This window comes from Pseudomonas sp. GW101-3H06 (genome assembly GCF_059424605.1).
This window is the reverse complement of the sequence record NZ_JBWKZO010000001.1, coordinates 2,239,629-2,296,359: the sequence shown is the minus strand read 5'-3', so window position 1 is coordinate 2,296,359 and position 56,731 is coordinate 2,239,629. Positions and strand designations below refer to the sequence as shown.

Sequence of the window (56,731 nt, the reverse complement as noted above, 5' to 3'; positions counted from 1 at the left end):
CGAAGCCGGTCGCGCCCTGCTGCCCCGCGCCTACCAGATCCTGAACGTCCTCGATGATACGCGCCGCGCCCTGACCAACCTCACCGGCGAGGTGACCGGTCGTCTGACCCTGGCCACCAGTCACCATATCGGCCTGCACCGTTTGCCGCCCTTATTAAGGGAGTTCACCCGACGCTACCCGGACGTCGCGCTGGATATTCAGTTCCTCGATTCGGAAGTGGCCTACGAAGAGATTCTGCATGGCCGCGCCGAACTGGCTGTCATCACCCTGGCGCCGGAACCCCACGCGCTGGTCAAGGCCACGCCTGTGTGGGACGACCCGCTGGACTTCGTGGTCGCCCCGGAGCATTCGCTGCTGCACAACGGCAAAGTCAGCCTGGCGGACATCGCCCGCCATCCGGCGGTATTCCCCGGCGGCAACACCTTTACCCACCATATCGTCCAGCGCCTGTTCGAAGCCCAGGGCCTGACGCCGAACATCGCCATGAGCACCAATTACCTGGAAACCATCAAGATGATGGTGTCGATCGGCCTGGCCTGGAGCGTCCTGCCGCGCACCATGCTTGATGATCAAGTTGCACGAATACCTTTACCGGGCATACAACTGTCTCGCCAGCTAGGCTATATCCTGCACACAGAACGGACGCTATCGAATGCAGCACGGGCCTTCATGGCCTTGCTGGAGGCTCAAATCGATCTGCCAGGGACTCAAGGCTAACTTGTGCTACGCCTATAGAGCCGCGAATTCCTGTGCCTAATGCCCACTTCAGCCTAAGGCTTGCCAATGCCGAAATCTGTTGACCGTATTCCGCCGATGCCGCGTATTCAGGCACTTGACCCCAAACGCTCCGAGCAGAGCTGGGAAAGTGCCCCCCAATTGCTGGCCGCCCTGAACGGTGCGCGTCTGGGTGCGTGGTATTGGGATATCGAGCGCGGCCAGATCAGTTGGTCGCGGGGTACACAGGCATTGTTCGGCTTCGATCCACGGCAACCTTTGCCGGCCGATCTGGAATACCTCGATTTGCTGCCCCCCGAAGACCGGGCGAAAGCCGTTCGCGCTTTCCATGCGGTGATCGCCGGAGCCCCCCTGGAACAAGCGATGCACCACCGCATTCGCTGGCCTGACGGCAGCCTGCATTGGCTGGAGATCAACGGCAGCCTGCTGCCGGACAAGCACGGTCGCCCGCGGATGATCGGCGTGATCCGCGAAATCACTCACCAGCGCCAGCGCGAACAAGCGTTGAGCAGTTCGGAAAAACGTTTCGCCACGTTGTTTCACCTGTGCCCGAACATGGTGCTGCTGACCCGCCAGGAAGACGGCCTGATCACCGAAGCCAACCAATATTTCGAAAGCCTGTTCGGCTGGCCGGTGCAGGACGCCATCGGCCGTACCACTCTGGAGCTGGGCCTGTGGGTGCACCCCGAGCAACGGTCGGAACTGGTCAAGGCCACCAAGGCCAAGGGCGAACTGACCAACATGGAGGTGCAGTTTCGCGCCAGCAACGGCCAGATCCACGACGGCATCCTCAGCGCGCAAAAGGTCGAACTCGAAGGTCAGCCCTATCTGCTGAGCACCTTCCTCGACACCACCGAGCGCAAAGCAGCCGAGCACGCGCTCAAAGACAGCCAGGAACGCCTCGACCTGGCCCTGGATTCGGCGCAACTGGGCACCTGGGACTGGCACATCCCCAGCGGCATGCTCTATGGCTCGGCACGCGCCGCGCAATTGCACGGCATGGAGCCCAAACCTTTCCATGAGTCTTTCGAGGAATTTTTCGAAGGCGTGCCCGGCGAAGAACGCAGTTCCATGCGCGACGCCTACCGCAGCTTGCGCGAAGGCCCGGCCGGCAACTATCAACTGACCTATCGCGTGCAACTGCCAGACGGCAGCTCACGCTACCTGGAAAGCCGCGCCCGGCTCTACCGCGATGACAACGGCGTGCCGCTGCGCATGGCCGGCACCTTGCTCGACATCACTGATCAGGTTGAACGCGAACAACGGCTGGTGGCGTCCGAGGAAAAGTTCGCCACACTGTTCCAGGTCAGCCCGGACCCGATCTGCGTGACCCGTCAGGACACCGGGCAGTTCATCGAGATCAACTCCAGTTTCACCCAGACATTCGGCTGGAGCGCCGCCGACGTGATCGGCCGCAGCGCCGACGAAATCGGCCTGTGGGATGCTTCGGCGAAAAGCCTGCAACGGATCGAACAGGTGATCCGCGAACAAGCGCTGAACAACGTGGCGATCATCGTCCAGCACAAGGACGGGCAATCCCTGACCTGCGTGATTTCCAGCCGCCAGATCAGCGTCGGCGACCAGCCGTGCATCGTCACCACCCTGCGCGACATTACCCAGCAACAACGCTCGGAAGCGGCACTCAAAGCCAGTGAAGAGAAGTTCGCCAAGGCATTCCACTCCAGCCCCGATGCCATCACCATCACTGAGCGCGACACCGGGCGCTACCTGGAAGTCAACGACGGATTCAGTCGCCTGACCGGCTACCGCGCCGATGAAGTGATCGGCCGCACGGTGTATCAGGTCGGCATCTGGGCCGAAGAGAAACAACGTTCGGCGTTGCTGGCCGAACTGCAGATCAAGGGCCGGGTCCATCACCAGGAAATGCTCGGGCGCAACAAGCGCGGCGAATTGCTGACCGTCGAGGTCTCGGTGGAGCCGATTACCCTCAATGAAACCGCGTGCCTGTTGCTGACCGCGCGGGACGTCAGCCTGCTGAAAAACGCCGAGGCACAGATCCGCCACCTGGCCTACCATGACCCGCTGACCAACCTGCCCAACCGCGCGTTGCTGATGGATCGCCTGAGCCAGCAGATTGCCCTGCTCAAGCGCCACAACCTGCGCGGCGCGCTGATGTTCCTTGACCTCGACCACTTCAAGCACATCAACGACTCGCTCGGCCATCCGGTGGGCGATACAGTGCTGAAAATCATTACCGCGCGCCTGGAAGCCAGCGTGCGCATGGAAGATACCGTCGCGCGCCTGGGCGGTGACGAATTCGTGGTACTACTCAGCGGGCTTGAAGGTTCGCGCAACGATGTCAGCACCCAAGTACGAGGACTGGCCGACACCTTGCGCGAATTATTGTCCGAGCCTATGTTCCTCGACGGCCAGCGTCTGCAGGTGACACCCAGTATCGGCATTGCATTGATTCCCGATCACGGTTCGACGCCAACCGACCTGCTCAAACGCGCCGATATCGCCCTGTATCGCGCCAAGGATTCGGGGCGCAATACCGCGCAGATGTATCACAACACCATGCAGAAGGCCGCGAGCGAGCGCCTGCGCATGGAGACGGATCTACGCCTGGCGCTGTCCCGGGGTGAGTTTCGCGTGCACTACCAACCCCAACTCGACGCCCGGAACAATCGCATCGTCGGTGCCGAAGCGCTGGTGCGCTGGACCCATCCGGAGCTCGGCGCGCAATCGCCCGCCGAGTTCATCAAGGTACTGGAGGACAGCGGCCTGATCCTGGAGGTCGGCACCTGGATCATCGACGAGGCCTGCCAGGCCTTCAGGCATCTGATTGCCAACGGACTGGTGGACCCGCAGGATTTCAGCCTGTGCGTAAACATCAGCCCACGGCAATTCCGCCAGAATGACTTCGTCGAGCGGATCGAAGAGAGCCTTGCCCGCTACGGCCTGCCCTGCTCGCTGCTGAAACTGGAAATCACCGAAGGCATCGTCATCCAGAACCTGGAAGACACCATCAGCAAAATGCTGCGCCTGAAAAAACTCGGTGTGAGCTTTGCCATGGACGATTTCGGCACCGGCTATTCCTCATTGACCTACCTCAAGCGCCTGCCGGTCGACACCCTGAAAATCGACCAGTCGTTCATTCGCGACGCCACCACCGACCCCAATGACGCCGAGATCATTCGCGCCATCGTCGCCATGGCCCGCAGCCTGGAACTGAAAGTGATTGCCGAAGGCGTGGAGACACAAGACCAACTCGATTTCCTGCAAGGGCTGGGTTGTCACTTTTATCAGGGGTATCTGCACAGCTTGCCGTTGCCAGTAGAAGAGTTTCAAAAATTGCTGAGGTAAAAGAGTCCTCCTGCGGCAGCGCCCACAAATGCCTCCTTCAGCCTTCATACCTGTGTATGAATCGCTTAAACCCACACATGACCCCGCTGACCCTGTGTACGAGTGACGTCGTACATGGTGCGCCTTACATTGAGCCCACGCATTCGGTCAGCAGACAAACGTCTCGCCCCCACCGATGAATGATCGCGGCAGCCGATCATTCTCCTGTGCAACACCCCGGCCACTCTTCCCGATCACAGGGCCGGGTTTTCTGCGCCCGCATACCCGTTATGCGGGCGTTTTTTTTTGAACATTGAGGTGATTCCATGGGTGAATACCGCAAATTATGGTGGTCGTTGATTGGCGTCCTCGGCGTAACCTTCTGCCTGCTCGGATGGTTCGGCCGCGAGATCTATCAGCAGGCACCGCCCATTCCCGAGCAGGTACAAAACGTCGAAGGCAAGACCCTGTTCCGTGCCTCCGACATCCTCGACGGCCAGACCGCCTGGCAGGGCATTGGCGGCATGCAGCTGGGCTCGATCTGGGGTCATGGTGCCTATCAGGCGCCCGACTGGACCGCCGACTGGCTGCACCGCGAGCTGCTCGCCTGGCTGGACCTGGCGGCGCAGCAGACATATGGCAAGGCTTACCAGGCCATCGATGACGCTCAGCAGGCCCTGTTGCGCCATCAACTCAAACGCGAGTACCGCGGCAACCGACTGGTGAACGGTACTCTGGTACTCAGCGAGCGTCGCGTGCAGGCCATCTCGCAAACCGCCGCGTATTACCATGCGCTGTTCGGTAACGACGCGGCGCTGCACGGCAGTCGCGAAAGCTTTGCCATGAAAGAAAACACCCTGCCCGACGCCGCGCGACGTCAGCAGTTGACGTACTTTTTCTTCTGGACCGCCTGGGCTGCCGCCACCGAACGCGACGGCCAGGACGCAACCTTTACCAACAACTGGCCCCACGAACCCTTGATCGATAACCACCCGACCGCAGAGAACATTGTCTGGTCGATTGTCAGTATCGTCGTGTTGCTGGCGGGTATCGGTTTCCTGGTCTGGGGCTGGGCGTTCTTGCGCAACCACGAAGACGGTGAGCCCAAGGTCCCGGCGAAGGATCCATTGAGCCTGATCAAACTCACGCCCTCGCAAAAGGCCCTCGGCAAGTACTTGCTGCTGGTGGGCGCACTGTTCGGCTTCCAGGTATTGATGGGCGGGGTGACGGCGCACTACACGGTCGAGGGCCAGGATTTCTACGGGCTGCCACTGTCGAAGTGGTTCCCCTACTCGCTGACCCGGACCTGGCATTTGCAGAGTGCGATGTTCTGGATAGCCACCGGCTTCCTCGCGGCCGGCCTGTTTCTGGCGCCGTTCATCAACGGCGGCAAAGACCCGAAATGGCAGAAGCTCGGCGTTGATGTGCTGTTCTGGGCCCTGGTATTGGTGGTTGTGGGTTCGTATGCGGGCAATTTCCTGGCCATCGCGCAATTGATGCCACAGCCCTGGAGCTTCTGGCTGGGGCATCAGGGTTACGAATACGTTGACCTGGGCCGCCTGTGGCAAATCGCCAAGTTCGCCGGGATTGTGTTCTGGCTGGTGCTGATGTTGCGCGCCATGGTCCCCGCCCTGCGCCAGCCCGGTGATAAGAACCTGCTGGCGCTGCTCGCGGCGTCGGTGGTGGCCATCGGTCTGTTCTACGGCGCTGGCCTGTTCTACGGCGAGCGCACCAACCTGTCGGTCATGGAATACTGGCGCTGGTGGGTTGTGCATCTGTGGGTCGAAGGTTTCTTTGAAGTCTTTGCCACCACCGCCCTGGCCTTCATCTTTACCAGCATGGGCCTGGTTTCCAAGCGTCTGGCCACCACCGCCACCCTTGGCTCTGCCTCGCTGTTCATGCTCGGCGGCGTTCCCGGCACGTTTCACCACATCTACTTCGCCGGCACTACCACGCCGGTGATGGCCGTGGGCGCAACCTTCAGCGCCCTGGAAGTGGTCCCCCTGATTTTGCTGGGGTACGAAGCCTGGGAAAACTGGCGCCTGAAAGAACGCGCAACCTGGATGACGCAGATTCGCTGGCCGCTGCAATTCTTCATCGCCACGGCGTTCTGGAACATGCTGGGTGCCGGCGTGTTTGGCTTCCTGATCAACCCGCCGATTGCGCTGTTTTACATCCAGGGCCTGAACACCACGCCCATGCATGCACACGCGGCTTTGTTCGGGGTTTACGGCTCGCTGGCGCTGGGCTTCAGCCTGTTGATCCTGCGTTACCTGCGACCAAACCTGCAGTTCAACGACCGACTGATGAACACCGGGTTCTGGTGGCTTAACGGTGGCCTGATGCTGATGATCGTCACCAGCCTCTTGCCCATCGGTATCCTGCAGTTCTACGCGAGCGCCAGCCAGGGCTTGTGGTACGCCCGCAGCGAAGCGTTCATGCAGCAGGACCTGCTGCAAACCCTGCGCTGGGTCCGCACCTTCGGCGACATCGTGTTTCTGGTGGGTGCTTTTGCCGTGATCTGGCAGATCGCCGGTGGCTTACTGTTTTCGTCCCGGCATCCGCGTGTCGTGGAAGTGACCGGGCAGCGTTAAATCGCAGACACAAAGAAGGGCGCCATTGGCGCCCTTCTTGTTGGCCCTGTTTCAGTGTTGCAGAGCCGGCTTTTGCACACCGTTATTGATTGGAATGCGCTTGGCTTTAGCCTCTTCCGGAACCACCCGCAACAGATCGATACTCAACAGACCATTGCTCAGGTCGGCGGCCTTGATTTCGATATGGTCCGCCAGGCGGAACGACAGTTTGAAAGCCCGCTGTGCGATACCCTGATACAGATAAGTGACCTGATCGTCAGCGTCACGCTTTCCACCACTGATGGTCAGCACACCTTTTTCCACCTGCAGATCCAGATCTTCTTCCTGGAAACCGGCGGCCGCTACAACGATGCGATACTGATCGTCACCGTGTTTTTCCACGTTGTAGGGCGGATAAGTACTGCCTGGTTCGTTGCGCAAGGCGGTTTCGAACAGATCATTGAAACGGTCGAAACCGACCGAAGAACGGAACAGTGGAGCCATGGAAAATGTAGTGTTCATGATTCAAATCTCCTGAAAACATATCAGCAAGTTTTTTGTCTCCGCGACCCGAATTCGGCATCGCGTAATCCTTAGATAGGGACCGCTGATTGCTTTTCAAGAGATTTTTTTCAGATTTATTTACCCATTCAAGCCGCTTTTGTTATGCCCAAACCTAATAAATGCGAGACCTGTTCCAGCTCGGTTTCACGACGCAGGACGCTGAACAACTCGACCGCCTCGGGGTAATTGCGCGTCAGCATCGCCAGCCATTGCTTCAATCGTCCCGGCGATTGACGTGGCGTCATCTGCGCCTTGGCCTGCAACCAGAAGTCCTGGAGCAGCGGCAGCAGTTCGGCCCAGGTCATCTCGACGACCTCCTCGCCGGCACGCGCCGCGGCGATTTGCCGAGCCAGATCCGGACGCGATACCAGGCCGCGGCCCAGCATGATGTCTTCCACGCCGCTGATCTCGCGGCAACGGCGCCAGTCATCGACGCTCCAGATATCGCCGTTGGCAAACACCGGCACCTTGACCACGTCCTGTACCCGCGCAATCCATTCCCAGTGTGCCGGTGGCTTGTAGCCGTCGGTCTTGGTCCGCGCGTGAACCACGATGTGTTCCGCGCCGCCTTCGGCCAGGGCCGTTGCACACACCAGCGAGCCGTCCGGGCTGTCGAAACCCAGGCGCATCTTGGCCGTTACCGGAATGTTCGCTGGAACGGCGCGCCGGACATGCTCGACGATCCTGTTCAGCAGCTCAGGCTCCTTGAGCAGCACCGCGCCACCACGGGATTTGTTCACGGTCTTGGCCGGGCAGCCAAAGTTCAGGTCGATCACTTCCGAGCCCAACTCACAGGCCAGCGCGGCGTTTTCCGCCAGGCAAACCGGATCTGAACCCAACAATTGCACACGAAGCGGCACACCGGACGCGGTTCGGGCTCCGGTCAGCAGTTCAGGGCCGAATTTGTGGAAATAGGCCGGCGTCAGCAGTTGATCGTTGATCCGGATAAATTCGGTCACGCACCAATCGATACCGCCCACACGGGTCAGTACGTCGCGCAGGATGTTGTCGACCAACCCCTCCATGGGCGCCAAAGCAATTTGCATGAAAAACACACTCAACGAAAAACGTGCGGCAGTTTACTGGTTTCGGAGGGAATCTGCAGAACATCGCAGATTCCCCTGTGGGAGCAAGCCCGCTCCCACATTGTTAGATTTTGGCAGTATCCAATACCTGCAACGCCGGACCATAGCCCTCAATGAACTCGGCCGGCATGCGCTTGGGCTTGCCGGTGGACAGTTCGATGCAGACGAAGGTGGTTTGCGCGCGCAGCAACGTCGAATTGTCGCTGGGGCGCTTCAATTGGAAATGGCGGGTCATTTTCAGGCGCTGGTCCCAATCGACGATCCAGGTCGCCAATTGCAGCTCGTCGCCTTCATAGGCGGCCGCCAGGTAATCGATCTCATGCCTCACCACCGCCATTGCCCGGTCCAGCCGACGGTATTCGACCAGATCCAGGCCAAGGCGTTGGGAGTGGCGCCAGGCACAGCGTTCGAGCCAGGTCACATACACCGCGTTGTTGGCGTGTCCCAGGCCGTCGATATCTTCGGCGCCCACTTGCAGATCAATAATAAATGGCGTTGCCCGATCCCAGCCCATGCCCCACTCCCGGTCAGATGATTTCGACCGGGGCAGTGTAACGGATGCTCAGGCCGATTGGCGCGATTGCAGGCTACGACCGGCCAGCAGTGATAACACGCCATCAATGACCCGAGGATCAGCAAGGACCCGCTGATGCCCCCCTTCTTCCAGGCGCAACAAACGGCTGTCGAACCAGGCTTCGTGGATCAATTGCGACTCCTTGACCGGAACGAAATTGTCGTCCTCGGCATGGACAATCAGACCAGGCATGTCCAATTGATAGTGCGCAACATCCAGCGTGGCAGCACGCATGCCAACGTCCCTCTCAACCTGGCGAATGAATGCCGAGCGGGCTTTCGGTGGTAATCGCACATAGCGGGCAAAACCACGGAGTACGCCGAGGATTCGCGCCGGTGCGGCAATGCTGACCAGCGTTTCGGTCCGCAAGCCCAGTTGCACGGCAAGCATGGCACTGGCGCCACCCATGGAATGGCCGATGACAGCTTGCAGTGGCGGTAATTCGGCGGCGGCTTCGAGCATGGCACGGGCAAACAACACGACATTCGCCTCGGTACCCGGAGAGCGTCCGTGTGCCGGACCATCGAGGGCAACCACGGTGTAACCGGCATCGACGAGCGCGGTGATAAGACTGGCAAACTGCGTTGGCCGACCTTCCCAGCCGTGCATCAACAGCACCGCCGGCCCCTGCCCCCAACGCAACGCCGAGAGACCGAAACGCAAAGTGATCCGCTCGGACTTTGCCAGCAACGGCAATTCCCAATCACGCGGTGGAAAATCTCGCGGCGTCATGAACGCCAATCGCATTTTACTTGCGACCAGTTTCGGAGCAAACCAACCCAAGGTGCCATTAACGCCACGAACCCACTTCAACGTGCTCATCGCTGTCTCCCAAGGCTTTGCCTTCAGGTCAACGCACCGCAGACTTGGCGGCGCGAAGCAATCGATCGGATAAATCACCAGGACCCAGCGCCCGTGCAAGCGCCAGACCGCCCACCATCAAGGCCATATCGGCCAAAGCTTTGTCGATATCTTCAGGACTGGCCGCCAACTGCGCGACCATCAACTCCAAATGCTCGTTCAGTGCGATCCGGAACGTCTCAGGCAGACGTCCGAGCTCGCCGATCGAGGCCGGGATCGGACACGCAGACTCGCTGGAATCACGGTGTTTGCGTGACAGATAGAACGCAGCGACCAAGGCGCGACGCTCTTCACCGGTCAACTCGGCATCCATGTCGGCAATCAAGTCACGACGGCGACCCAGCAATTGCTTGAACGCCTCCAGCATCATTGCGTCCTTGCTTTCGAAGTGCGCATAGAAGCCGCCGACGGTCAGGCCGGCTGCGCCCATCACTTCGCCCACGCTCGGTTCGGCCGGGCCACGCTGGATCAGCGCTGCGCTGGCGGCCTTGAGAATGCGTTCGCGGGTTTGAGCTTTTTTATCGTTCATCGTTGCCTCCGAATATTACGACTAGAATATTATTCTCATAATAATTTTCTGCAAGTCGTGGATGTGACCGCTGGTCTGAAGAACAGTTTGAAAGAAATGGGGGGATTTGGCCAAACGCCAGACAAACAAAAGGGCCATTCAATAATTGAATGACCCTTATAAAATCCCGCAGAGCGGGTAATCGTGGCGTCCCCTAGGGGACTCGAACCCCTGTTACCGCCGTGAAAGGGCGGTGTCCTAGGCCACTAGACGAAGGGGACACAAACCCTTCTATACAACTGATCAGTGCTGAGTGCTGATCGATTCAAGGCCGGTGTGGCCAGGCCTTGAATTGTAAAATTGGTGGAGCTAAGCGGGATCGAACCGCTGACCTCCTGCATGCCATGCAGGCGCTCTCCCAGCTGAGCTATAGCCCCGGATTTTTCGCCTCGCGGCGGAGCGACATCTTGCAACATCGCTTCTGTAAAACTGGCGTCCCCTAGGGGACTCGAACCCCTGTTACCGCCGTGAAAGGGCGGTGTCCTAGGCCACTAGACGAAGGGGACGCAAACCCTTCTATACAGCTGACCAACGCTGAGTGTTGATCGCTTCAAGGCCGGTGTGGCCAGACCTTGAAGTGTAAATTGGTGGAGCTAGACGGGATCGAACCGTCGACCTCTTGCATGCCATGCAAGCGCTCTCCCAGCTGAGCTATAGCCCCTCATCGTTGATGTCATCGCTGAGGACGGGGCGAATCTTAAGGGCGTATCGAAAGGCTGTCAAACTTATTTTTCAAAAAATTTAAAGTTTTTTGCCGACATAACAATCACTTACCGCCCTCCCCCCGAAAATCCGGGGGAAAGCGCCGAAGAGCAGGATCAAAAGATCGCAGCCTCCGGCAGCTCCTACGGAATCAAACGCAATCAGGCGATAGCGCCCAAGAGCTTTTCCCACTCTTTGTTTTCTTTCTTCGACACGCCGCCCAGCAAGTCGATCGCCTGGCGCAAACGGAAACGGGTCAGGTCCGGACCGAGGATTTCCATCGCATCGAGCACCGACACCGAACTGGCCTGGCCGGTGATCGCCGCGAACATCAACGGCATGGCATCGCGCAGCTTCAGTTCGAGGGATTCGACGACCGCCTGGATGGTCGCGGTGATGCTGTCCTTCTCCCACTGACGCAGGCTTTCGAGCTTCCACAGAATCAACTGCATCAACTGGCGAACCTGATCACCCGAGAGCTTCTTCGATTCGAACAGCTTGGCGTCCGGATTGACACCACCGGCGAAGAAGAACCCGGCCAGCGGCGCGACCTGGCTGAAGGTTTCAACCCGGCCCTGCACATGCGGCGCGATTTTCATCATGTATTCGGAATTGAACGCCCATTTCTGCACGCGCGCGGCGAACTCTTCCACCGGCAGGTCGCGCAACCACTGGCCGTTGAGCCACGACAGCTTCTCGATGTCGAAAATCGGACCACCCAGGGAAACGCGCTTGAGGTCGAAGTTGTCGACCATTTCCTGCAGCGAAAACTTTTCGCGCTCGTCCGGCATCGACCAGCCCATGCGGCCCAGGTAGTTGAGCATGGCTTCCGGCATGAAGCCCATGCGCTCGTAGAAGGTCACCGAGGTCGGGTTCTTGCGCTTGGACAGCTTGCTCTTGTCCGGGTTACGCAACAGCGGCATGTAGCACAGTTCCGGCTGCTCCCAGCCGAAGTATTCGTACAGCAGGATCAGTTTCGGTGCCGATGGCAGCCATTCTTCACCACGCAATACGTGGGTAATGCCCATCAGGTGGTCATCGACCACGTTGGCCAGAAAGTACGTCGGCAGGCCGTCGGTCTTCATCAGGACTTGCATGTCCATGCGATCCCACGGGATTTCGACATCGCCACGCAGCATGTCCGGCACCACGCAGACGCCTTCGCTCGGCACTTTCATGCGGATCACGTGCGGCTCGCCGGCAGCCAGGCGGCGCGCGACTTCTTCCTTGGACAGCAGCAGCGCGCGGCCGTCGTAACGCGGGGTTTCGCCACGGGCCATTTGCTCGGCACGCATCTGGTCCAGCTCTTCAGCGGTACAGAAGCACGGGAAGGCATGGCCCATGTCGACCAGTTGCTGGCAGTACTTCTGATAAATATCGCCGCGCTCGCTTTGACGGTACGGACCATGCGGGCCGCCGACGTCCGGGCCTTCGCTCCAGTCGATGCCCAACCAGCGCAAGGCATCGAAAATCTGCTGTTCGGACTCGCGGGTCGAACGCAACTGGTCGGTGTCTTCAATCCGCAGGATGAACTCACCGCCGTGCTGCTTGGCAAAGCAGTAGTTGAACAATGCGATGTAAGCGGTACCTACGTGGGGGTCCCCGGTAGGCGATGGCGCGATGCGAGTGCGGACGGTGGTCATGGCATGTCTCGAAAAGAATAAAAGCAAAGATTTAACAAGAGGCGAATGGTAACAGGCGCAGACCGCCCGGCTCCAGTGAACAGGGCATTTAAGCCAAGGTTGCGACTGTAACACCCACATGACGCGGTGAATGGCCGAATATCAGCCGATGGCATTTACCGTTTATCGGCTGTATGCCAGATTCACCCGCTGATAACTTTCCTTGCAATTTCTCGACTACAGTCAGCCCCATGCCTGCCCAACTCAAGCGTCGCCTGTTTGGTTTCCTGTTGATTGTCCTGCTGGTTGCCGGGGGCTTTTTTGCCCATTGGTTCCTCAAGGGACGTTTCTATGAAAGCACTGACAACGCGTATGTCCAGGGCGAGATCACCCGTGTGTCGAGCCAGTTGGGCGCGCGCATCGATCAGGTGCTGGTGCAAGACAACCAGCACGTCGAGAAAGGCCAATTACTGATCAGGCTTGAAGGCGATGATTTCCGCCTCGCCGTCGACCGCGCCAACGCCACCCTCGCCACCCGCCAGGCCGAGCGCCTGCAAGCCCAGAGCAAACTCACCCAGCAGGCCAGCCTGATTGCGGCCAGCGAAGCGCAAGTCGCATCCAGCCAGGCCAGCCTGGGTCGCTCGCAGATCGACCTGTCCCGCGCCCAGACCTTGCGCAAGCCCGGCTATGTCTCGGAGGAACGGGTGACCACCCTCTCCGCCGACAACCACATTGCCCGCTCGCAACTGACCAAGGCCCAGGCGGATGCCCAAAGCCAGCGACAGCAAGTGAACGCGCTGAGCGCCGAGATCAAGCGCCTCGACGCGCAGATCGCCAACGCCAGGGCCGATCAGGCCCAGGCCGAGTTGAACCTCACGCGCAGCGAAATTCACGCGCCCATCAGTGGCCTGATCGGTCAGCGCGCCGCGCGCAATGGCCAGTACGTGCAGGCCGGCGCCTATCTGCTGTCGATCGTTCCCGATGAAGACATCTGGATTCAGGCCAACTTCAAGGAAACCCAGATTGGCCATATGCAGCCCGGCCAAAAAGCGGAATTGACTTTCGATGCCTATGGCGACACGCCGATTGAAGCCCGGGTCGACAGCCTGTTCGCCGCCTCGGGCGCGCAGTTCAGCCTGTTGCCGCCGGACAATGCCACGGGCAACTTCACCAAAGTCGTACAACGGATTCCGGTAAAACTGACCTTCGCCGCCGACAACCCCTTGCGCGGCAAGATCCGCCCAGGCATGTCGGTCACCGTCAAAGTGAATATCAAGGACACCCCTGACGAGGTCACTGCCCATGTGAGCATTAAAGACGCCGCTGGCGATGGCCGGTGATCAACTGATCCGTCCGGTCGGGGAACCGACGCGGCGGGACTGGATTGCGGTGATGAGCGTGATGCTCGGCGCGTTCATGGCGGTGCTCGACATCCAGATCACCAATTCATCGCTCAAGGATATTCAGGGCGCGCTGTCGGCGACCCTGGAAGAAGGCTCATGGATTTCCACCTCGTACCTGGTGGCGGAAATCATCATGATCCCGCTGACTGCCTGGCTGGTGCAGCTGCTGTCGGCGCGGCGCCTGGCGGTGTGGGTGTCCCTCGGTTTTCTCGTCGCCTCGCTGCTGTGTTCAATGGCATGGAGCCTGGAGAGCATGATCGTCTTTCGCGCCTTGCAGGGCTTTACCGGCGGCGCGTTGATTCCGCTGGCGTTTACCCTGACCCTGATCAAACTGCCCGAGCATCACCGCGCCAAAGGCATGGCCATGTTCGCCATGACCGCCACCTTCGCCCCGTCCATCGGCCCGACCCTCGGCGGCTGGCTGACGGAAAACTGGGGCTGGGAATACATTTTCTACATCAACATACCGCCCGGCCTGCTCATGATCGCCGGCCTGATGTATGGCCTGGAGAAGAAGGAAGCACACTGGGAACTGCTGAAAAGCACCGACTACACCGGGATAGTCACCCTCGGCGTGGGCCTGGGCTGCCTGCAGGTATTTCTGGAGGAAGGCCATCGCAAGGACTGGCTCGAATCCAATCTGATCGTGGCCCTCGGCAGTATCGCGCTGGTCAGCCTGATTACCTTCGTGATCGTGCAGTTTTCCAAGCCCAATCCGCTGATCAACCTCGGCATCCTCGGCAATCGCAACTTCGGTCTGTCGAGCATTTCCAGTGTCGGGATGGGTGTCGGCCTGTATGGCTCGATCTATCTGCTACCGCTGTATCTGGCGCAAATCCAGAACTACAACGCCCTGCAGATCGGCGAAGTGATCATGTGGATGGGCGTGCCGCAGTTGTTCCTGATTCCGCTGGTGCCCAAGTTGATGAAGGTTGTCTCGCCCAAATGGCTGTGCACGATTGGCTTCGGCCTGTTCGGCCTGGCGAGTTTTTCCTCGGGGGTCTTGAACCCGGACTTCGCCGGCCCGCAGTTCAACCAGATCCAGATCATCCGCGCGCTGGGTCAGCCACTGATCATGGTCACTATCTCGTTGATCGCCACCGCCTACATCCTGCCTCAGGATGCGGGCTCGGCGTCGAGCCTGTTCAACATCCTGCGCAACCTCGGAGGCGCCATCGGTATCGCCCTGCTTGCCACGTTGCTGGATGCGCGAACCAAGACCTACTTCGATTATTTGCGCGAGTCCATTGTGCCGAGCAATCCGCAGGTGGCCGAGCGCCTGGCGACATTGACCGATAAACTGGGCAGTGAAACGGCAGCGCTGGGCAAACTCAGCGAGATCGCCCACCAACAGGCGTCGATCATGGCGTACAACGATGCGTTTCATTTTGTCGGGATTGCGCTGGGGATCAGTATGTTGGCGGTGTTGTTGACCAAGACATTGCCGGCCGGACTGAAAGCCGGGGAAGCACACTAAGACCGAGGTGCCCCTTTCGCGAGCAGGCTCGCTCCCACAAGGTCCAATGTGATCCCTGTGGGAGCGAGCACGCTCGCGAAGAGGACATCACAGACACCGCAAATCTCAAACCGTGATCAACCGCTCCCGCAACTTGGCTATCTCATCACGCATCTGCGCCGCGGCTTCAAACTCCAGGTCACGGGCGAGTTGGTACATCTTCTCTTCCAGGGCCTTGATGCGTTTGGCGATCTCGCCCGGCGAGCGCAACTCGGCTTCGTACCGGGCGTTTTCCTCGGCAGCCTTGGCCATGCCCTTGCGCTTCTTGCTGCGCGAACCCGGCACGGTGGCGCCTTCCATGATGTCGGCAACGTCCTTGAACACCCCTTTGGGCGTGATGCCGTTGGCCAGGTTGAAGGCGATCTGCTTGTCGCGCCGGCGCTCGGTTTCACCCATCGCCCGCTCCATGGAGCCGGTGATGCGATCGGCATAGAGAATCGCCCGACCGTTGAGGTTACGCGCCGCGCGGCCGATGGTCTGGATCAGCGAGCGCTCGGAACGCAGGAAGCCTTCCTTATCCGCATCAAGGATGGCCACCAGCGACACTTCCGGCATATCCAGGCCTTCGCGCAGCAAGTTAATCCCTACCAGCACATCGAAAGTGCCGAGGCGCAGATCGCGGATGATTTCCACCCGCTCGACGGTGTCGATGTCCGAGTGCAGGTAACGCACACGCACACCGTGGTCAGCCAGGTAATCGGTCAAGTCTTCGGCCATGCGCTTGGTCAGCGTGGTGACCAGCACCCGCTCCTCGACCGCCACCCGCTTGCTGATTTCCGAGAGCAGGTCGTCGACCTGGGTCAGCGCCGGGCGGATCTCCACTTGCGGGTCAACCAGGCCGGTCGGACGCACCACTTGTTCAACCACTCGACCGGCGTGCTCGGCTTCATAGTTACCCGGGGTCGCCGAGACGAAAATCGTCTGCGGGCTGATGCTTTCCCATTCGTCGAAACGCATCGGTCGGTTATCCAGCGCCGATGGCAGGCGGAAGCCGTACTCCACCAAGGTCTCTTTGCGCGAACGGTCACCTTTATACATGGCACCGACCTGCGGCACGCTGACGTGGGATTCATCGATCACCAGCAAGGCGTCCGCCGGCAAATAGTCATAAAGGGTCGGTGGCGGCGCCCCGGCTTCACGGCCGGACAGGTAGCGCGAGTAGTTTTCGATGCCGTTGCAATAGCCCAGTTCGAGGATCATCTCCAGGTCGAAACGGGTGCGCTGCTCCAGACGCTGGGCTTCCACCAGTTTGTTGTTGGAGCGCAGGTATTCCAGACGTTCCTGTAACTCGACCTTGATCCCTTCGACCGCGCCCATCAGGGTTTCCCGCGGCGTCACGTAGTGGCTTTTCGGGTAGAAGGTGAAGCGCGGCAGCTTGCGGATGACTTCGCCGGTCAACGGATCGAACGCTGACAGGCTTTCCACTTCGTCATCGAACAGCTCGATGCGGATCGCTTCAAAATCGGATTCCGCCGGGTGGATATCAATCACATCGCCGCGCACACGGAAGGTTGCACGCGCGAATTCCATGTCGTTACGGGTGTACTGCAGGTCGGCCAGGCGCCTCAGCAACTCACGCTGATCGAGCTTGTCGCCGCGATCGACGTGCAACACCATCTTCAAATAGGTTTCCGGGCTGCCCAAACCGTAGATGCACGACACCGTGGTGACGATGATCGCGTCCTTGCGCTCCAGCAATGCCTTGGTCGCGGACAGGCGCATCTGCTCGATATGATCGTTGATCGAGGCGTCTTTCTCGATGAAGGTGTCGGAAGACGGGACATAGGCTTCGGGCTGGTAGTAGTCGTAGTAGGAAACGAAATACTCCACGGCGTTGTTCGGGAAGAACGCCTTGAACTCGCCGTACAACTGCGCCGCCAGGGTCTTGTTCGGTGCCAGCACCAGGGTTGGACGCTGCACTTGCGCGATCACGTTGGCGATGCTGAAGGTCTTGCCCGAGCCGGTCACACCGAGCAGCGTCTGGTGCGCCAGCCCGGCTTCGATGCCCTCGACCATCAGGCGGATGGCTTCCGGCTGATCGCCGGCAGGCTCGAAGCGGGTGACTAGCTGGAATTCAGACATGCATACCTCTCGGTTCTCGGAGCAAGGAATCGCGCCTGCGCGGGCAAACCGGCAGGAACAAGAATGGCCGCAAACGACGAACGTCGCCCGAGGAAAAAACTGGATTGTGCTCAATGTGGTGCCGATTGCCTGTGCTTTCAAGGCAAACGTCCTACATCCCACGAAGTCTTTGACGCAGCCAATCGACTAACGGTCGAAAAATAATAGGAAAAACTTACCGCAAAAGCCGAATCGTCTGTCGCCATCAATCGCAGATGGCCTCTATACTAGCTCCCCGTTTGTGCACCGCTCTAGTGCATTCGGCTGGAGCGCGACACGTCCCTCCACTCTCCATTCAGAGCCGCCGCAAAAATGAGCCTGTTCTCCGCTGTCGAAATGGCACCACGCGATCCAATCCTGGGCCTCAACGAAGCATTCAACGCCGATACCCGTACTGACAAAGTCAATCTGGGGGTCGGTGTTTACTGCAACGAGGAGGGGCGAATTCCACTCCTGCGCGCCGTTGTCGAAGCCGAGACGATTCGCGTCGCTCAACACGCTTCCCGTGGCTACCTGCCGATCGACGGCATTGCTGCTTACGACCAGGCCGTGCAAAAACTGCTGTTTGGCAATGATTCGCCGCTGATCGCTGCTGGCCGCGTCATCACCACCCAGGCCGTTGGCGGTACCGGCGCACTGAAGATCGGAGCTGACTTCCTCAAGCAACTGCTGCCGAACGCTGTCGTGGCGATCAGTGACCCGAGCTGGGAAAACCACCGCGCACTGTTCGAAACCGCTGGTTTCCCGGTGCAGAACTACCGTTACTACGACGCCGCGACCCACGATGTGAACCGCGCCGGCCTGCTGGAAGACTTGAACGCCCTGCCTGACGGCTCGATCGTTGTGCTGCACGCCTGCTGCCACAACCCGACGGGTGTCGACTTGAGCCCGGCGGATTGGAAAAACGTTCTGCAAGCCGTGAAGGCCAAAGGTCACGTGCCGTTCCTCGACATGGCCTACCAGGGCTTTGGCGATGGTATCGACGAAGACGCCGCCGCCGTGCGCCTGTTCGCCGAGTCGGGCCTGACCTTCTTCGTTTCCAGCTCGTTCTCCAAATCCTTCTCGCTGTATGGCGAGCGCGTTGGCGCCCTGTCGATCGTCAGCGAATCCAAAGAAGAAAGCGCGCGCGTGCTGTCGCAAGTCAAACGCGTGATCCGCACCAACTACTCCAACCCGCCGACCCACGGTGCAAGCATCGTCGCTGCCGTACTGAACAGCCCGGAACTGCGCGCCCAGTGGGAAGCTGAACTGGCCGAAATGCGCCTGCGCATTCGTGGCATGCGCACCCAGATGGTCGACCTGCTGGCGAAAAACGCACCGCAGCGCGATTTCAGCTTCGTCGGTCGCCAGCGCGGCATGTTCTCCTATTCCGGCCTGAGCGTTGAACAGGTTCACCGCCTGCGCAACGAGTTCGGTATCTATGCCCTGGACACCGGTCGTATCTGCGTGGCAGCGTTGAACCAGAGCAACATCAAGGTCGTGACGGATGCGATCGTTCAGGTGATCTGAACCGCGCCGTGATGCGCAAAACGGGAAGCCAAATGGCTTCCCGTTTTTTATAGGCTCCAGAAAATTCTCAAACCACCCACCAAGCCCTCTAAACTCTACGCAGATCAACTGTGGGAGCGAGCCTGCTCGCGAAGGCGTCAGTCCAGTCGATGATGCGTTGAATTGACTATCGCCTTCGCGAGCAGGCTCGCTCCCACATTGGATTTGTGTACACCCTGAATTCTGACGAGTACCAAAATGAAAATCGATGACCTACGCGCTGAGCGCGATGACCGCGACGACCTGGATGACTTCATCCCCCGTACCCCGGCCAAACGCGGCAACAACCTGGTGATGCAAGTCGCTGCCGGCGTGTTTCTCGGCGGTTTGGCTCTGTGGCTGGTGCAACTGGGCGCCACGGCGCTTTACGCCAAGCTGATGATGGGCACGATTACCTTTGGTGGTTAGGCCAGTTCGCTCGCGCGCTGGCTGGCAGCATCGTCAAACGCGACATAGAGCGATTCAGCAACCTGACTCTTGATCGCCTTGGTGCTTTCCAGGCCCAGGACAAAGCCTTCGGCCTTGCCACCCGCGCGGTTCAATTCTTCAGCGGAGCCAGCCTGAGTGATGGCGTCGAACAGCTTCTCAGCGTGCGGGCCGACACCTTTGGGCAGGCTGATCTGAGCGATGCTCATGCGAACACCTCATCGATTAGAGGTGTTGTTGTGGTCAAGCGAGTCATGGCGCGTACCTTTTCGGCGAATGGCCGGCAGCGCGTGTAACCACTTCCGGGCGGTCATGGTAGACCTCTGAAGCGATTCTGGTAACCGACAATCATCGATAAACCACCGTCCGTCCCATTGAATCCGTCAACTTGCTATCCGATGCTTGACTTCTCTTTTTGAATCAGTAACATAGGCGCCATTCCGCGATAGCTCAGTTGGTAGAGCAAGTGACTGTTAATCACTGGGTCCCTGGTTCGAGTCCAGGTCGTGGAGCCAGACAAGGTTCGCAGAAGGCTTTCAAGTCTGCGACCAACAAAAACCCGCCTTATGGCGGGTTTTTTCGTTTTGGCGTTTCCTGCTTACACCTGAGACTTCACCGTCTGCCGGGGCAACTCTCCAAACCGCTGCCGATAGTAATTGGCAAACCGCCCAACATGCCCAAATCCGAACTCCAACGCCACCTCAGTCACACTGGAGTGCGGCCGCGCCAGCAAGAACTCCCGAGCAGCTTCAAGCCGTAAACCGCGCAGGCGGTCCATCGGGCTTTGGCCGTATTCGCGCTGGCATAACGTGTTCAAACTGCGAATGCTCACTCCGGCGGCACCCGCCAGTTCAGCCAGGGTGATGCCCTGGGCCAGGTGTTCGCGCATACAGGCGTCGATTTTTTGCAGTTGGCGGGTGGGTTGGCGCAAAGACGATTCTTGTTGCGCAGCACCACAATGGCTGAGCAGAAACAGCGGCAGACTTTGCTCCACATGCTGCAACCAACGCGAAGGCGCCGCGCTTGCCTCGCCGTCAGGCAAATGCTCCAGCAACTCGCTGACCAGACGAAACCAGCGCATCGCCAGCGGTCGCTGCAGGCGGCTGACCGGCGCCAGCGTGAAGCCCGATGGCAAGTCATCGGCCAGGGCACTCTGGCCCGCGTCGAGCAAGGTGCGTGGCAGTTTCAGGATCAGTTGCTCACAGCCCTCCTCCCATACCACGCGAGCTTGTTCACGCGGGGACAGAATCGCCACTTCTCCGGGGCTCACGCCATAGCCCATGCCGTCGGATTCAAGGGTGGCGCTGCCGCGCAGTGGCATCTGTACCAGCACGAAATCTTCGAAAGGTTGCGGCCGGATTTCGACCTGGCCACCATAACGCAACGCATAAAGCTCGCAGCTGGCGACCTGGCCGCGATAGAACGCCGTATCGACGCCGCCCCGTGGCCAATCCAATTCATGCTCCACCAGCGCTTGCCCCATCAGGCGCTGGGTTTCTTGCGCCGAGCGGCTGGTGAAGACCGGCTCGCGGCACATCAGCGACAAGTTCAGGCCCACGCTGTTGGCGGTGGCCGACTGTAAGGCCGTCATCTCATAGCGACCGGTTGCGACGGGCTTCGCTGCGCTGCAGAGTGGCACTGGGCGTTTCGTTGAACAGCTTGCGGTATTCGCTGGCGAACCGACCCAAATGCGAGAACCCCCAGCACATCGCGATCACGGAGATGTTGCGCACCGAGGCGTCTTCGAGGATTTCCTGGCGCACCGCGCCGAGGCGATACTTTTTCAGGTAAGCCATGGGCGAGACGCCAAAGTGCTTGCGAAAGCCTTCGAACAGTTTGAAGCGAGACACGCCTGCCGCCGCCTCGATATCTTCCAGGTGCATGTCTTCGCGGGCGTTGCTTTCGATGAAATCCTTGGCGCGCACCAGGTAGTACGGCAACTTGACGGCCAGTTGCTCACGCAGTTCGGCGCTGTAGTTGTTGGGTTGAGAAAGGATCAGGCCCTTAATCAGCGCGCTTTCGATATCGCGGGTGAAGAACACCTGATTGAACAAGTCCTGACCACGCTCCAGCTCATCGATGTAGTAACGGGCCAGCCGCCACCAGGAGGCAGAGGCGCCGTTGACCGCGTCCATCACCGGTTCGAACTTGAGCGGCATTTCCAGCGGGCGTTGCAGCATGCCTTCGAGGGTCTGGCGCATGGCCATGCGGGTGATCACCACGGAGATCTTGTGACAGTCACCGGCCATGGTCAGGGTCTGGGTTTCATGGGGTGTCACGATCAGGCCCTGGTCCTGGTTGGAGTACAACCGGCGACCGTCCTTGAGCAGTTCCTGCTCGCCGCGAATCGGCAGGCTGAGGCTGTAGCAATTGAGGTGCTCGGCATCCTCGACGCCGATGGTCACGTCGGTGCCGTATTCCATCCGGCCCAGGGTCGTGGACATGGATTTGAACACATTGGCCTTGTGGTGAAACTGAATCCGGTTCGGCTGGCGGGTCTGCAGTTCGTGCGGCCCGCAAATGCCGGCCATCCACGCACGGGCACCGGCCAGGTCATAACGATCGATGCGGATATCTCGAAATTGGACAACATGTGGTTCGGTCATGTCAGTACACCCACGGCAATGAACATCGACACGCTCTTCGGCGCGTATTTTCATTGAGGTTGCAAGGGCTATGCCCAGCCGGTGCGAACAGGCGATATCCGCATTTTTCGGCTAGTAATCGGAAACTATCTGGATATCGAACGCGTTGCAGGGGGCTGATGCGCACAGCAACGGTGCCGGCAATGGTCGACGCCAAGGGTAAAGCGCTACCCAAGGCGTCACTTCAGCGCACAACCGCGTTCGATTTCAGGGCGGGACGTTACCAAAATTTCCAGGTGTAGGTGGTGATCAGGCGGTTCTCGACCCAGTCATTACCGTGGCTGAACTTGGCGACGACATTGCCGGCCTCCACCCCCACGCCTTTGAGCGGACCGCTTTGCACCACATAAGACAGCACCAGGTTGCGCTCCTGCTCCGCCGCCTCGCTCAGGTTGTCGCCACGGTCCACCGAGGTGCCCTTGAAGTAACGCGTCATGAAATTCAGGCCCGGCACGCCGAGGGCGGCAAAGTCGTAGTCATAACGCAGTTGCCAGGATTTTTCGTTGGGTTTGATGAACGCCACCCGCGACCAGTTCACCAGAAACGGCTGCGGGACGTAACCGCCCAGGGTTGGGAAGTTGCTGTCGCCGAGCATGCGCTGGTACCCCACGCCGAAGCGATGCCCGCCCTTTTTCAGCGAGGTCATGGCGCCGTAGGATCGGTTGTCGATGTCGCCATAGAGGGCGTCACCGTCTTCGCTGTTGTTGAAGTAACGCAGGTCGGTCTTCAATGCATAACCGTCGCCCAGGTCGGCCAGATGGGTGATGCCCAGGTAGTGCTGCTGGTAGATGTCTTCCAGTTGTGCGTAGAAATAGGTGCCGGTCAGCGATGGGGTCAAGGCATAGCTGGCACCGGCGAGGTTGAGGCCGTCACTGCCGTGCCGCACGCCGGAGCCGGTCTGCAGATACAGTTTTTCGTAGTTGGAGGAATTACGCGCACCGATCTCCGTAAGCCGCCCAGCAGTCAATGTCAGGCGGTCGACTTCCTTGGATTCGAGCAAGGCACCGCGATAGGTCGTCACCAGTTGGCGCGAATCGTCAATGATCACCACCGGCAGAAACGGCCGCAGCTCACCGACCTTCAACTCGGTTTTCGAATAGCGCATTTTCAACGTCACACCACCGCGACCGTATTCATCGGCCTGCTCCTGCCGGCTCTGGCTGTAAGGGATGATCGTGTCATCGCCGCGCCCGCCACCGCCGTCCAGTCGATAGGCATATTGCGCCTCTGCATCGAGACCGAACTGCACCGGGCCTTCGGTATAGCCGGAGGCGAAACGCAGGTCGAAACCCTGAGTCCAACTGCCCACCCGCGAATGGGGTGGGTTGTTTTCCTTGTAATCCCGATCAATGTAGAAGTTTCGCGTACCCAGCGTCAGCTTGCTGTCATTGACCACATCCGCCTGTGCCAACAATGGCGTCAGCAAGCCCACTGTTTGAACGCCTCGAACTAACCACGCTTTATGCAACATATTATTTCTTCCCCCTGCCGCTTATATAGCAACGCATGAATAAAAGGCCCTTCTGGTACAAAACCCAAGGCCATGTGCAATGGCAGTTTCCAGTGACCTGCAGCGAGACACTCTGGTGGTGCTTCGATTGAAATTAAGCCGTAACAAGTTCATCAGCGGCTATCCCGTTACTGAACGACAAATAGCCATTTGCTCAGCCGCCTAGCGCAGTAAAAGCCCGCATTTAAAGGGCTTCATCACCCGCAACCGCAGATCGGAGCTTATTTTCCGGATGGGTTTCCACTAATAAGCGGATAGACCCTGCCAGCCACCACGTCATTAAATGAAGCCATGAATTAGCCCATTGGCCGAGGACTGGGATATGACAACTGCACGAAGTGTCGAACAGTGGAAAAGTTATATAGAAAGTTGCCTGGACTTCCGTCCGCAAGACGGCGTTTATCGCATTGCCCGCGATATGTTTACCGACCCGGAACTGTTCGACCTGGAAATGGAACTTATTTTCGAGAAGAACTGGATCTACGCCTGCCACGAAAGCGAGATTGCCAATAATCACGACTTCATGACGATGCGTGCCGGGCGCCAGCCGCTGATCATCACCCGCGACGGGGAAGGTCGTCTCAATGCCCTGATCAACGCCTGCCAGCACCGCGGCACCACCCTCACCCGCGTCGGCAAGGGCAACCAGTCGACCTTTACCTGCCCCTTCCACGCCTGGTGCTACAAAAGCGACGGTCGCCTGGTGAAGGTCAAGGCACCGGGGGAATACCCCGAAGGCTTCGACAAGGCCACCCGCGGCCTGAAAAAGGCCCGTATCGAAAGCTACAACGGCTTTGTGTTCGTCAGCCTCGACGTGGAAGGCACCGACACCCTCGAAGACTTCCTCGGTGACGCCAAGGTGTTCTTCGACATGATGGTGGCGCAGTCACCGACCGGTCAGCTCGAAGTGCTGCCGGGCAAGTCGGCCTACACCTACGACGGCAACTGGAAACTGCAGAACGAAAACGGCCTGGACGGCTATCACGTCAGCACCGTCCACTACAACTACGTGGCCACCGTGCAGCACCGCCAGCAGGTCAACGCCGAAAAAGGCCTGAGCGCCAGCGACACCCTGGACTACAGCAAGCTGGGCGCCGGCGACAAAGAAACCGACGACGGCTGGTTCGCTTTCCACAACGGCCACAGCGTACTGTTCAGCGATATGCCCAACCCGGCGGTGCGCCCCGGCTACGCCAGCATCATGCCGCGCCTGGTCAAGGAGCATGGCCAGGGCAAGGCCGAATGGATGATGCACCGCCTGCGCAACCTGAACGTCTACCCGAGCATGTTTTTCCTCGATCAGATCAGCTCGCAACTGCGGATCATCCGCCCGCTGGCCTGGAACAAGACCGAGATCAACAGCTTCTGCCTGGGCGTGGTCGGCGAGTCAGATGCCGATCGGGAAAACCGCATTCGCCAGTTCGAAGACTTCTTCAACGTGTCCGGCATGGGCACCCCCGACGACCTGGTGGAGTTCCGCGAAGCCCAGCGTGGATTCCAGGCCCGCCTGGAACGCTGGAGCGACATTTCCCGCGGCGAAGGCAAGTGGGTCGAAGGCCCCACCCGCAACAGCGAAACCATTGGCATCGCCCCGGCGCTGACCGGCACCGAGTTCACCCATGAAGGCCTGTACGTCAACCAGCACGCCAACTGGCAGCGCTTTTTGCTCGAAGGCCTGGCGCGCAAGGCGGCCGAACAACAACCGTTGAAACTGCGTGAGGTGTGAACATGAATTCGCAACTGCAATACCGCGTCGAGCAATTTCTTTACCGCAATGCCGAGGCCTGCGATGCCCAGGACTGGGACACCTACCTGGCCATGTTCAGCGACGACAGCGAATTCCACCTGCCGCAATGGGATTCGGAGCACGTCTACACCACCGATCCGAAAAAAGGCATGTCGCTGATCTATTACCCCAACCGGGGTGGACTGGAAGACCGGGTGTTCCGCATCCGCACCGGCAAAGCGGCGTCGACCATTCCGATGCCGCGCACCCTGCACCTGATCAGCAACGTGCGCATCGCGCCGCTACAGGACGATGAGCTGGAGGTGCGCGTCAACTGGCACACCCTGTACTACCGCATGCAGACCGCCGAGCAATTCTTCGGCCGCGCCACCTACCGTCTGCGCCCCGACGGCGAGAGCTGGAAGATCGCCCGCAAACACGTGGTGCTGCTCAACGACACGATCAACTCCGTGCTCGATTTCTACCATCTCTGAACCCTGCGGATAAACGCTCATGACGTACAAGGTCGCCTTCAGTTTCGCCGACGGCAAAACACTCTTCTGCAACGTGCAGAACAATGAAATCCTGCTCGACGCGGCCCTGCGCAGCGGAATCAAGATTCCGTTGGACTGCCGCGAAGGAGTTTGCGCGACCTGCCAGGGCCGCTGTGAATCCGGGCAGTACACCCAGGACTACGTGGACGATGAGGCCCTGTCGAGCAGCGACCTGGCCGAGCGCAAGGTACTGACCTGCCAGACCCGCGTGCAATCGGATGCAGCCTTCTACTTCGACTTCGACTCCAGCCTCTGCGGCAGCAGCGGCCCGAGCAGCCTGCAAGGCACCGTGAGCGAGGTGCGACTGGTCTCGCCAACCACCGCCATCATGCACGTGGAAGTCGGTGCCGCGGGCGCGGCGCTGGACTACTTGCCGGGCCAGTACGCGCGCCTGCAAGTACCGGGCACCGAGCACCGCCGCTCGTACTCCTTTGCCTGCGCGCCAGGCAACAGCCACCTGCAGTTTCTCATTCGCCTGCTGCCCAGCGGCGTGATGACCGACTACGTGCGCGATCGTTGCCAGGTCGGCGATGTGATCCACATGGAAGCGCCGCTGGGTGCCTTCTATTTGCGCCATATCGACCGACCGCTGGTGATGGTGGCGGGCGGCACCGGGCTGTCGGCGTTCCTGGGCATGCTCGAGCAGATCGCCGAGCAGCACGGCTGCGGTCACCCGGTGCACCTGTACTACGGCGTTCGCGAGGCTGCGGACCTGTGCGAGGTCTCGCGCATCGAGGCCTATGCCGCACGAATTCCGGGGTTCCGTTTCACGCCTGTGGTCAGCAACCCCAACCCCGACTGGCCGGGCAAGACCGGCTACATCACCGAACACCTGGAGTTGGCCGAGTTGCGTGACCAGCCATTCGATCTGTACCTGTGCGGCCCACCGCCGATGGTCGAGTCGATCAAGGACTGGCGCCAGCAGCACGGCCTGGATCAAAGCCGCCTTTACCTGGAGAAGTTCACCGAGAGCAACAGCTGACACAGCGCCCCATAACAACAATCAATCGGCCCGACCGAACACTGAATCACTGCCCTCATCGATATCCCCCGTGCGTTGGCACGACCTACTTCATAGGCCGCCTCATGAAAAACCTGGTATTGCGTGCATGTCTGGCAACCTCCCTCTGCGCAGCGACTGCTGCCCAGGCCGTGGAGCCTGTCCGAATCGGTTTCATCACCACCCTCTCCACCCCCGCCGGCTACCTGGGCGAAGACTCGCGCGACGGCTTCCAGCTGGCGATCGATCAGGAAGGCGGCAAGCTCGGCGGCGTGCCGGTGCAACTCATCGTGGAAGATGATGGCCTGCAACCGGCCAAGGCCAAGCAGATCGCCGACCGCATGAGCCTGGACGGCATATCGCTGTACACCGGGGTGATTTTTTCCAACGTACTGGCGGCCGTGATCAACACCGCGACCAAGGACGGTTTCTACGTCAGCAACAACACCGCGCCCTCGACCCTGGCCGGTGAAAAGTGCATGGCCAACTACTTCGTCGGCTCCTACCAGAACGACACGCCGCACGAGATGGCCGGTGTCGCCGCCAATGAGCTGGGCTACAAAAAAATGGTGATCCTGGCGCCCAACTATCAGGGCGGGCGTGACGCATTGGCTGGCTTCAAGCGCACCTTCAAGGGCGAAGTGACCGAGATCTACACCAAGCTCAACCAGCTCGACTTCTCGGTGGAACTGGCGCGCGTGCGCTCGCTGGCGCCGGATGCGATCTTCCAGTTTCACCCCGGTGGTGGCGGCATCAACTTCGCCAAACAGTACGGTGGCTCAGGCCTGTCAGCACACATCCCGATGGTGGTGCCGGTGTTCTCCATGGATGAGCGCATGCTCGCCGCCACCGGCGACGTGGCCAAGGGCACCAACATCGTCACCCTGTGGAACCCGCAATCGGACAACCCGGCCAACCAGGCCTTCGTCAAGGCCTTCACCGAGAAGTACAAGCGCGCCCCGACGGTGTATGCCGCCCAGACCTACGACACGGCACGGCTGATCGGCGCCGCCCTGAAAACCTCCCAAGGCAATGTGCAAGACCAGGCGGCCTTCCGCGCGGCGATGAAGAACGTCAAGTTCGATTCCATTCGCGGTGACTTCAGCTTCGCCCAAAACCAGCACCCGGTGATCGACTGGTACCTGCTGCAAGTGCAGGCCGGCGCTGACGGCAAGCTGGTCGAAGTGCCGATCAAAACCCTGGCGACCCGCCACGTCGACAGTTACGCCGCTCAATGCACGATCTGATCGGCACCTGAACCCTGCCCTCGCCCTGCAGCACCCTGCGGGGCGTTTTCATGAGGAGCGTAGCAATGCTATTGCTTGAACAGATTCTCAACGGCCTGCAATACAGCGCCTTGCTGTTTCTGCTGGCCTCGGGCCTGACCCTGATTTTCGGCATCATGGGCGTGATCAACCTGGCGCATGGGGCCTTTTACATGGTCGGCGCTTTCTGTGCCGCCTACACCGCCATGGCCACTGGCTCGTTCTGGCTCGGCGGCCTGGCCGCACTGATCGGTTCGGCCTGCTACGGCGCGTTGATCGAAACTTCGATCATGCGTCGACTCTACAATCGCGATCACCTGGATCAGGTGCTGGCGACCCTGGCCGTGGTGTTTTTCAGCAACGAATTGCTGACCCTGATTTTCGGCCGCAGCCCGCCGGCGATGCCCACGCCCGATTGGTATTCAAACTTTGTCGAAGTGCTGCCGGGGCTGATGTACCCGGTCAGCCGACTGCTGTTCATCGCCGCCGGGCTGATCGTGGCGGTCGGCATGTGGTTGCTGATCAACCACACGCGCCTGGGCATGCTGATTCGCGCCGGTGCCGACGACCATGAAATGGTCGGTGCGCTGGGCGTCAACATCGCCCGGCTGTACACCCTGGTGTTCGTATTCGGCTGCGTGCTGTGCGGCCTGGCCGGTTTCATGGCGGCACCGCTGCTGTCGGTGGAGATCGGCATGGGCGAGAAGATCCTGATCACCACCTTCGTGGTCATCGTCGTTGGCGGTGTCGGCTCGGTGCGCGGAGCGCTGGTGGGCGCCTTGCTGATCGGCATGGTCGACAGCCTGGGGCGTGCCTACATTCCGCCGCTGCTCGACCAACTGCTGCCCAGCGAAACCAGCGGCACCCTGAGCGCCGGGCTGATTTCCGCCAGCGCCTACATCGTCATGGCCCTGGTGCTGCTGGTGCGTCCGCGCGGCCTGCTGCCGGCCAGTGCCTGAGGAGAACGCCATGTCACCACGCCTAATCATCGACCTTGCGTGCCTGGCGACCTTCGCCTGCATGCCGCTGCTGGCCCACTGGTTGCACGAACCTTACCTGGTCAGCTTCTTCACCCGCCTGGCCATCTACGGCATGGCGGCCATCAGTCTGGACCTGCTGATCGGCTACGGCGCCATGGTCAGCTTTGGCCATGCCGCGTTTTTCGGCCTGGGCGGCTATATCGTCGGCATCATTGCCTTTCATACCTCGCAAGGCATGCCGCTGTGGGGATGGGACGGCAGCAACAGCGCACTGGTGGTCTGGCCCCTGGCCCTGCTGGTGTGCGCGCTGTTCTCGCTGCTGGTCGGTTATCTGTCGCTGCGCACCAGCGGTGTGCAGTTCATCATGATCACCCTGGCATTCGGCCAGATGCTCTACTTCGTCCTCGGCTCACTGTCGCTGTATGGCGGCGACGACGGCATTCTGCTGAGCGATCGCAACACCTTGGGCGACCTGGATCTGAGTGACGCCAACCACTTCTACTACCTGTGCGTGGCTTTGTTGGCCGGCTGGTTGCTGCTGTGCCGGCGGCTGGTCAATTCGCGTTTCGGTTTTGTATTGCGCGGGCTCAAGCAGAGCGAACGGCGCAGCGTCAGCCTGGGCCTCAAACCCTTGCGCTATCGCCTGACGGCGTTTGTGATCGCCGGCACCGGCGGTGGCCTGGCGGGCATTCTGTGGGCCAACTACGCGCTGTTCGTCAGCCCTGACATGGGCGCCTGGCACAAGTCCGGTGAACTGATGGCGATGGTAATTCTCGGCGGCGTAGGCACCCTGCTCGGCCCGCTGCTGGGCGCGGCCACCTATCTGGGCCTTGAACAGGTGCTGAGCCAGTGGACCGAGCACTGGATGCTGATTTTCGGGCCATTGCTGTTGCTGGTGGTGCTGTTCGGCAAGAAAGGCGTCTACGGATTGCTGCTGAGCCTGCTGCAGCGCAAACCGAAGGTGGGTGCCGTCAAACCCAACGCCGCCGTGGAGGTACGCCCATGAGCGCACAACTGTCGATTCGTGATTTGCACAAGGCTTTCGGTGCGGTGAAAGCCACCAACGGCGCCAGCCTTGAACTGGTCAAGGGCGAACTGCACGCCATCATTGGCCCCAACGGCGCCGGCAAGTCCACCTTGATCGCCCAGATCGCCGGCGAGATTTTCCCCGACCAGGGCCAGATCCACCTCAATGGCCAGGACATCACCCGCGTGCCGGCCTGGCAGCGGCCACGCCTGGGCCTGGCGCGTGCGTTCCAGGTCAGCCAGCTGTACACCGAGTTCAGCCTGCTGGAGAACGTCGCCCTGGCCATCGCGGCCCGCGAAGGCAAGGCGTTCGGCATGTGGCGCCCGCTGGCCCGCGACACTCGCCTGCTGGAACCGGCGCGGGGCTACTTGCAGCAGGTGGGCCTGGGCCTTCGCGCACAAGACCCGGTCCACGAACTGTCCCACGGCGAACGGCGACAACTGGAGATTGCCCTGGCACTGGCTCAGGAAGCTTCAGTGCTGCTGCTCGATGAGCCGATGGCCGGGATGGGAGCCGATGAGTCCGCGCGCATGACCGAGTTGCTGCAAAGTCTTAAAGGCCGCTACGCGATCCTGCTGGTGGAACACGATATGGACGCGGTATTCGCCCTCGCCGATCGCATCACGGTGCTGGTGTACGGCCAGACGGTGCTGACCGGCAACGTCGAACAAGTGCGCAACGACCCGCAAGTGCGGGCCGCTTACCTGGGAGAAGAACATGCTTGACGTTCAAGGCTTGAAAGCGGGCTATGGCTTGAGCCAGGTGTTGTTCGACATGCACCTGAGCATCGAGCAGGGCCAGGTGGTGTCGTTGATCGGCCGTAACGGCATGGGCAAGACCACCACGGTCAAATCGATCATGGGGCTGCTCAAGCCCAGTGCCGGCAGCATCCGCATCAACGGCACGGAAATGCGCGGTGCCGCGCCCTATCGCATCGCCAAGGCCGGCCTGGGGTTGGTGCCGGAGGGGCGCCGCGCCTTCGGCACCTTGAGCGTGCGGGAAAACCTGCTGGCCACCGCCACGCGGGGCAAGTGGGACCTGGCGCGGGTCTATGAACTGTTCCCGCGCCTGCTGGAGCGCCAGGACCAGCTGTCACGCACCCTCTCGGGCGGCGAGCAACAGATGCTGGTGGTCGGCCGCGCGCTGCTGACCAACCCCAGCCTGCTGATTCTCGACGAAGCCACCGAAGGGCTGGCTCCGATCATTCGCGAGCAGATCTGGAGTTGCCTGGCCACCCTCAAGGCCGAGGGTGAGACGATTCTGGTGATCGACAAGAACCTCAAGGAAATGGCGCGGGTGGTCGACCGTCATCACATCATCGAGAAAGGACGCCAGGTCTGGGATGGCACGCCGGTGGAGTTGGCGGCTCAACCCGAACTGTCGCAACGCTACCTGGGAGTGTGAGCCGCCATGGACCTCAATCAGGCTTACAACAACGTCGCAGCCGTCGGTAATTTTCCACAGATCATGCAGCGGTTTCGCCAGCGCAGCGCCGAGACTTATGCACGCCACGCCTGGCAGCGCGACGTGACCTATGGCAATGCCATGCGCGAGCGTTTCGACTGGTACGCCCAAGCGGATGACGGGGCGCCGACGCTGCTGTTCATTCATGGCGGTTACTGGCAGGCCTCGGACAAGGACGACTACGCCTTCATCGCCGAGGGCCTGATCGAGTCCGGCTTCAATGTCGGTTTGCTGGAATACCCCCTGGCACCCGAGGCGAGCATGGCCACCATCGTCGGCCAGATCGGCAAGGCACTGGACCACCTGCTGGCGCAGCGCGAAGCCTTGAACATTGGTCAACAGGTGGTGCTGTGCGGGCACTCGGCCGGTGGCCATCTGAGTGCGCTGCATCGCCGGCATCCGCTGGTGAGCCTGGCCATGCCGATCAGCGGCCTGATGGAGCTCGAACCCATCAGCCGCTGCTGGCTGAACGACAAGCTGCGACTGAGCGAAGAGGACATCCAGCGCTATAGCCCGCAAAGGCTGATCGGCGCGGGTGCACCGTTGCTGGTGACCGTGGGCGGGGATGAGTTGCCGGAGTTGATCCGCCACTCGCGCGACTACGCCAGTGCCTGTCGCGAGGCTGGGCAGACCGTGAGCCTTGTCGAGCTTGCAGGCTGTCATCACTTTGCGGTGCTGGACGATCTGGCCAGGGCGGATGGCGAACAGTTGCGTGCTTTGTTGGCGCTTCTGAAGGTGATGCGTTCAACCAGATAGCACGCGTTATCGTTAGCGCCCATCGCGCCCGTTAATCACTCTCGCCAGATGTGGATACAGGTTTGCCGTTTGCGGCTTTTTTGACCCTCTCAGGCTTCATACAGTGGCTACGAATTCAGACAGGAATTGCGTATGTCCAGCCTCTCGCTCAGGGTCCAACAGATCGACCCCCTGACTCCCAGAATCCGCCGCGTGCTGCTGGTGTCCAGCGCCGCCCAGCCACTGCCGGGCTTCACCGCCGGGGCACATCTGGCGCTGCATGTGCCTGGCAGCCGCGCGCAACGCAGGGCCTATTCGCTGGTCAACCTGCCCGACGGTGAACACTACGAAATCGCCGTCCAGCTCGAAGAGGCGAGTTCCGGCGGATCGCGCTGGGTGCACTCGCTCAAGGTCGGCGACGAACTGCTGGCCGATGCGCCCCGCAACCACTTCCCACTGTGTGAAAACACCGAGCATGCGTTGCTGATCGCCGGCGGCATCGGCATCACGCCCATGCTGGGCATGGCCCGGTCGCTGCAAGCGGCGGGCAAGCCCTTCACCCTGCACTACGCCGGTCGCGATGCAGCACAGATGGCCTATCTGCCAGAGGCCCGCGCCTGCCAGGACAACCATTGCTGGATCAGCGGCGGCGACCCGCAAAAGCGCTTCCCCGCCACCACGATCCTGGCCGCGCCAAAGCCCGGCCTGCACCTCTACATCTGCGGCCCGAGCGCCATGCTCAACAGTGTGTTGGCGTGCGCTCGCGAACAGGGTTGGGCCGAGGATCACCTGCATTACGAACTGTTCAGCGGCGCCCTGGAAATGGCCAGCGATCAGGGCTTTGAAGTGCACCTGCGCGAAACCGGCGTGAACCTGCAAGTGGCCGCCGGGCAGAGCGTGCTGGACGCCATGCTCCAGGCCGGCCTGGACCCGATGTTCGATTGCCGACGAGGTGACTGCGGCGTGTGCGTCGCCCAGGTCATCGACGGTCAGCCCGATCACCGCGACATCTGCCTGTCGGAGCGCGATCGCGCCAGCGGCAGTTTCTGCACCTGTGTCTCCCGTGCCAGCAGCGCGCTGCTGGTGCTCGATCTGTGACAAGCCGAGGACATCCCGTGATACCGACCAATGAGCAAATCGCTGCCTTGATCCGCGAGGACAGCGTACACAAGAGCGTCTACACCGACCCGACCCTGTTCAAGCTGGAGATGGAACGCATCTACGGCAACGCCTGGATCTACGTCGGCCATGAAAGCCAGGTCAAGCACCCCGGTGACTACCACACCACGCGCATCGGCGATCAGGACGTGATCATGGTGCGCGGCGCCAACCAGCAGGTCAGCGTGCTGTACAACCGCTGCCCGCACAAAGGCGCCAAACTGGTGGCCGACGGTGACGGCAGTGTCGGCAAATTCTTCCGCTGCCCGTACCACGCCTGGACCTTCAAACTCGACGGCCAACATCTGTCGGCGCCGCTCAAAAGCGGTTTCGAAGGCACCTGCTACGATCCCAAGCACCCGGATTTCTCCATGGTCAGCGTCGCCCGCGTCGAGACTTATCGCGGTTTCGTGTTCGCTAGCCAGGCGGCGTTCGGACCAGACCTCAAAGCATTTCTGGGCGGCGTCATCACCTCCATCGACAACCTCTGCGACCGCTCGCCGGTCGGTGAGGTCGAAGTAGCCGGCGGCATCTTCCGCGTTCAGCAGCGCTCGAACTGGAAAGTCTTCTACGAGAACCTGCACGACACCATGCACGCCCGCGTGACCCACGAATCGTCGGTCGATGCTGCGCGTGACGAAGCCCAGGCCATCGGCGAAATGCCCTTCGAGCTGTTGATCATGGACGGCAATGGCGAGCCCTACGACTTCTGGGAAAAGCTCGAACTGCGCGCCTACCACAACGGCCACGGCTACATGGAGGCGATCTTCGACCCGAGCGCCGCCGAGCGCGACGAGGTCTCCCGCGCCCACTTCGAATGCCTGAGCCAGGCCTACGGCGAGCAGCGCGCCAAGGAGATCCTGGGCATGAACCGCCACAACACGGTGATCTACGGCAGTGGCTCGCCGCACACGGTGTTCATGCAATTCCGGGTGATCCGCCCGATCGCCGTGGACCAGACCATGGTCGAGATCCAGACCTTCCGCTGCAAGGGCGCTCCGGATGCGGTGTTCGACCGCGCACTGACGTACGCCAACGTCATCAACTCGCCCTCCTCCAACGTGATGCCCGATGACGTCGAAGTCTATGCCCGCTGCCAGGAAGGCAATATGACCCGCGGTGGAGAGTGGATCAGCATGCACCGCTATGTCGGTACCGATAAGCCGCTGGAAGACGGCGCGGTGTCCACAAACGGCACCAGCGAACTGCCGATGCGCAACCAGTTCGCCGCCTGGAAACAGTTCATGACCGCCACCCTGATTGCCAAGGAGAGCACCCATGCTGCTTGACCGCCGAATCGACGTCGACACCCGCCAGTTGACCCCGGCCCAGGTTCCCGTCGAGACCCTGCGTCAGATCGAACAGTTTCTGTATCAGGAGGCGCGCCTGCTGGATGAGCGACGTTTCTGGGAATGGGACAAGCTATTCACCGACACCGGCATGTACTGGGTGCCACACAAACACGAGCAAGCCAACCCGTTCGACCATATCTCGCTGTTCTGGGAAAACCGCATGCTGCGCGAGGTGCGTATCCGCCGGGTGGAAAACGCCCGCAACTGGTCACAGCAACCGCAGACCCAAACCGCACACCTGGTCGGCAATGTGATGGTCGAGGGTCTCGACGCCCAGGGCCTGCTGGTGGTCAGCGCCAGCTTCCAGTACAGCGAGTGGCGCCTGGAACAGCGCCAGCTCGCCGGCCGCTACACCTATAAATTGGCCCCTCGGCAAAGCGGTGGCTGGCAGATCCAGCTCAAGCGCGTGGACCTCATCAACTGTAACGATGTGTTCGCCAACCTTGAGGTATTCGTGTGATGAACGCGCCGGTGGTGATCGCCCTGCACTATCAGAACGACGTGTTGCACCCCGAAGGCAAGATTCGGGTCGGACTGGGAACCGATGACTGCGTGCGCGCCGAGCTGCTCGACGCTGCCGGCCGACTGCTCGCCGGGGCGCGCGCCAAGGGCTGGCCGATCGTCCACGTCCGCGTGGCATTCCGGGCCGACTACGCCGACCTGATCCAGAACGCGCCGATTCTGCGCAGCGTCGCCTCCATCGGCGCGGCTCAGGAAGGCAGTTGGGGCGCGGAGTTTTTCAGCGCCCTGGCGCCGCTGGACAGCCGCCACGAGTTCGTCGTCACCCATAACCGGATCAATGCCTTCTATGGCTCACCGCTGGAAACCCTGGTGCGCCAGTTCAATCCTTCGCACCTGTTGATCGCTGGCGTAGCGACCCACTCGGTGGTGGAAAGTACGGTGCGCCATGCGGTGGATTGCGGTTTCGAGGTGACAGTGGCGGCCGATGCCTGCGCCAGCGCGGACAACGGCGCGCATGCCGCCTCGCTGGCGAGCATGGCGCTGATCGCCCGTATCAGTCACGTCAACGAAGCACTGGAGGACCTGGCATGATGCTCGAAGGCAAAGTGGCGATTGTGACCGGCAGCACCCAGGGGCTGGGCCTGGACATTGCTCGGCAACTGTTGGCCGAAGGGGCCCGAGTGATGTTGGTGGGGCGCAACGCCGACAGTGGGCAAGCCTTGGCGCGCGCATTGGATTGCGGGTTTTGTGTCTGTGACGTGGAGCGCGACGAAGACATCGACGCCTGCATAGCCGCCACGCTGGCCCGCTTCGGCAGGCTCGACATCCTGGTCAATAACGCCTGCCTGTACGCCGATCAGGGACTGGCCTCGGACCGCGCGCAGTGGCTCAAAACCCTGAACGTCAATCTGGTGTCGGCGGCGATCTTTACCCAGAAGGCTGCCGTGCACCTGCCCGGTGGCGTGGTGATCAACATCGGCAGCACTGGCGGAAAATTCGGCGCGGCCGGGCGCGCACTCTACCCTGCTTCCAAGGCCGGCATTCTGCAACTGACGAAAAACCTGGCCATGACCCTGGCCCCGCAGCAAATCCGGGTACTGAGCGTATCCCCGGCCTGGACCTGGTCGCCCAGCGTCGCCGAGTTCAGCGACAACGATCCGCAGCTGGCCGATCGGGTCGGCGCGCCCTTTCATCCGCTGGGGCGCATCGGCCGGGGCCATGAGATCGGTAGCGTGGTGGCCTTTCTGTGCAGCGCCGGGGCCAGCTGGATGACCGGCGTCGATGTGCCGGTGGATGGCGGCTTTTCGATTCTCGGGCCCGACCGTGGCGTGTCGCCGCGCGTGTGGTTCCAACAACACCGTGACAGCCAATAAACCCTGACAACCGAATGAGGTAGATGACATGGGCAAGATGATTGAAATCCGGGCAACGGACAGCAACGCCACATTCAGCGGTTACCTGGCCCTGCCGGCCAGTGGCAAGGGTCCCGGGGTCGTGATCGGCCAGGAGATTTTCGGGATCAACGCCAATATGCGCGCGGTGGCCGATTTCTATGCCGAGGAAGGTTATGTAGCGCTGGTGCCGGATCTGTTCTGGCGTCTGCACCCGGGCATTGACCTGGGCTACACCGAAGCCGATTTTGCGGTCGCCATCGATCTGTTCCAGCGCCTGGACGTGGACAAGGCCGTCACCGACATCGACGCCAGCTTCACAGCCCTGCGGGGCCTGCCGGAAGTCGAGGGTGCGGGCCTGGGTTACGTCGGCTTCTGCATGGGTGGCAAGCTGGCCTGGCTGACCGCCACGCGCACCGATGTTGCCTGCGCCGTCGGCTACTACGGCATGGGCATTGAACACTTGCTGCACGAATCGGAAAACCTCAAGGGTCGCCTGGTCCTGCACTTCGCCGAAAACGATGGCTATTGCGACGCCAGCGCCCGCGCCCGGATCAGCGAGCACCTGGCCGGCAACGACAAAACCGAAATCTACGTATACCCGGGCGTCGACCACGCCTTCGCCCGAGCCGGGAGCCCACACTACGACAAGCCGGCTTCGCTGATGGCCCATGAACGCAGCATCGCCGCACTCAAGCGCGAGATCGGCCCACACTTCAACCTGTCAGCCCTGTGGGAAGAACACATCCGTCACGAGTTCGACACCCGGGACGTACCCGCCACCATGGCGACCATGGTCGCCGAACCCTACGTCAACCATATTCCGACCATGACCGGCGGCGTTGGCGCCAGGGAGCTCAGCCGCTTCTACCAACACCATTTTGTCCACGGCAACCCGCCGGACATGAAGCTCATACCGATCTCGCGCACCATCGGCGCCCTGCAGATCGTCGATGAATTCATCATGTGCTTCACCCACAGCACCGAAATCGACTGGATGCTGCCCAACGTGGCACCGACCGGTCAGTACGTCGAGATTCCGATGCTGGGTGTGATCAAGTTTCGCGGGGACAAGCTGTACCACGAGCATATCTACTGGGACCAGGCCAGTGTGCTGGTGCAGATTGGCTTGTTGAACCCTGAAGGGTTGCCGGTGGCGGGCGTGGAAACGGCGAGAAAATTGCTGGATGAACAACTGCCGTCCAATACGTTGATGGGGCGCTGGACGCAAAGCGCGCAATAGAAACCGCTTAAATACAAAAGGCCGATCTGTCACGCGACAGACCGGCCTTTTTGCATTCGATCAAACGTCAGACATGCTCACTGCTTTTGGCATGCACCGCGCGTGGCTCGCCATGCCCGTGGTCCACCTCCACCACCGGAATTTCCTTGCCGTCGCAGTCATGCAGCTTGCCGTCGCTGAAGTAATCCCCTTCGCGCAACGCCGCCAGATCCTGATAGCGCAGGACCCGTTCGGTGCCTGCCGCAAACACCGACTGCTGGTCGGAGTTACCGGCCGTGAGGTGGTTGAAAGCCAGGTTCAACACAATCGCCATAATTGCCGAGGAGCTGATGCCCGAGTGGAAGATAGTGGCGAACCAGCTTGGGAAGTGGTCGTAGAAGTTCGGTGCCGCGATCGGGATCATGCCGAAGCCGATGGAGGTGGCGACAATGATCAGGTTGACGTTGTTGCGGTAGTCGACCTTGGACAGGGTACGAATGCCGCTGGCGGCCACGGTTCCGAACAGCACGATACCGGCGCCGCCGAGAACGGAGGTCGGCACGGCAGCGATGACCCGCCCCATGAATGGCAACAGGCCGAGAATCACCAGGAACAGGCCGCCGGTAGCCACCACATAACGACTCTTGATGCCGGTTACTGCCACCAGGCCGACGTTCTGGGCGAAAGCGCTTTGGGTGAAGGAACCGAAGATGGGCGCGATCATGCTCGACAACATGTCGGCACGCAGGCCATTACCCAGGCGCTTGGAGTCGACCTTGGTGTCGATGATCTCACCGACCGCCAGGATGTCTGCCGAGGTTTCCACCAGGGTCACCATGACCACGATACACATCGACAGGATGGCGGCGAAGTGGAAGGTCGGCATGCCGAAATGGAACGGTGCGGGGAAACCGAACATCGGGCCCTGGGTCACCGACGAGAAGTCCGCCATGCCCAGGAACACCGCGATGATCGTACCGATGACCATCGCCAACAGGATCGACAGGCGGGAGATGGTGGCGCTGCCGATCTTGCTCAAGAACAGCACCAGCACCAGGGTCACCGCCGCCAGGCCGATATTGGCCATGCTGCCGAATTCCGGGGCCTGGCTGTTGCCGCCCATGGCCCAGCGCGCGGCTACGGGCATCAAGGTCAAGCCGATCGTAGTGATCACGATCCCCGTCACCAGCGGTGGAAAGAACTTGGTGATGCGAGAGAACACGGGGGTAATCAGCAATCCGATCAGGGACGCGGCAATCACCGCCCCCAGAATCGATTGGAACCCGCCCTCGCCCCCACTGCTGACAATCGCCACCATGGTCGCAACGCCAGAGAACGACACGCCCTGCACCAGCGGCAACTGACAACCGAAAAACGGCAAGCCCAGGGTTTGCAGCAACGTGGCCAGCCCCCCCGCAAACAATGAAGCAGCAATCAACAAACCAATGTCCGCCGGCGACAGCCCGGCAGCCTGACCAATGATCAAAGGCACCGCGACGATGCCACCGTACATGGTCAGAACATGTTGCAGGCCGTAAGCCATATTCGCGCCGATCCCGAGGTTTTCGTCTTCGGGCCGTTGGTGTGAAACATGGGGCGTTTTCATGTTAGGGGGTTCCCTGGTTTTTGTTATGCGCACACTGTATGCAAGAGTCAGGACAAATGTCCATAGACTTGTATACAACTTGCCATTCAAATTATGAACGACTGGTCATGCAGACTGTGTGCCACCGCCCATCAAATCTTCAAATACATCCTCCCGGGCCACTCTCCTCAGCCCGCTAGTCTTTTCAGTACCCTGGAGAAAACTTTCCGAAGCACGCAGGGAGATTCAGCGCGAGAGGGAGCCTGAAGCCTGATGCAAAAAGGGGCAGATTGATGCAATCCGCCCCTTTTTTGTGTGCAGGGTAAGCCGCTTATTGCACCTCGATCAGGCGTTCAAGTGTGCGGATCAATGTTTGATGTTCCGGCACCCGAATGCCGAATTCACTTTCCAGCAAGGCCAACAGTTCCTGCACATCGACCACCTGCCGGCGTTCGCTGTCATGCCCCATGCGATGGATCGCGAAACTGCCATTGTTCAGCGTACGTCGCCACCCGTCCCCGGTCCGCGCCACCATCAATTGCCGGGCGAAGGATGATTCGGGATGGGTCGAGACATACCAGTTGCCGACGGTGTAATCGATGTCTTCCTGGCGTTGCAGATCGAAGATGTACATCGCTCGCCACTCGTCGTCGACCTTGGCACGCAGGGTGTAGCCGTCGACGTGTTGTTCGATGCGATAGGGTTCGTGAGGCGTGGGTTGTTCAGCCCGGCTATCGAGCAACAGCGGCGCGGTGGGGACCATGCCGCCGAAACCGACGTCAGTGATATAGCGCACGCCGTCCAGGGTCACCAGGCTCAAGCGGTGTGTGCGGGCAGTCCATGCGCCTTCGGGTTGGCCCATGACCACGCGGCCGCTGATGCCTCGCGCGTCGAAACCCAGCGCTTGCAGCAAGGCCAGGTATAAATTGTTGAGTTCGTAGCAATAACCCCCGCGCCCCTGGTGCAGGACTTTGCGTTCTATCGACGGCAAGTCGATCAGCACCGGTTTGCCTGACAGCGTAGTGAGGTTTTCAAACGGAAAAACGCCAGTGTGGCGCAATTGCAGCTGACGCAACGTCTCCAGGGTTGGCGCCGGGGGCGCATCGAAGCCCAGGCGTTGCAGGTACAGCGCAAGGTTTGTCAGGCGTGGCTCGCTCATCGTTCAGTCCTTTTGCACGGGAGGCTGCGGATCGTTCCGCCATTGGTCGCTATGTATAAGGGATGAAGCGCTGCCGCCGACAATTGATTTAGCCAATCGCCCTGCGGGAGAAATCAACGACGCTTGCGCGAGCCCAGTTGAATCCAGGTCGGCGCATGATCGCTGGCATGGGGCTCGTTGCGAACCCAGGCATCGACGCCAGCATCCAGCAAGTAAGGGCTCAACGCCGGATTGAGCAGCAGGTGATCAATGCGCAACCCGGAGTTCTTCTGCCAGTGCTGGCGGAAATAATCCCAGAAGGTGTAAAGGCGATCCTCCGGGTACAGATGTCGCAAGGAATCGGTCCAGCCCTGATCCAGCAGACGCTGATAACACGCGCGGCTCTGCGGTTGCAGCAAGGCGTCCTTGAGCCAGGAGCGCGGGTTGTAGATGTCCAGATCGGTGGGCACCACGTTGTAGTCACCGGCCAGCACCACGGGATGTTCGCTGCTTTGCAGCACCTGCGCGTAGCGGATCAGTCGCTCGAACCACGCCAGCTTGTAATCGAATTTCGGGCCCGGTTGCGGGTTGCCGTTGGGCAGGTAGAGGCAGCCCACCAACACCCCATGAACGGCGGCCTCCAGATAACGGCTGTGAGTGTCGCCCTCATCGCCCGGCAACCCTCGTCGACTTTCCAGCGGCTGTGCATCGCGCGCCAGAATCGCCACCCCGTTCCACGACGCCTGGCCCTGCCATATCGCACCGTAACCGACGGTTTCAAGCTCGGCGGCGGGGAAGGCGCTGTCCACCGACTTGAGCTCCTGCAAACAGGCGATATCCGGCCGCTCGCGCTCCAGCCAGGCCAGCAGGTTCGGTAATCGGGCACGCATGCCGTTGACATTGAAGGTCGCGATCCGCAATTTTTTCATGGCCGCCGTTCCAGTTGGCTGGGTCTGCAGATTGTGACCTCGATGCCTGTCGGTGGTTGCGTCAGCCGTCACCTGTACGGCGTAATAGATGTCCAATGTCTGCCGAGAAAACCCTGGATGATGGACACCACCCTGCAAGGCAGCCGAATCACCCTGCGCCCGCTGCAATACACCGATGCCGACGCCTTGGTGCACGCCGCCGCGGATGGAGAACTGTGGAACCTGACGGTCACTGTCGTGCCCTCGCCCACCACCGTTGATGCCTACCTGAAAAAAGCCCTGGATGGCCGCGATGCCGGTACGGTGCTGCCCTTCGTCATTGTGCTGAAGGACACCGGCGAAATGATCGGTTCGACCCGCCTATGGAAAATCGACCGGCTCAACCGCAAGCTGGAAATCGGCAGCAGCTGGATCTCGGCCCGCTGGCAGAAAACCTTCGTCAACACCGAAGCCAAGTACCTGCTGTTGCGCCATGCCTTCGAGTTACTGGACTGCGTAAGGGTGCAATTCACCACCGACGAACACAATCAGGCCTCGCGCCAGGCAATCCTGCGGCTAGGTGCGCAGCAGGAAGGCATCGTGCGCCACGAGCGGATCATGCCCGACGGGCGCAAGCGCAACTCGGTGCGGTTCAGCATCATTGATGAGGAGTGGCCGGGAGTGCGGCGGAATCTGGAGCAGAAGCTGGCGGGATATGTTTCTCGTTAACACTCAAATCATTGTGGGAGCGAGCCTGCTCGCGAAAGCGGTGAATCAGCCAACCTGGATGCCGACTGACACGCCCCCTTCGCGAGCAGGCTCGCTCCCACAGGGTGATCGGCACACCAGGTATTTTTTCGACCCACCCCCTTCCAACCAGCGGCCCGGTCATGCCTCCTGACAACACGCCCACCGCCCCCTCCGGCGGTAGCGGGACGGGCAGCTGAACGCGCAAAGGCAACCGATGGTGGTCACTCATCGGCTGCTTCTATAGCCCATACCTACAACTGCTTGACCGGCGGCGGGTTCCACTTGCCGTTCAACGCCTCGGCCTTCGGCCCGTACAGGCGCATGGTCAGGTTGAACGGTCCTTTGGGGGCAGGCAGCCAGTTGGCTTCAAGCTCCTTGCCGGGACTTTCATTCTGGAAATAGAGATCCAGAGACCCATCAGCGTTGTTCTTGAACGGCATCCAGCTGCTGACCGCAAAACGGTTTAGTTCATTGCCGACCTGGAAGCCTTCGGGGTCGTACAGCGTGATCGACCAGAACGCGTTCACCGGTGGCGCCTCACCCTTGGGGAAATGAAGCACATATTTGTTTGCACCATCGAGGGCCTTGCCGTTTTCATCGCCCATGTTCAACGGATAAATCGCATCCTCGGGCAGGTTGGCGCCGAGTCCTACCTGGGCAACGATTGCGCGCTTGAGGTAGTAGTTGCCATACACGCCCATCGTGTCGGTGTTCATCGACCAACCGTTGACCACCCGCGCCAGGGTTTCCACTTTCCATTTCATCAGTGCCTGTGCCTCTTGCGGCACGGTTTGCAGCGCCGCCTTGATGTCAGGGTCCAGGGCGTCCAGGTCGAACGATTTGCCGGGCTCGATGCCGATCCGCTTGATCTGCGCCAGCATCGGTTGGTCGGTGCTGTGGGCCGGATGCACTTTGAGCAATTCGGCGGCATAAGCGAAGTACCGGGCTGCTGACAGCGTATCGACCTGGATTTTCGGCGGGGTCTTCATGTCCACGGCCGGGTCGATCTTGACGCTGACCGGTTCCTCGCCTTTGCCCAGCTGCGACAGCGGTGTCACGGTGTAGCCGGCCTGGATCTTGTGCACCGCCGCGTAGTCCGCCGCGCCGTCGGTCTTGGTGCGACCGATGACCCAGACAAAAGGCGTCGGCGCCGGCAGGTGATTCAACCCGGCAGGCACCGTACCGGCCCAACCCGGCGGCGTGACCAGAAACCGCGCGGCGTCGGTACCGGTGGTGCGCCAACCTGGCGAGGCGAAGACGTCGCTCCACATGTCGAGCATGGGCAGCAGATAGAAACGTCCGGCGGTGTCCGGCGCCGCGATCACCAGCGGCTCCTTGGTCAAGTCGAGCCAGGCAATGGAATACAAGGTGTCGAAATTCGCTCGCACCACGCCTTTGAAATCTGCCGGTGGATACTGCGGGACGCTGACAAACATGTTCATCGGACCTTTACCGAACTCCTTGCCCGGTTCGATGTTGGTGAACTGTTTACGGGTGATGTCCATGGTCAGCAGCGGATAGAAATAAACGTAGGCTTCCACGCCAATGGCGTGAGCTTCCTCGGGTGTGACTTTCGATTGCGCGTGACTGACCAACGGAAAGATGGCGCAGGTTGCAAGGGTGAGAGCAACGGCTGTCAATGCTTGGGTTATCAACATGTTGGCGATCGTCCATGCGTTAGGGAGACCTGTCGGATTTGGCAGGGCTAACGGAACTCTAGACGATCAAATGAACGGGAACTGACAGGCGGACAACCGGTTCGCCGGGTGTTGCGCGGGTGAAACAACAGGGCAGCGCTTCAACGATCCGAACGCATCAGCGCCTCGACACCGCCCTGCATCGACAGCACGGCCGAGCGATTTGATGCGACGTTGGGGGTGTGGTGCTGGCCGTGAAAGCGCGTGGGCAAACAGGCTCATCCCTCAAGGGCAACGCATGGGCACCGGCCCAAAAGCCCTCATTTTTTGTGCGCGCAGTCTACGGGGTTATCAGGGATAAATGGGGGCTGCACATCAAGTGCTGCCGCCCCCAGCGCCCCCTCAGCCCACCGTGCATCAATCGAAGCGCTGCAACCGCCGCATCGCACTGTGCAAATGCGCCCGCGCACTTTCAGCATCGCCCGCGCGCATCTGCTCATAGGCGCGTTGGGCGATTTCGTGGGGCACCGGCAGGAGTTCCCGCTGGGTTGCCATGGCCATCAATTGCACCTGCGCGGCGCGCTCCAGGTAATACAGATCATCCCAGGCTTCGGCGATGGTGGGCCCGGCAACAATCACCCCGTGATTTTTCAAAAACAGAATATCGGCGTTACCCATGACACTGGCAATGCGGTCGCCTTCGGATTCATCCAGGGCCAGGCCATTGTAGTGTTCATCCACCGCCGTACGGCCGTAAAACTTCAGAGCCGTCTGCCCCAGCCACAATAGGGGTGGACCTTGCAGCAGGCACAACGCGGTGGCGTGCGGCATGTGCGTGTGGAACGCCACTTTCACCCGCGGCAACTGTTGGTGCAGCCGCGCATGGATGTAAAACGCCGTCGCTTCCGGTTGACCCTCGCCGTCCACCACATGGCCGTGGAAATCACAGACCAGCAGCGTGTCAGCCGTGACTTCTTCGAAGGCGTAGCCGTAGGGATTGACGAAAAACAGATCATTGCGCCCCGGCACCATGGCCGAGAAATGATTGCAGATGCCCTCCTCCAGACCATGACGCGCCGCCAGCTGAAAGCACGCAGCCAACTCCATGCGCGCGGTGATGACGGCCGGTGCATCCAGATCGAGGCCGGTGTAAATCGAGGGACGGGAACTGCCTGCAAGCGTATGGGCCATGGCGCTGACTCCGTGAGTTACCAGCCAAGGGATGTAAACAAGGGCACGACCTGATCCAGCGTGTTCAATATCGCATCGGGTCTATAGTCCGGCAGCAACTTCCGACCGGTGCCACGGTCGATCCATACGCAACGAAACTGCATGTCCCGTGCGGCGGTGTGATCCAGCGTCGGGCTGGCGCAGATATGCACCACTTGCTCGCGGGTGACACCCAGTTGTTCGTGCGCATAGTCGAACAGCCTGGGATTGGGCTTGTAGGCGCCGGCCTGCTGGGCGGTGATGACCCGGTCGATATGCCCGCCGAGTTGCGCGACGTTGCCGGCAATGATGTCGTCGTCGGTATTGGACACGATGCACAACTTGAACCCCATCGCCTTGAGTTGCGCCAGGGTCGCGACCACTTCGGGAAACGGCGGCATCCGCGGAATCGCCCCGGCCAGGCGCTGACTGTCCTCGGGCGCACTCGCCAGGTTCAATTCCTCCAGCGCCAGCTGCAACCCAAGCGTACTCAATTGGCGGAACGAGCGATGCGGCGGAATCTGCTCCAGTCGATGCTCGTGCCGGTCATAAACCTCGATCAGGCGATCGACATCGACAGCGTGGTCGCCTTTGTCGCGCAAAATCTCGGCGACCACGGCTTGCAAGCCTTCATCCCATTGAATCAGCGTGCCGTAGCAATCGAAGGTCAACCATTGGGGGCGCGAGGTGTTTTGGAGTGTCATGGCAGCATCCTCTGAAGTGTGGGGTTCAGATTAAGTGCGAGCAGTGATAGTGTGAAATTAAATAAATGCTTAATCGTCAGTTACAAAACAAATATCAAAGGAGGCCGCCATGCTCGATCTCGAACTGCTTAAGACGTTCGTCTGCGTAATGGACGAAGGGAGTTTCACTCGTGCGGCCGAACGGGTGCATCGGACACAATCCACCGTGAGCCAACAGGTGCGAAAACTCGAAGAGTTGGTCGGACATTCGCTGCTGCTGCGTGATCGCACCGGGCAAAACATCAGTGTCACCGAGCATGGCGAAATGCTGATTCACTATGCGCGGCGCTTGCTGGCGCTGTCTTCGCAGGCCGTGGAAGCGCTGGCCAGCGACGTGGATCTGGAGATCCTGCGCATCGGTGTGCCGGAAGATTTCGACGCCCGGCGCATGGCGACGATCCTCGCCGGATTCAGCCGCGAAAAACCCCAGGCACGCCTGGAGACCCTCAGCGGCATGAGTACCGATCTCAAAAACAAGCTTGCCAGCGGTGACATCGACATTGCCTTGATCAAGCGTGAGCCGGACAGTGGCCCGTGCTGGGCCGCCTGGCCGGAAACGTTGGTGTGGGTCAAAGGTGCGCAGGCAGACCCGGCCAACGGCGTGTTGCCACTGGCGCTGTTTCCCCAGGGGTGCATCTATCGCCAACGGGCCATCCGCCTGCTGGACGTGGCGCAACGGCCCTGGCGTATCGCGTTCGGCAGCCACAGCCTGACCGGGATTCAAGCCGCCGTGGCCTGCGGGCTGGGCATTTCGGTGTTGCCTGCTTCGGCGGTGCTGCCTGAGCACAGCGTATGCACCGACTTGCCGCCACTGCCGCCGACAGAGTTGGCGCTGATCAGTCGCGATGGCGCATTGAGCGGGTTGCAGCGGGCGCTGGTGGAGTTTCTGCGAGTGGAGCTGCAAAGCCCTGCTTTATAGAAATCGCTTCCGATAATCGCTGGGACTGATCCCCAGGCGCCGGACGAATGCGCGCCTGAACCCATCGATATTGGCATACCCCACCTGATCGGCCAGGCGCTTGAGGGACACGTCCGCACCTTCGATCAAGCGCCGGGCCTCGTCGATGCGGGCCAATTCGACGAACTCCGCGGGCGTGAATCCGCCTTCGGCCTTGAACACCCGGGCAAAGTTGCGCTCACTCATACCCGACCGCTCGGCCAGGGTCGGTACGCTCAAATCGGCCTTCAGATTTTCGACGATGTAACCCTGGATTTGGCGAATGACCGTGCGCTCTGCCGTCTGCGCGGCCAACTGCGCACTGAACTGCGACTGCCCGCCCGGACGCTTGAAGTACATGACCATTTCCCGGGCGATGCTCAGCGCCAATTCACGGCCGTGATCCTCTTCGACCATGGCCAGCGCCAGGTCCATGCCCGCCGTGACACCGGCCGAGGTATAGACATTGCCGTCGCGGATGAAAATGCTGTCCGGCTCGACAATGGTCTCGGGAAACTCCTTGGCCAGCAGCGCACTGGAGTTCCAGTGAGTGGTCACGTGCCGCCCTTCCAGCAGACCGGCCGCCGCCAGTACAAAGGCACCGCTGCACACCGAGCCGATGCGCCGCACCTTGGTCGCCTGAAGGCGTATCCAGGCTTGCAACTGCAAGTTCTGCGCGACTTCGCTGACCGCAGGGCTGCCGGCAATCAGCAGCGTATCGATCGAGCCTTTGAACGTATCGATGGTGCCGTCCAGCGCCAGGCGTAAACCACTGGTGCCCTTGATCGGCCCGGTTTCGGTGCCGATCACCGAGACTTGATAGGCCCGTGGCTTGCCCAGTTGCCGGGCGGCTTCGGCAAATACATCCGCCGGCCCGACGATGTCCAGCATCTGTACCCGAGGGAATGCCAGCAAGGCGATGCGCATGGTGTCTGTCCTCGTAATGTTAATGGCTGAAAACATCGCTTCAAGACGCTTCAAGCCAAATGAATATTGGCAGAAACTACCCATGACGATTAATTCAGTCAACCGGAGACCGCCATGACTGCCTTGAATATGCCCTCTGCCGTCGCCCTCGATTCAGTCACAAAATCGACGTCGATCAAAAACCTCCCCATCAACCTGTTCGGTTCCGTGATGGGGCTTGCAGGCCTCAGCCTGGCTTGGCGCCTGGTCAGCCAACACACCGCTCAGGCCAGTGTGATCGCCGACGGCATCGGCCTGTTTGCCGGACTGGTCTTCGCCGTGCTGGTATTGGGCTACCTCACCAAATGGATCAAGCACCCCCAAGTGGTGAAAGCGGAATTCAACCACCCTGTGTCCGGCAACTTCTTCGGTACCGTCACCATTGCCCTGTTGTTGCTGTCTGCTGTATCTGCCCCCTACAGCGCGGTGTTGAGTCAGGCGCTTTGGGTCATTGGCAGCCTGTTGACCGTGGTGCTGGGTGGTGTGGTGGTATCGCGGTTGCTGTCGGGTAACCAGGACGCGCAGCATGCCGTACCTGCGTGGTTGATCCCCGGTGTCGCCACCCTCGACATCGCTGTGGCCGGTGCGCAAATGCCCATGGCCTGGGCTTATGAATTCAACGTGTTCGCCATCGCCGTCGGCACCGTGTTGGCACTGATGTTCTTCACCCGGATTTTCGCACGGCTGGTTCACGAGCCAGCCATGGCCAAAGGCATGACGCCTTCGCTGATGATTCTGATCGCGCCTTTTGAAGTCGGCTTCCTGGCCTACACCAACTTCTTCGGGGTGATCGATCACTTCGCCAGCCTGCTGTTCTACTTCGGTCTGTTTCTGTTTGCCGTGCTGGCCTTCAAAGTGTTTCGCAAAGACGTGCCCTTCTCGCCTGCCTGGTGGGCCATCAGCTTCCCCATCGCCGCGCTGAGCAATGCCGCGTTGAAATACGCCTATGCACAAGACAGCATCGTCCTCAGTGCCGTGGCCTATTTGATCCTGGCCTTCCTGACCATTGCCTTGGCGGTACTGACCGTGAAGACATTGAAAATCCTGTTCAACGGAAAACTGTTGTCCAACTGACCCATCGAGGCATCCATGACTTACGGTTATTCCTGGGGCCTGCTGTTTCTGGCAGGTCTTCTGGAGATTGTGTTCGCGATAGGCTTGAAATCCGCCAGCGGCTTGCAAAGACCCTGGCTGTTACTCGGCACGTTCGTGGCTTTGGCGGGGAGCCTGACGTTGTTGACCCTGGCGCTGCGCCAACTGCCCATTGGCACAGCGTACGCCGTGTGGACCGGTATCGGTGCAGCCGGTACGGCATTGGTCGGCATGTACTGGCTCGGCGATACGGTGTCTTTCTGGCGGGTGGTCTGGCTGGGGATGATTGTGGTGAGTGTTGCAGGGCTGCGCTGGTCGTGAGACCGGTTAAGCAATACAAACAAAAAACGGGCGCTTCAAACGCGCCCGTTTCCATGGATCAAGGCTTTCCGTCAGACTCGCCTGTCCAGTTCATCCAGCGACACCCGAGCCACCAGCGCCTCAGGAATTCGGGAGACATCGGACAGGTTGTAGACCTGAAAATCCTTGTTCATGACGTATTTCGACAGGATCTCGAATGACGGCAGTATTCTCGTATAGAAGTGCTCATCAAGCCGGCAGGGGGAAGCAAACACCCCCGGCTCTTCGTAGAAGCGATTGGCTGATTGGTTCAAGTCCACACCCACCAGAAACACCTTGGTAAACCCCAGGTGATAGGCAAGCTGTAATGCCAGATAGGCCACTGTGCGAGCGTCGAAAAAACCGCGCTTGAGATTTTTGCTGAAACCCAGGCTCCGATTACGGCCAGTGCCGAGCTTGCGGCTTCTGACAAGTTCGTTGTCATTGCGAAACAGATCGCTCCAGGACAGCTTGGGTGCCCGGCTCAGTAGATACAGCTGGCCTGAGGGTTTGACCGTTGTATGCCAGACATGGTCCTCCGACAGCGCAACCCGTTCACTGAGTCGCATGGCTTGCGAAAATAAATCAGGTTGCTGGCGGGAAAAGCCCTGATCGGTACACACATAAAAAAACGGTTTGATACCGGTCCCGATAAACTTCGAGATCGCGCCATTCATGGTGATCATCGGAACATCTGCAAATTTTTCCAACGGAAAATCCTTGGCAGACGGCCCCGAGGCAATGATGAACACCGATCCTTTTTGAATGTTGCGGCACTCATCGAGGTCATGCACATGAAGTGGACCTGCGGTGCGTGACGAGTTTTTCTGCGCAACATCCATCTTCAAATTTCCTATCCATTGAGATCGATCATGTGTGATCAATTTTCATTGTGATAGTTTTCAACCGACGAGCCAACCGCTTGACTTCATCGGATCCCCAGTTTGCGACGGAGCGCAAAGGCCGTCGCAGAGCGTTTCCCCGTTTTCAGCAGCGACGCACAGTCTTGCGTCAAAGTGAAAACCACCCTCGTCTGATACTGTCTATTACGGGTTTTGCCCTGTGACCACCATGGCATTTTCCGCCCGTGGCAATTCCAGCGCTGGCAGTTTTGAAGGCAAGTTCAACTGCTTCAGTACCGGCGTGTCGTAGCCATAAACATCGGGTTTGAACGTCACCCGCCCTTCTTTGCTCAGGTCGACAGTCCAGTAAGCCAACAGCACCGGCACCTTGACCGGGAGCCTGATGTTTTCGGTCCTGCCATTGGCCAACTGCTTCTGTATGCCCTCACTGTTCCAGTGCTCCGGGTCATTGAACAACAGCTCGACCAACTGCAGCGGATTTTCTACCCGGATGCATCCGGAACTGGTGGCGCGCATGGACTTGGCGAACAACTCGCGATGCGGTGTGTCGTGCAGATAAATCGCATAGTCATTGGGGAAACGAATGACCACCTGCCCCAATGAATTCTCAGGGCCGGCATCCTGGCGCAACGTGATACCGCGCGCGTTGTACCAGTCGACGGTCGATGGATCGAGCACGTTGCCATCCCGATCCAGGGCTCGGATCCGATTAGCCGCCAGGTAATCCGGGTTCTGTTGAATCTTGGGCAGCATATCCTTGACCAGAATCGTCGGTGGCACGGTCCAGGTGGGGTTGAACGTGACGTACGTAATCTCGGATTGAAACACCGGCGTACTGCGAAACGGTTTGCCGACCTGTACCCGGGAACGCCAGATCGGCTGGCCGTCGCGATACAGCGCGACCTTGTACCCGGCGATGTCCACGACGACAAAAGTGCCCTGCAGTTTGTACAGTAACCACCGCGCCCGCTCCATGTTCACCCGGACCTGATCGATCCGTGCTTCGACCGGCACATTCAGCGCCGCCAGGGTCGCCGCCCCTGCCACACCGTCCGCACCCAGATACTGCTCAGCCTGATACTTCTTCACCGCTGCGATGACTTTGCCGTCGTAATCGCTGCGTTTGCTCTTGGTTGGCTCCAGATAACCACCAGCCACCAGACGGGCGCGCAACTGTGCAACTGCCGCGCCGTCCATCCCCGGCTTGAGTGACTGCCCTTCGGCGACCTTCGGCCAACCGCCGGCATCCCGAACCTGACGCAAGTGCGCCAGCGCTACGCGCAAGCTGCGATAAACCGCCTCTTGCGGCGGCGCTTGAGCGAACGCGCGAGCCACATCGTGATCGTCGAGAGCAGCAAAGAAACTGTTCACATCCTCTCGGGGATCAACCCCCTCGGGGTCGAAGTTCCAATGAAAATCCAGTCGGGACGGGTCGACCTTGCCGCGCCGCAAGTGCAGCAACGCGGTGATGTAGGTGCGGGTCAGCCCGATATCGTAAGCCGCCGATTGCGCTGGCGTTGGTGCGGTGGCCTGCATCGCCAGTTGCGCCTGGACCAACTCGGCACTCCGGTAATCCGAGGGGTTCAAGCCATCGATTTCAGTTTCATCCAGACTTTTGAGCAACTGGGTGACATCGCGCCCGTTCGTCCAGGCAGCGCGATAGTTGCGGTGGGAATAGAAATCCAGGACCACGCGGTTGATGTCAGCGCGCTGATGCTTGCGTGAAGTGAGCAGTGGAGGGAATGCCGATTGCAGGGGTTCCAGCACCGCCTGGATCGCTTGACCCACGGCATCTTCAGGGGCCGCCGACACCACGCTGGTTTCCGGAGTTGCCGGCACGATCGGCGAAATTTCACCAAATGCCGTGCCGCTGATCAGAAAGACCATAAAAAATGCACGGCTTATGACGAATAACCTTGTTAATTGCACCATGGATAATCCTTAATCTCCCGCAAATCAAAGGCTAGCGTTCCACTCGCTGCTAGACTCGACATATTCCTGATGAGACTTACCTTATGCCGATACAACGCTTTGGCTTTCTGCTCACAGCCCTGCTGTTGACGTCGGCCTACCTACCAGCCTACGCCGATTCGCTTGAAGTGGCGCTGGCCAAAGCTGCTCCAAACGCCAATGCAAAAGTCATCGCCCTGGCGGTACGTGCCACCCAGTGCACCCGCGCCCAAGGCGCAGCTCCGGCACAGAGACTAGCAGTGATCGATTACTCCCTGCCTTCAACCGAACAACGGTTGTGGGTGTTCGACCTGAAAAAGCGCAAATTGCTGTTCCAGGAACTTGTCGCCCATGGCCGCAACAGCGGCGAAAACATGGCCACCCAGTTCTCCAACCAGAATGAAAGCTTCGCTACCAGCCTCGGCCTGTTCCGCACGCAGGAAAGCTATCGCGGCCAAAACGGCTACTCATTGCGCATGGAAGGCCTGGAGCCCGGCTTCAACGATAACGCCTTTGATCGGGCAATCGTGATTCATGGCGCACCGTACGTCAGTCCGGTCCTGGCACGCGCCAACGGGCGCATCGGCAGAAGCCTCGGTTGTCCGGCAGTCCGACCCGCCATTGCGCGCAGGCTGATCGACTCGATGAAGGATGGGCAGTTGCTGTTTTCCTACTATCCGGATCAGCGCTGGCTGAAGTCTTCTTCCTATATCAATTGTGGGAGCGGGACGGTGGCGTCATCGGACAAAGCCACCAAACGCCAGTAAACCTGCGCGCCAAGCTGTCAAAACTGTAATGTTCGCCTCAGCCTGCTGAAAGGCACCATCCGCTAGCCTTGACGATATGTTCACCTGGCTGGCGGAATAAACGGCATGCATTCCAACACTTCAAGACGCACCTTCGTCAAGGGCCTGGCCGCGGGCGGGCTGCTGGGCGGCCTCGGGTTATGGCGAACGCCGGTCTGGGCGATCACCAGCCCCGGCGAACCGCAGGTGCTGGCCGGCAGCGATTTCGAGCTGTTCATCGGCGAAACCCCGGTCAACTTCACCGGCAACCCGCGCACCGCAATGACCATCAACGGCAGCCTTCCCGGCCCGCTGCTGCGTTGGCGCGAAGGCGACACCGTGACATTGCGGGTAAGAAACAGACTCAAGGACAGCACCTCCATTCATTGGCACGGCATTCTGCTGCCGGCCAACATGGACGGCGTGCCCGGGCTGAGCTTCAAAGGCATCGAACCGGGTGGCGTCTACGTTTATCAATTCAAAGTCCGGCAAAACGGTACCTACTGGTACCACAGCCATTCCGGCCTTCAGGAACAGATCGGCGTGTACGGTCCGCTGGTGATCGACGCCCGGGAACCGGAGCCCTTCCAGTACGATCGCGATTACGTCGTGATGCTGTCCGACTGGACCGACGAAGAACCCGTCAGCTTGATGAAGACCTTGAAAAAACAATCCGATTACTACAACTACAACAAGCGCACCGTCGGCGATTTCATCCACGACGTCAGCGAAAAAGGTTGGGGGGCATCGGTCGCCGATCGCAAGATGTGGGCCGAGATGAAGATGAACCCCACCGACCTGGCCGACGTCAGCGGTGCCACGTATACCTTTTTGATGAACGGCCAGGCACCAGACGCCAACTGGACGGGCGTGTTTCGCCCCGGCGAGAAGCTGCGGCTGCGCTTTATCAACGGCTCCGCGATGACCTACTTCGACGTGCGCATTCCCGGTTTGAAAATGACCGTGGTGGCGGCGGATGGACTGCATGTCAAACCGGTGAGCGTCGATGAATTTCGCATCGCGGTGGCGGAGACCTTCGACGTGATCGTCGAGCCGACTCTGCAGAGCTACACCCTCTTCGCCCAATCGATGGATCGCACGGGTTATGCGCGCGGCACGCTGTCGGTAAAGGCGGGCTCATCGGCACCCGTGCCGCCGCTGGACCCGCGTCCGCTGGTGACCATGGATGACATGGGCATGGGTGGCATGGACCACGGCAGCATGGCCGGCATGGACCACAGCGCCATGGCCATGCCCGGCATGCAATCCCATCCAGCCTCGGAAAACGACAACCCGTTGGTGGACATGCAGGCCATGACCACCTCACCCAAACTCGACGACCCCGGCCTTGGCCTGAGAAACAATGGCCGCCGGGTCCTGACCTATACCGACCTGCGCAGCACCTTCGAAGACCCCGATGGCCGCGAACCCGGCCGCACCATCGAGCTGCATCTGACCGGCCACATGGAAAAATTCGCCTGGTCGTTCGACGGTGTGAAGTTCTCCGACGCCGAACCATTGCGCCTGAAGTATGGCGAGCGCGTCCGGCTGGTGCTGGTCAACGACACCATGATGACGCACCCCATCCACCTGCACGGCATGTGGAGTGACCTTGAAGACGAGAACGGCAACTTCATGGTGCGCAAACACACCATCGACATGCCGCCGGGCTCCCGGCGCAGCTACCGCGTGACCGCCGATGCCCTCGGGCGCTGGGCTTATCACTGCCATTTGCTGTACCACATGGAAATGGGCATGTTCCGTGAAGTTCGCGTGGAAGAATGAGGCGCTAACCATGATCAGATTTCCCCGCAACGCTCTGACCTTCGCCGGCCTCGGACTGACGCTTTCCTCGGCGATGGCCGCCACTGACACCATGCAGGGCATGGACCACAGCCAGATGACCGGCATGGACCACGGGGCCATGCAATCCATGGACAACGGCGCCATGCAACCCATGGACGACGGCCAGATGCAGCCCGCCGCACCGACCGAAAGCCGCACCCCCATTGCGCCGCTGACCGACGCCGATCGCGCCGCGGTCTACGCAAGTCCCCACGGGCATACCGTGCATGACAGTGCGATCAACACATTCTTCCTCGCCGACAAGCTAGAATGGCAGGACGCCGATGACGGCAGTACTCTGGCCTGGGACTTGTCCGGCTGGATTGGCGGCGACATTGATCGCCTGTGGCTGCGCTCGGAAGGCGAGCGCACCAACGGCAAGACCGAAGATGCCGAAATCCAGGCGCTCTGGGGCCACGCCATTTCGCCGTGGTGGGAGGTCGTGAGCGGCGTACGCCAGGACTTCAAACCAGGCGCCCCGCAAACCTGGGCCGCCTTCGGCGTGCAAGGCATGGCGCTGTACAATTTCGAGGCCGAAGCCACCGCCTTCATTGGCGAGGGTGGCCAGACGGCGGCACGGCTGGAAGGCGACTACGATATTCTGCTGACCAATCGACTCATCCTGCAGCCCACCGCCGAACTCAATTTCTACGGCAAGAACGACCCGCAACGGGGCATTGGCTCCGGCCTGTCCAACAGCGAAGCCGGCCTGCGCCTGCGTTATGAAATCCGCCGGGAGTTCGCGCCCTACATTGGCGTAACCTGGAACCGCACGTATGGCAAAACCGCCGATTACGCCACTGAAGAGGGCGAGGACCGCAGCGAAGCACGCCTGGTACTCGGCGTGCGGATGTGGTTCTGAACCCATTGATCCAATAATCCACAATCGACCGCTTCAAGCGGCAAGAGGCCTTGCATGCGCATGTTCAAAACCACCATTGTTGCCAGCGTATTTTCAACCGGCCTGCTACTGAGCGCCCTCGCCCAGGCCCACCCGAAACTGCTCTCGTCCACCCCTGCCGAAGGCGCGGAAGGTGCCGCGCCGGGGACCATCGAACTGCACTTCTCCGAAAACCTCGTGACGCAGTTTTCCGGAGCGAAACTGGTCATGACCGAAATGCCTGGCATGGCTCATGCCCCCATGCCCATGAAGGCCAAGGTCAGCGGCGCCAGTGACCCGAAAACCATGCTCATCACCCCGGCTTCGCCGCTGCCCGCTGGCACCTACAAAGTCGAATGGCGCGCGGTGTCATCGGACACCCACCCGATCACCGGTAACGTTACGTTCAAAGTGAAGTAACTGATGAGCGAACTGGCCAACATCACCCTGCGTTTTGCGCTGTACATGGATTTGATGCTGCTGTTCGGGCTGGCCCTTTTTGGCCTCTACGCCCTCAAAGGACCGCAACGGATATCAGGGGCGGTGCTGCCATTTCGCTCGCTGTTGACGGTCATCATCGTCCTCGGCCTATTGCTGTCCGCTGCCGGCATGTTTTGGCTGGCACGCGCCATGAGTGGTGAATCCGACTGGGCGGCGCTGCGCCCGCACATTGAAATGATGGTCCTGGAAATGGATGTCGGCGTGGCCTGGTCAGTTCGGATCATCGCACTGGTTGTCGCGGCCATTGCGATGCTGCTCAACCGACACGCCCCCGGCATCAGCTTGCTCGTTGCCACCACAGCGGGCGGCGTCGCCCTCGCCTCCCTGGCCTGGAACGGCCACGGAGCGATGGATGAAGGGATCTGGCACTTCACGGTAGACATCCTGCACTTACTGGCCGCTGGCGCCTGGCTGGGTGCGCTGATCGCCTTTGCGTGGATGTCACGGGCTGATGGATTACAAACCGAAAATCACATCCGTCAGTTAACCTACGCGGTCACCCGGTTT

Annotated in this window: 51 protein-coding genes and 5 tRNA genes (2 of these 56 only partly in view); 32 read left to right on the top strand and 24 right to left on the bottom strand. The window is 60.3% G+C overall.

Annotated features, from left to right (window positions below):
- The 3 genes from AC07ZE_RS10425 to AC07ZE_RS10415 all read left to right on the top strand — a co-directional run.
- On the top strand, positions 1-718 hold the 3' portion of the coding sequence (locus AC07ZE_RS10425; RefSeq protein WP_137807455.1) for a LysR family transcriptional regulator. Its footprint begins 173 nt before the window's first position; only the last 718 of its 891 coding nucleotides appear in the window; its start codon lies off the left edge, out of view; its stop codon occupies positions 716-718.
- 66 nt (positions 719-784) lie between these two features.
- A complete protein-coding gene (locus AC07ZE_RS10420) occupies positions 785-4,063 on the top strand; it encodes a PAS domain S-box protein (RefSeq protein WP_207264044.1) in 3,279 nt (1,092 codons plus the stop codon).
- A 305-nt stretch (positions 4,064-4,368) separates the two neighbouring features.
- On the top strand, positions 4,369-6,636 hold the full coding sequence (locus AC07ZE_RS10415) for a nitric-oxide reductase large subunit (protein ID WP_207264042.1): 2,268 nt from the start codon (positions 4,369-4,371) through the stop codon (positions 6,634-6,636).
- Between the two features lie 51 nt (positions 6,637-6,687).
- Here the strand turns inward: AC07ZE_RS10415 and AC07ZE_RS10410 are convergent, their stop codons facing one another.
- The 10 genes from AC07ZE_RS10410 to gltX all read right to left on the bottom strand — a co-directional run bounded on the left by AC07ZE_RS10410 (position 6,688) and on the right by gltX (position 12,612).
- Positions 6,688-7,137, bottom strand: a complete 450-nt coding sequence (locus AC07ZE_RS10410; protein WP_207264040.1) for an Hsp20 family protein — start codon at positions 7,135-7,137, stop codon at positions 6,688-6,690.
- A 128-nt stretch (positions 7,138-7,265) separates the two neighbouring features.
- Complete coding sequence (locus AC07ZE_RS10405) at positions 7,266-8,225, bottom strand: tRNA dihydrouridine synthase (protein WP_207264038.1); 960 nt, start codon at positions 8,223-8,225, stop codon at positions 7,266-7,268.
- A gap of 103 nt (positions 8,226-8,328) precedes the next feature.
- Positions 8,329-8,778: an acyl-CoA thioesterase gene (locus tag AC07ZE_RS10400; protein ID WP_207264036.1), complete on the bottom strand. Its 450-nt coding sequence runs from the start codon at positions 8,776-8,778 to the stop codon at positions 8,329-8,331.
- Positions 8,779-8,826: 48 nt separating this feature from the next.
- Positions 8,827-9,660 (bottom strand): alpha/beta fold hydrolase, encoded by an 834-nt coding sequence (locus tag AC07ZE_RS10395; protein ID WP_207264035.1) that lies wholly within the window; start codon positions 9,658-9,660, stop codon positions 8,827-8,829.
- 28 nt (positions 9,661-9,688) lie between these two features.
- Positions 9,689-10,228, bottom strand: coding sequence for a TetR/AcrR family transcriptional regulator (locus AC07ZE_RS10390; RefSeq protein ID WP_095193294.1), 540 nt, complete (start codon positions 10,226-10,228; stop codon positions 9,689-9,691).
- A gap of 184 nt (positions 10,229-10,412) precedes the next feature.
- Positions 10,413-10,488, bottom strand: a tRNA-Glu gene (locus AC07ZE_RS10385).
- An 80-nt stretch (positions 10,489-10,568) separates the two neighbouring features.
- Positions 10,569-10,644, bottom strand: a tRNA-Ala gene (locus AC07ZE_RS10380).
- Between the two features lie 53 nt (positions 10,645-10,697).
- Positions 10,698-10,773: transfer RNA gene (locus AC07ZE_RS10375), tRNA-Glu, on the bottom strand.
- Positions 10,774-10,852: 79 nt separating this feature from the next.
- Positions 10,853-10,928 (bottom strand) — tRNA-Ala (locus AC07ZE_RS10370).
- Between the two features lie 202 nt (positions 10,929-11,130).
- A complete protein-coding gene (gene gltX / locus AC07ZE_RS10365; protein WP_007956429.1) occupies positions 11,131-12,612 on the bottom strand; it encodes a glutamate--tRNA ligase in 1,482 nt (493 codons plus the stop codon).
- 230 nt (positions 12,613-12,842) lie between these two features.
- Between gltX and AC07ZE_RS10360 the strand changes: the two genes are divergently transcribed.
- A complete protein-coding gene (locus AC07ZE_RS10360) occupies positions 12,843-13,931 on the top strand; it encodes an HlyD family secretion protein (RefSeq protein WP_207264033.1) in 1,089 nt (362 codons plus the stop codon).
- Complete coding sequence (locus AC07ZE_RS10355) at positions 13,921-15,471, top strand: MDR family MFS transporter (protein WP_095196862.1); 1,551 nt, start codon at positions 13,921-13,923, stop codon at positions 15,469-15,471. Before AC07ZE_RS10360 ends, AC07ZE_RS10355 begins: the two co-directional genes overlap by 11 nt.
- 105 nt (positions 15,472-15,576) lie before the next feature.
- Here the strand turns inward: AC07ZE_RS10355 and uvrB are convergent, their stop codons facing one another.
- On the bottom strand, positions 15,577-17,592 hold the full coding sequence (gene uvrB / locus AC07ZE_RS10350; RefSeq protein ID WP_207264031.1) for an excinuclease ABC subunit UvrB: 2,016 nt from the start codon (positions 17,590-17,592) through the stop codon (positions 15,577-15,579).
- Positions 17,593-17,943: 351 nt separating this feature from the next.
- Between uvrB and AC07ZE_RS10345 the strand changes: the two genes are divergently transcribed.
- On the top strand, positions 17,944-19,140 hold the full coding sequence (locus tag AC07ZE_RS10345) for an amino acid aminotransferase (RefSeq protein WP_095196865.1): 1,197 nt from the start codon (positions 17,944-17,946) through the stop codon (positions 19,138-19,140).
- Positions 19,141-19,377: 237 nt separating this feature from the next.
- Positions 19,378-19,587 (top strand): hypothetical protein, encoded by a 210-nt coding sequence (locus AC07ZE_RS10340; RefSeq protein WP_095196866.1) that lies wholly within the window; start codon positions 19,378-19,380, stop codon positions 19,585-19,587.
- Here AC07ZE_RS10340 and AC07ZE_RS10335 read toward each other — a convergent pair.
- Positions 19,584-19,814: a hypothetical protein gene (locus AC07ZE_RS10335; RefSeq protein WP_207264030.1), complete on the bottom strand. Its 231-nt coding sequence runs from the start codon at positions 19,812-19,814 to the stop codon at positions 19,584-19,586. The two genes, AC07ZE_RS10340 and AC07ZE_RS10335, sit on opposite strands and share 4 nt — an antisense overlap.
- A 230-nt stretch (positions 19,815-20,044) precedes the next feature.
- Here AC07ZE_RS10335 and AC07ZE_RS10330 point away from each other — a divergent pair.
- Positions 20,045-20,120 (top strand) — tRNA-Asn (locus AC07ZE_RS10330).
- Between the two features lie 83 nt (positions 20,121-20,203).
- On the opposite strand, the gene AC07ZE_RS10325 is transcribed toward AC07ZE_RS10330, so the two are convergent.
- From AC07ZE_RS10325 to AC07ZE_RS10315, 3 genes are all read right to left on the bottom strand, one after another.
- Positions 20,204-21,196 carry an AraC family transcriptional regulator gene (locus AC07ZE_RS10325; RefSeq protein WP_207264021.1) on the bottom strand — a complete coding sequence of 331 codons (993 nt, stop codon included), beginning with the start codon at positions 21,194-21,196 and terminating at the stop codon, positions 20,204-20,206.
- A 1-nt stretch (position 21,197) separates the two neighbouring features.
- Positions 21,198-22,211: an AraC family transcriptional regulator gene (locus tag AC07ZE_RS10320; protein WP_207264019.1), complete on the bottom strand. Its 1,014-nt coding sequence runs from the start codon at positions 22,209-22,211 to the stop codon at positions 21,198-21,200.
- A 259-nt stretch (positions 22,212-22,470) separates the two neighbouring features.
- Positions 22,471-23,721 carry an OprD family porin gene (locus AC07ZE_RS10315; protein WP_207264018.1) on the bottom strand — a complete coding sequence of 417 codons (1,251 nt, stop codon included), beginning with the start codon at positions 23,719-23,721 and terminating at the stop codon, positions 22,471-22,473.
- A gap of 361 nt (positions 23,722-24,082) precedes the next feature.
- Here AC07ZE_RS10315 and antA point away from each other — a divergent pair, with 361 nt between their 5' ends.
- From antA to AC07ZE_RS10240, 15 genes are all read left to right on the top strand, one after another.
- The gene (gene antA, locus AC07ZE_RS10310) at positions 24,083-25,486 is read left to right on the top strand and encodes an anthranilate 1,2-dioxygenase large subunit (RefSeq protein WP_137807470.1); all 1,404 of its coding nucleotides are present in this window, start codon (positions 24,083-24,085) and stop codon (positions 25,484-25,486) included.
- A gap of 2 nt (positions 25,487-25,488) precedes the next feature.
- Positions 25,489-25,980 carry an anthranilate 1,2-dioxygenase small subunit gene (gene antB, locus AC07ZE_RS10305; protein WP_207264015.1) on the top strand — a complete coding sequence of 164 codons (492 nt, stop codon included), beginning with the start codon at positions 25,489-25,491 and terminating at the stop codon, positions 25,978-25,980.
- 19 nt (positions 25,981-25,999) lie between these two features.
- The gene (gene antC, locus AC07ZE_RS10300) at positions 26,000-27,022 is read left to right on the top strand and encodes an anthranilate 1,2-dioxygenase electron transfer component AntC (RefSeq protein ID WP_207264014.1); all 1,023 of its coding nucleotides are present in this window, start codon (positions 26,000-26,002) and stop codon (positions 27,020-27,022) included.
- A 104-nt stretch (positions 27,023-27,126) separates the two neighbouring features.
- Complete coding sequence (locus AC07ZE_RS10295; RefSeq protein ID WP_207264012.1) at positions 27,127-28,287, top strand: ABC transporter substrate-binding protein; 1,161 nt, start codon at positions 27,127-27,129, stop codon at positions 28,285-28,287.
- A 65-nt stretch (positions 28,288-28,352) separates the two neighbouring features.
- Entirely contained in the window at positions 28,353-29,264 is a 912-nt protein-coding gene (locus AC07ZE_RS10290; RefSeq protein ID WP_207264010.1) for a branched-chain amino acid ABC transporter permease, read from the top strand.
- A gap of 10 nt (positions 29,265-29,274) precedes the next feature.
- The gene (locus tag AC07ZE_RS10285; protein ID WP_207264007.1) at positions 29,275-30,291 is read left to right on the top strand and encodes a branched-chain amino acid ABC transporter permease; all 1,017 of its coding nucleotides are present in this window, start codon (positions 29,275-29,277) and stop codon (positions 30,289-30,291) included.
- Positions 30,288-31,037 (top strand): ABC transporter ATP-binding protein, encoded by a 750-nt coding sequence (locus AC07ZE_RS10280; RefSeq protein ID WP_207264005.1) that lies wholly within the window; start codon positions 30,288-30,290, stop codon positions 31,035-31,037. Before AC07ZE_RS10285 ends, AC07ZE_RS10280 begins: the two co-directional genes overlap by 4 nt.
- Positions 31,030-31,716 carry an ABC transporter ATP-binding protein gene (locus tag AC07ZE_RS10275; protein WP_095196878.1) on the top strand — a complete coding sequence of 229 codons (687 nt, stop codon included), beginning with the start codon at positions 31,030-31,032 and terminating at the stop codon, positions 31,714-31,716. The genes AC07ZE_RS10280 and AC07ZE_RS10275 overlap by 8 nt, the downstream gene beginning before the upstream one ends.
- Positions 31,717-31,722: 6 nt before the next feature.
- A complete protein-coding gene (locus AC07ZE_RS10270) occupies positions 31,723-32,532 on the top strand; it encodes an alpha/beta hydrolase (protein ID WP_207264003.1) in 810 nt (269 codons plus the stop codon).
- 132 nt (positions 32,533-32,664) lie between these two features.
- The gene (locus tag AC07ZE_RS10265; RefSeq protein WP_207264001.1) at positions 32,665-33,609 is read left to right on the top strand and encodes a PDR/VanB family oxidoreductase; all 945 of its coding nucleotides are present in this window, start codon (positions 32,665-32,667) and stop codon (positions 33,607-33,609) included.
- A 17-nt stretch (positions 33,610-33,626) separates the two neighbouring features.
- Positions 33,627-34,958: an aromatic ring-hydroxylating dioxygenase subunit alpha gene (locus AC07ZE_RS10260; protein ID WP_207263999.1), complete on the top strand. Its 1,332-nt coding sequence runs from the start codon at positions 33,627-33,629 to the stop codon at positions 34,956-34,958.
- Positions 34,948-35,481 carry an aromatic-ring-hydroxylating dioxygenase subunit beta gene (locus tag AC07ZE_RS10255; protein ID WP_207263990.1) on the top strand — a complete coding sequence of 178 codons (534 nt, stop codon included), beginning with the start codon at positions 34,948-34,950 and terminating at the stop codon, positions 35,479-35,481. The genes AC07ZE_RS10260 and AC07ZE_RS10255 overlap by 11 nt, the downstream gene beginning before the upstream one ends.
- Complete coding sequence (locus AC07ZE_RS10250) at positions 35,481-36,074, top strand: cysteine hydrolase family protein (RefSeq protein WP_207263988.1); 594 nt, start codon at positions 35,481-35,483, stop codon at positions 36,072-36,074. Before AC07ZE_RS10255 ends, AC07ZE_RS10250 begins: the two co-directional genes overlap by 1 nt.
- Positions 36,071-36,856, top strand: coding sequence for an SDR family oxidoreductase (locus AC07ZE_RS10245; RefSeq protein WP_095196884.1), 786 nt, complete (start codon positions 36,071-36,073; stop codon positions 36,854-36,856). The genes AC07ZE_RS10250 and AC07ZE_RS10245 overlap by 4 nt, the downstream gene beginning before the upstream one ends.
- 28 nt (positions 36,857-36,884) lie before the next feature.
- A complete protein-coding gene (locus AC07ZE_RS10240; protein ID WP_207263986.1) occupies positions 36,885-38,117 on the top strand; it encodes a dienelactone hydrolase family protein in 1,233 nt (410 codons plus the stop codon).
- Positions 38,118-38,184: 67 nt separating this feature from the next.
- On the opposite strand, the gene AC07ZE_RS10235 is transcribed toward AC07ZE_RS10240, so the two are convergent.
- From AC07ZE_RS10235 to AC07ZE_RS10225, 3 genes are all read right to left on the bottom strand, one after another.
- Positions 38,185-39,702: a nucleobase:cation symporter-2 family protein gene (locus AC07ZE_RS10235; protein ID WP_207263984.1), complete on the bottom strand. Its 1,518-nt coding sequence runs from the start codon at positions 39,700-39,702 to the stop codon at positions 38,185-38,187.
- A 310-nt stretch (positions 39,703-40,012) separates the two neighbouring features.
- A complete protein-coding gene (locus tag AC07ZE_RS10230) occupies positions 40,013-40,840 on the bottom strand; it encodes an arylamine N-acetyltransferase family protein (RefSeq protein ID WP_207263982.1) in 828 nt (275 codons plus the stop codon).
- Between the two features lie 113 nt (positions 40,841-40,953).
- Positions 40,954-41,748: an exodeoxyribonuclease III gene (locus tag AC07ZE_RS10225; protein WP_207263980.1), complete on the bottom strand. Its 795-nt coding sequence runs from the start codon at positions 41,746-41,748 to the stop codon at positions 40,954-40,956.
- A gap of 120 nt (positions 41,749-41,868) precedes the next feature.
- Here AC07ZE_RS10225 and AC07ZE_RS10220 point away from each other — a divergent pair, with 120 nt between their 5' ends.
- Positions 41,869-42,456: a GNAT family N-acetyltransferase gene (locus AC07ZE_RS10220; protein ID WP_207267795.1), complete on the top strand. Its 588-nt coding sequence runs from the start codon at positions 41,869-41,871 to the stop codon at positions 42,454-42,456.
- Between the two features lie 272 nt (positions 42,457-42,728).
- Here AC07ZE_RS10220 and AC07ZE_RS10215 read toward each other — a convergent pair whose 3' ends face one another.
- The 3 genes from AC07ZE_RS10215 to AC07ZE_RS10205 all read right to left on the bottom strand — a co-directional run bounded on the left by AC07ZE_RS10215 (position 42,729) and on the right by AC07ZE_RS10205 (position 46,027).
- Positions 42,729-44,135, bottom strand: a complete 1,407-nt coding sequence (locus tag AC07ZE_RS10215; RefSeq protein ID WP_207263978.1) for a DUF1254 domain-containing protein — start codon at positions 44,133-44,135, stop codon at positions 42,729-42,731.
- 396 nt (positions 44,136-44,531) lie between these two features.
- Positions 44,532-45,305, bottom strand: a complete 774-nt coding sequence (locus AC07ZE_RS10210) for an aldolase (protein ID WP_207263976.1) — start codon at positions 45,303-45,305, stop codon at positions 44,532-44,534.
- 17 nt (positions 45,306-45,322) lie between these two features.
- Positions 45,323-46,027, bottom strand: a complete 705-nt coding sequence (locus AC07ZE_RS10205; RefSeq protein WP_207263974.1) for a haloacid dehalogenase type II — start codon at positions 46,025-46,027, stop codon at positions 45,323-45,325.
- A gap of 109 nt (positions 46,028-46,136) precedes the next feature.
- Between AC07ZE_RS10205 and AC07ZE_RS10200 the strand changes: the two genes are divergently transcribed.
- Positions 46,137-46,985: a LysR substrate-binding domain-containing protein gene (locus AC07ZE_RS10200; RefSeq protein WP_207263965.1), complete on the top strand. Its 849-nt coding sequence runs from the start codon at positions 46,137-46,139 to the stop codon at positions 46,983-46,985.
- Here AC07ZE_RS10200 and AC07ZE_RS10195 read toward each other — a convergent pair.
- Positions 46,980-47,930: a GlxA family transcriptional regulator gene (locus tag AC07ZE_RS10195; RefSeq protein WP_207263963.1), complete on the bottom strand. Its 951-nt coding sequence runs from the start codon at positions 47,928-47,930 to the stop codon at positions 46,980-46,982. The genes AC07ZE_RS10200 and AC07ZE_RS10195 overlap by 6 nt on opposite strands.
- Before the next feature lie 114 nt (positions 47,931-48,044).
- Here AC07ZE_RS10195 and AC07ZE_RS10190 point away from each other — a divergent pair, with 114 nt between their 5' ends.
- Positions 48,045-49,043, top strand: coding sequence for an SLAC1 anion channel family protein (locus AC07ZE_RS10190; RefSeq protein WP_207263961.1), 999 nt, complete (start codon positions 48,045-48,047; stop codon positions 49,041-49,043).
- A gap of 15 nt (positions 49,044-49,058) precedes the next feature.
- The gene (locus AC07ZE_RS10185) at positions 49,059-49,382 is read left to right on the top strand and encodes a DMT family transporter (protein WP_207263959.1); all 324 of its coding nucleotides are present in this window, start codon (positions 49,059-49,061) and stop codon (positions 49,380-49,382) included.
- A gap of 71 nt (positions 49,383-49,453) precedes the next feature.
- Here AC07ZE_RS10185 and AC07ZE_RS10180 read toward each other — a convergent pair whose 3' ends face one another.
- Both AC07ZE_RS10180 and AC07ZE_RS10175 read right to left on the bottom strand, forming a co-directional pair.
- Positions 49,454-50,242, bottom strand: coding sequence for a WaaZ-like lipopolysaccharide core biosynthesis protein (locus AC07ZE_RS10180; RefSeq protein ID WP_207263956.1), 789 nt, complete (start codon positions 50,240-50,242; stop codon positions 49,454-49,456).
- A gap of 204 nt (positions 50,243-50,446) precedes the next feature.
- Positions 50,447-52,195, bottom strand: a complete 1,749-nt coding sequence (locus AC07ZE_RS10175; RefSeq protein ID WP_207263954.1) for a L,D-transpeptidase family protein — start codon at positions 52,193-52,195, stop codon at positions 50,447-50,449.
- 83 nt (positions 52,196-52,278) lie between these two features.
- Between AC07ZE_RS10175 and AC07ZE_RS10170 the strand changes: the two genes are divergently transcribed.
- The 5 genes from AC07ZE_RS10170 to copD form a co-directional block, all read left to right on the top strand.
- A complete protein-coding gene (locus AC07ZE_RS10170) occupies positions 52,279-52,980 on the top strand; it encodes a murein L,D-transpeptidase catalytic domain family protein (protein WP_095196902.1) in 702 nt (233 codons plus the stop codon).
- Between the two features lie 105 nt (positions 52,981-53,085).
- Positions 53,086-54,783 carry a copper resistance system multicopper oxidase gene (locus AC07ZE_RS10165; protein ID WP_207263952.1) on the top strand — a complete coding sequence of 566 codons (1,698 nt, stop codon included), beginning with the start codon at positions 53,086-53,088 and terminating at the stop codon, positions 54,781-54,783.
- A 10-nt stretch (positions 54,784-54,793) separates the two neighbouring features.
- Positions 54,794-55,705: a copper resistance protein B gene (locus AC07ZE_RS10160; protein WP_207263950.1), complete on the top strand. Its 912-nt coding sequence runs from the start codon at positions 54,794-54,796 to the stop codon at positions 55,703-55,705.
- A gap of 54 nt (positions 55,706-55,759) precedes the next feature.
- The gene (copC, locus tag AC07ZE_RS10155; protein ID WP_207263948.1) at positions 55,760-56,143 is read left to right on the top strand and encodes a copper homeostasis periplasmic binding protein CopC; all 384 of its coding nucleotides are present in this window, start codon (positions 55,760-55,762) and stop codon (positions 56,141-56,143) included.
- Between the two features lie 3 nt (positions 56,144-56,146).
- Positions 56,147-56,731 carry the 5' portion of a copper homeostasis membrane protein CopD gene (copD, locus tag AC07ZE_RS10150; RefSeq protein WP_207263946.1) on the top strand. It continues 333 nt past the right edge of the window, so only the first 585 of its 918 coding nucleotides appear in the window; the start codon lies at positions 56,147-56,149; its stop codon lies beyond the right edge, outside the window.

What these genes read in the sequence shown, in the direction of transcription:
- AC07ZE_RS10420 (WP_207264044.1), top strand. Translation starts at nt 785, where the DNA reads ATGCCGAAATCTGTTGACCGTATTCCGCCGATGCCGCGTATTCAGGCA.
- AC07ZE_RS10415 (WP_207264042.1), top strand. Translation starts at nt 4,369, where the DNA reads ATGGGTGAATACCGCAAATTATGGTGGTCGTTGATTGGCGTCCTCGGC.
- AC07ZE_RS10410 (WP_207264040.1), bottom strand. Translation starts at nt 7,137, where the DNA reads ATGAACACTACATTTTCCATGGCTCCACTGTTCCGTTCTTCGGTCGGT.
- AC07ZE_RS10405 (WP_207264038.1), bottom strand. Translation starts at nt 8,225, where the DNA reads ATGCAAATTGCTTTGGCGCCCATGGAGGGGTTGGTCGACAACATCCTG.
- AC07ZE_RS10400 (WP_207264036.1), bottom strand. Translation starts at nt 8,778, where the DNA reads ATGGGCTGGGATCGGGCAACGCCATTTATTATTGATCTGCAAGTGGGC.
- AC07ZE_RS10395 (WP_207264035.1), bottom strand. Translation starts at nt 9,660, where the DNA reads ATGAGCACGTTGAAGTGGGTTCGTGGCGTTAATGGCACCTTGGGTTGG.
- AC07ZE_RS10390 (WP_095193294.1), bottom strand. Translation starts at nt 10,228, where the DNA reads ATGAACGATAAAAAAGCTCAAACCCGCGAACGCATTCTCAAGGCCGCC.
- gltX (WP_007956429.1), bottom strand. Translation starts at nt 12,612, where the DNA reads ATGACCACCGTCCGCACTCGCATCGCGCCATCGCCTACCGGGGACCCC.
- AC07ZE_RS10360 (WP_207264033.1), top strand. Translation starts at nt 12,843, where the DNA reads ATGCCTGCCCAACTCAAGCGTCGCCTGTTTGGTTTCCTGTTGATTGTC.
- AC07ZE_RS10355 (WP_095196862.1), top strand. Translation starts at nt 13,921, where the DNA reads ATGGCCGGTGATCAACTGATCCGTCCGGTCGGGGAACCGACGCGGCGG.
- uvrB (WP_207264031.1), bottom strand. Translation starts at nt 17,592, where the DNA reads ATGTCTGAATTCCAGCTAGTCACCCGCTTCGAGCCTGCCGGCGATCAG.
- AC07ZE_RS10345 (WP_095196865.1), top strand. Translation starts at nt 17,944, where the DNA reads ATGAGCCTGTTCTCCGCTGTCGAAATGGCACCACGCGATCCAATCCTG.
- AC07ZE_RS10340 (WP_095196866.1), top strand. Translation starts at nt 19,378, where the DNA reads ATGAAAATCGATGACCTACGCGCTGAGCGCGATGACCGCGACGACCTG.
- AC07ZE_RS10335 (WP_207264030.1), bottom strand. Translation starts at nt 19,814, where the DNA reads ATGAGCATCGCTCAGATCAGCCTGCCCAAAGGTGTCGGCCCGCACGCT.
- AC07ZE_RS10325 (WP_207264021.1), bottom strand. Translation starts at nt 21,196, where the DNA reads ATGACGGCCTTACAGTCGGCCACCGCCAACAGCGTGGGCCTGAACTTG.
- AC07ZE_RS10320 (WP_207264019.1), bottom strand. Translation starts at nt 22,211, where the DNA reads ATGACCGAACCACATGTTGTCCAATTTCGAGATATCCGCATCGATCGT.
- AC07ZE_RS10315 (WP_207264018.1), bottom strand. Translation starts at nt 23,721, where the DNA reads ATGTTGCATAAAGCGTGGTTAGTTCGAGGCGTTCAAACAGTGGGCTTG.
- antA (WP_137807470.1), top strand. Translation starts at nt 24,083, where the DNA reads ATGACAACTGCACGAAGTGTCGAACAGTGGAAAAGTTATATAGAAAGT.
- antB (WP_207264015.1), top strand. Translation starts at nt 25,489, where the DNA reads ATGAATTCGCAACTGCAATACCGCGTCGAGCAATTTCTTTACCGCAAT.
- antC (WP_207264014.1), top strand. Translation starts at nt 26,000, where the DNA reads ATGACGTACAAGGTCGCCTTCAGTTTCGCCGACGGCAAAACACTCTTC.
- AC07ZE_RS10295 (WP_207264012.1), top strand. Translation starts at nt 27,127, where the DNA reads ATGAAAAACCTGGTATTGCGTGCATGTCTGGCAACCTCCCTCTGCGCA.
- AC07ZE_RS10290 (WP_207264010.1), top strand. Translation starts at nt 28,353, where the DNA reads ATGCTATTGCTTGAACAGATTCTCAACGGCCTGCAATACAGCGCCTTG.
- AC07ZE_RS10285 (WP_207264007.1), top strand. Translation starts at nt 29,275, where the DNA reads ATGTCACCACGCCTAATCATCGACCTTGCGTGCCTGGCGACCTTCGCC.
- AC07ZE_RS10280 (WP_207264005.1), top strand. Translation starts at nt 30,288, where the DNA reads ATGAGCGCACAACTGTCGATTCGTGATTTGCACAAGGCTTTCGGTGCG.
- AC07ZE_RS10275 (WP_095196878.1), top strand. Translation starts at nt 31,030, where the DNA reads ATGCTTGACGTTCAAGGCTTGAAAGCGGGCTATGGCTTGAGCCAGGTG.
- AC07ZE_RS10270 (WP_207264003.1), top strand. Translation starts at nt 31,723, where the DNA reads ATGGACCTCAATCAGGCTTACAACAACGTCGCAGCCGTCGGTAATTTT.
- AC07ZE_RS10265 (WP_207264001.1), top strand. Translation starts at nt 32,665, where the DNA reads ATGTCCAGCCTCTCGCTCAGGGTCCAACAGATCGACCCCCTGACTCCC.
- AC07ZE_RS10255 (WP_207263990.1), top strand. Translation starts at nt 34,948, where the DNA reads ATGCTGCTTGACCGCCGAATCGACGTCGACACCCGCCAGTTGACCCCG.
- AC07ZE_RS10250 (WP_207263988.1), top strand. Translation starts at nt 35,481, where the DNA reads ATGAACGCGCCGGTGGTGATCGCCCTGCACTATCAGAACGACGTGTTG.
- AC07ZE_RS10245 (WP_095196884.1), top strand. Translation starts at nt 36,071, where the DNA reads ATGATGCTCGAAGGCAAAGTGGCGATTGTGACCGGCAGCACCCAGGGG.
- AC07ZE_RS10240 (WP_207263986.1), top strand. Translation starts at nt 36,885, where the DNA reads ATGGGCAAGATGATTGAAATCCGGGCAACGGACAGCAACGCCACATTC.
- AC07ZE_RS10235 (WP_207263984.1), bottom strand. Translation starts at nt 39,702, where the DNA reads ATGAAAACGCCCCATGTTTCACACCAACGGCCCGAAGACGAAAACCTC.
- AC07ZE_RS10230 (WP_207263982.1), bottom strand. Translation starts at nt 40,840, where the DNA reads ATGAGCGAGCCACGCCTGACAAACCTTGCGCTGTACCTGCAACGCCTG.
- AC07ZE_RS10225 (WP_207263980.1), bottom strand. Translation starts at nt 41,748, where the DNA reads ATGAAAAAATTGCGGATCGCGACCTTCAATGTCAACGGCATGCGTGCC.
- AC07ZE_RS10220 (WP_207267795.1), top strand. Translation starts at nt 41,869, where the DNA reads ATGGACACCACCCTGCAAGGCAGCCGAATCACCCTGCGCCCGCTGCAA.
- AC07ZE_RS10215 (WP_207263978.1), bottom strand. Translation starts at nt 44,135, where the DNA reads ATGTTGATAACCCAAGCATTGACAGCCGTTGCTCTCACCCTTGCAACC.
- AC07ZE_RS10210 (WP_207263976.1), bottom strand. Translation starts at nt 45,305, where the DNA reads ATGGCCCATACGCTTGCAGGCAGTTCCCGTCCCTCGATTTACACCGGC.
- AC07ZE_RS10205 (WP_207263974.1), bottom strand. Translation starts at nt 46,027, where the DNA reads ATGACACTCCAAAACACCTCGCGCCCCCAATGGTTGACCTTCGATTGC.
- AC07ZE_RS10200 (WP_207263965.1), top strand. Translation starts at nt 46,137, where the DNA reads ATGCTCGATCTCGAACTGCTTAAGACGTTCGTCTGCGTAATGGACGAA.
- AC07ZE_RS10195 (WP_207263963.1), bottom strand. Translation starts at nt 47,930, where the DNA reads ATGCGCATCGCCTTGCTGGCATTCCCTCGGGTACAGATGCTGGACATC.
- AC07ZE_RS10190 (WP_207263961.1), top strand. Translation starts at nt 48,045, where the DNA reads ATGACTGCCTTGAATATGCCCTCTGCCGTCGCCCTCGATTCAGTCACA.
- AC07ZE_RS10185 (WP_207263959.1), top strand. Translation starts at nt 49,059, where the DNA reads ATGACTTACGGTTATTCCTGGGGCCTGCTGTTTCTGGCAGGTCTTCTG.
- AC07ZE_RS10180 (WP_207263956.1), bottom strand. Translation starts at nt 50,242, where the DNA reads ATGGATGTTGCGCAGAAAAACTCGTCACGCACCGCAGGTCCACTTCAT.
- AC07ZE_RS10175 (WP_207263954.1), bottom strand. Translation starts at nt 52,195, where the DNA reads ATGGTGCAATTAACAAGGTTATTCGTCATAAGCCGTGCATTTTTTATG.
- AC07ZE_RS10170 (WP_095196902.1), top strand. Translation starts at nt 52,279, where the DNA reads ATGCCGATACAACGCTTTGGCTTTCTGCTCACAGCCCTGCTGTTGACG.
- AC07ZE_RS10165 (WP_207263952.1), top strand. Translation starts at nt 53,086, where the DNA reads ATGCATTCCAACACTTCAAGACGCACCTTCGTCAAGGGCCTGGCCGCG.
- AC07ZE_RS10160 (WP_207263950.1), top strand. Translation starts at nt 54,794, where the DNA reads ATGATCAGATTTCCCCGCAACGCTCTGACCTTCGCCGGCCTCGGACTG.
- copC (WP_207263948.1), top strand. Translation starts at nt 55,760, where the DNA reads ATGCGCATGTTCAAAACCACCATTGTTGCCAGCGTATTTTCAACCGGC.